52 protein-coding genes and 1 tRNA gene (1 of these 53 only partly in view) are annotated in these 57,671 nt (G+C 47.5%); 31 read left to right on the top strand and 22 right to left on the bottom strand.

Features of this window, described 5'->3' with window-relative positions; all coding sequences use genetic code 11:
- The 3 genes from D8Y20_RS01235 to tsaD form a co-directional block, all read left to right on the top strand.
- Positions 1–1,363, top strand: partial view of a hydantoinase/oxoprolinase family protein gene (locus tag D8Y20_RS01235; RefSeq protein WP_121541212.1) — the 3' portion only. Its footprint begins 635 nt before the window's first position; only the last 1,363 of its 1,998 coding nucleotides appear in the window; the start codon falls outside the window, past its left edge; it ends in the stop codon at positions 1,361–1,363.
- A complete protein-coding gene (locus D8Y20_RS01240) occupies positions 1,356–2,951 on the top strand; it encodes a hydantoinase B/oxoprolinase family protein (protein WP_121541213.1) in 1,596 nt (531 codons plus the stop codon). Before D8Y20_RS01235 ends, D8Y20_RS01240 begins: the two co-directional genes overlap by 8 nt.
- Before the next feature lie 383 nt (positions 2,952–3,334).
- Positions 3,335–4,363: a tRNA (adenosine(37)-N6)-threonylcarbamoyltransferase complex transferase subunit TsaD gene (gene tsaD / locus D8Y20_RS01245; RefSeq protein WP_121541214.1), complete on the top strand. Its 1,029-nt coding sequence runs from the start codon at positions 3,335–3,337 to the stop codon at positions 4,361–4,363.
- Between the two features lie 21 nt (positions 4,364–4,384).
- Here tsaD and D8Y20_RS01250 read toward each other — a convergent pair whose 3' ends face one another.
- The 6 genes from D8Y20_RS01250 to D8Y20_RS13960 form a co-directional block, all read right to left on the bottom strand.
- Positions 4,385–5,164 carry an ABC transporter permease gene (locus D8Y20_RS01250; RefSeq protein ID WP_121541215.1) on the bottom strand — a complete coding sequence of 260 codons (780 nt, stop codon included), beginning with the start codon at positions 5,162–5,164 and terminating at the stop codon, positions 4,385–4,387.
- The gene (locus D8Y20_RS01255; RefSeq protein WP_121541216.1) at positions 5,161–6,084 is read right to left on the bottom strand and encodes an ABC transporter ATP-binding protein; all 924 of its coding nucleotides are present in this window, start codon (positions 6,082–6,084) and stop codon (positions 5,161–5,163) included. The genes D8Y20_RS01250 and D8Y20_RS01255 overlap by 4 nt, the downstream gene beginning before the upstream one ends.
- The gene (locus D8Y20_RS01260) at positions 6,081–6,974 is read right to left on the bottom strand and encodes a M48 family metallopeptidase (RefSeq protein ID WP_147434001.1); all 894 of its coding nucleotides are present in this window, start codon (positions 6,972–6,974) and stop codon (positions 6,081–6,083) included. Before D8Y20_RS01260 ends, D8Y20_RS01255 begins: the two co-directional genes overlap by 4 nt.
- Positions 6,961–8,709, bottom strand: a complete 1,749-nt coding sequence (locus D8Y20_RS01265) for an O-antigen ligase (protein WP_121541218.1) — start codon at positions 8,707–8,709, stop codon at positions 6,961–6,963. The genes D8Y20_RS01260 and D8Y20_RS01265 overlap by 14 nt, the downstream gene beginning before the upstream one ends.
- 35 nt (positions 8,710–8,744) lie before the next feature.
- Positions 8,745–9,161 (bottom strand): type IV pilin protein, encoded by a 417-nt coding sequence (locus tag D8Y20_RS01270; RefSeq protein WP_121541219.1) that lies wholly within the window; start codon positions 9,159–9,161, stop codon positions 8,745–8,747.
- Between the two features lie 156 nt (positions 9,162–9,317).
- The gene (locus D8Y20_RS13960; RefSeq protein ID WP_121541220.1) at positions 9,318–9,740 is read right to left on the bottom strand and encodes a type IV pilin protein; all 423 of its coding nucleotides are present in this window, start codon (positions 9,738–9,740) and stop codon (positions 9,318–9,320) included.
- Between the two features lie 231 nt (positions 9,741–9,971).
- Between D8Y20_RS13960 and D8Y20_RS01280 the strand changes: the two genes are divergently transcribed.
- From D8Y20_RS01280 to D8Y20_RS01305, 6 genes are all read left to right on the top strand, one after another.
- Positions 9,972–10,337, top strand: a complete 366-nt coding sequence (locus D8Y20_RS01280; RefSeq protein WP_121541221.1) for a DUF6164 family protein — start codon at positions 9,972–9,974, stop codon at positions 10,335–10,337.
- Positions 10,338–10,515: 178 nt separating this feature from the next.
- On the top strand, positions 10,516–11,286 hold the full coding sequence (locus D8Y20_RS01285) for an outer membrane lipoprotein-sorting protein (protein WP_121541222.1): 771 nt from the start codon (positions 10,516–10,518) through the stop codon (positions 11,284–11,286).
- Entirely contained in the window at positions 11,286–12,503 is a 1,218-nt protein-coding gene (locus tag D8Y20_RS01290) for an FtsX-like permease family protein (RefSeq protein ID WP_121541223.1), read from the top strand. Before D8Y20_RS01285 ends, D8Y20_RS01290 begins: the two co-directional genes overlap by 1 nt.
- Positions 12,504–12,655: 152 nt before the next feature.
- Positions 12,656–13,933, top strand: a complete 1,278-nt coding sequence (locus tag D8Y20_RS01295) for an ABC transporter permease (RefSeq protein ID WP_121541224.1) — start codon at positions 12,656–12,658, stop codon at positions 13,931–13,933.
- Entirely contained in the window at positions 13,933–14,655 is a 723-nt protein-coding gene (locus D8Y20_RS01300) for an ABC transporter ATP-binding protein (RefSeq protein ID WP_121541225.1), read from the top strand. Before D8Y20_RS01295 ends, D8Y20_RS01300 begins: the two co-directional genes overlap by 1 nt.
- Before the next feature lie 29 nt (positions 14,656–14,684).
- Complete coding sequence (locus D8Y20_RS01305) at positions 14,685–15,824, top strand: hypothetical protein (RefSeq protein ID WP_201265490.1); 1,140 nt, start codon at positions 14,685–14,687, stop codon at positions 15,822–15,824.
- A 6-nt stretch (positions 15,825–15,830) separates the two neighbouring features.
- Here the strand turns inward: D8Y20_RS01305 and queC are convergent, their stop codons facing one another.
- The 5 genes from queC to tolB form a co-directional block, all read right to left on the bottom strand.
- Positions 15,831–16,523, bottom strand: coding sequence for a 7-cyano-7-deazaguanine synthase QueC (queC, locus tag D8Y20_RS01310; protein WP_121541226.1), 693 nt, complete (start codon positions 16,521–16,523; stop codon positions 15,831–15,833).
- 25 nt (positions 16,524–16,548) lie between these two features.
- The gene (locus tag D8Y20_RS01315) at positions 16,549–17,187 is read right to left on the bottom strand and encodes a radical SAM protein (protein ID WP_370050390.1); all 639 of its coding nucleotides are present in this window, start codon (positions 17,185–17,187) and stop codon (positions 16,549–16,551) included.
- Positions 17,188–17,210: 23 nt separating this feature from the next.
- On the bottom strand, positions 17,211–18,110 hold the full coding sequence (gene ybgF, locus D8Y20_RS01320; protein WP_121541227.1) for a tol-pal system protein YbgF: 900 nt from the start codon (positions 18,108–18,110) through the stop codon (positions 17,211–17,213).
- A gap of 11 nt (positions 18,111–18,121) precedes the next feature.
- Positions 18,122–18,640, bottom strand: coding sequence for a peptidoglycan-associated lipoprotein Pal (gene pal, locus D8Y20_RS01325; RefSeq protein WP_121541228.1), 519 nt, complete (start codon positions 18,638–18,640; stop codon positions 18,122–18,124).
- 96 nt (positions 18,641–18,736) lie between these two features.
- On the bottom strand, positions 18,737–20,032 hold the full coding sequence (gene tolB, locus D8Y20_RS01330; RefSeq protein ID WP_121541229.1) for a Tol-Pal system beta propeller repeat protein TolB: 1,296 nt from the start codon (positions 20,030–20,032) through the stop codon (positions 18,737–18,739).
- A 342-nt stretch (positions 20,033–20,374) separates the two neighbouring features.
- On the opposite strand from tolB, the gene D8Y20_RS01335 reads away from it, so the two are divergent.
- The 6 genes from D8Y20_RS01335 to D8Y20_RS01360 all read left to right on the top strand — a co-directional run bounded on the left by D8Y20_RS01335 (position 20,375) and on the right by D8Y20_RS01360 (position 28,983).
- Positions 20,375–20,881, top strand: coding sequence for a DUF4390 domain-containing protein (locus D8Y20_RS01335; protein WP_121541329.1), 507 nt, complete (start codon positions 20,375–20,377; stop codon positions 20,879–20,881).
- Complete coding sequence (locus D8Y20_RS01340) at positions 20,878–23,034, top strand: ATP-binding protein (protein WP_236075177.1); 2,157 nt, start codon at positions 20,878–20,880, stop codon at positions 23,032–23,034. Before D8Y20_RS01335 ends, D8Y20_RS01340 begins: the two co-directional genes overlap by 4 nt.
- Entirely contained in the window at positions 23,031–24,455 is a 1,425-nt protein-coding gene (locus D8Y20_RS01345) for a sigma-54 dependent transcriptional regulator (RefSeq protein WP_121541230.1), read from the top strand. Before D8Y20_RS01340 ends, D8Y20_RS01345 begins: the two co-directional genes overlap by 4 nt.
- The gene (gene trkA / locus D8Y20_RS01350; protein ID WP_121541231.1) at positions 24,452–25,825 is read left to right on the top strand and encodes a Trk system potassium transporter TrkA; all 1,374 of its coding nucleotides are present in this window, start codon (positions 24,452–24,454) and stop codon (positions 25,823–25,825) included. The genes D8Y20_RS01345 and trkA overlap by 4 nt, the downstream gene beginning before the upstream one ends.
- 3 nt (positions 25,826–25,828) lie before the next feature.
- Positions 25,829–27,268, top strand: coding sequence for a TrkH family potassium uptake protein (locus D8Y20_RS01355; protein ID WP_201265491.1), 1,440 nt, complete (start codon positions 25,829–25,831; stop codon positions 27,266–27,268).
- Positions 27,269–27,480: 212 nt separating this feature from the next.
- Entirely contained in the window at positions 27,481–28,983 is a 1,503-nt protein-coding gene (locus D8Y20_RS01360) for a leucyl aminopeptidase (RefSeq protein ID WP_121541232.1), read from the top strand.
- A 330-nt stretch (positions 28,984–29,313) separates the two neighbouring features.
- Here the strand turns inward: D8Y20_RS01360 and D8Y20_RS01365 are convergent, their stop codons facing one another.
- From D8Y20_RS01365 to D8Y20_RS01375, 3 genes are all read right to left on the bottom strand, one after another.
- Positions 29,314–30,267 carry a hypothetical protein gene (locus D8Y20_RS01365; protein ID WP_121541233.1) on the bottom strand — a complete coding sequence of 318 codons (954 nt, stop codon included), beginning with the start codon at positions 30,265–30,267 and terminating at the stop codon, positions 29,314–29,316.
- Positions 30,268–30,954: 687 nt separating this feature from the next.
- Positions 30,955–31,737 (bottom strand): MipA/OmpV family protein, encoded by a 783-nt coding sequence (locus D8Y20_RS01370; RefSeq protein WP_236075179.1) that lies wholly within the window; start codon positions 31,735–31,737, stop codon positions 30,955–30,957.
- A gap of 87 nt (positions 31,738–31,824) precedes the next feature.
- Positions 31,825–32,385 (bottom strand): glutathione peroxidase, encoded by a 561-nt coding sequence (locus D8Y20_RS01375; RefSeq protein WP_121541235.1) that lies wholly within the window; start codon positions 32,383–32,385, stop codon positions 31,825–31,827.
- Between the two features lie 92 nt (positions 32,386–32,477).
- On the opposite strand from D8Y20_RS01375, the gene D8Y20_RS01380 reads away from it, so the two are divergent.
- The 8 genes from D8Y20_RS01380 to hemH are packed head-to-tail and all read left to right on the top strand — an operon-like array spanning position 32,478 to position 39,143.
- Positions 32,478–33,362 carry a MerR family transcriptional regulator gene (locus D8Y20_RS01380; RefSeq protein ID WP_161957551.1) on the top strand — a complete coding sequence of 295 codons (885 nt, stop codon included), beginning with the start codon at positions 32,478–32,480 and terminating at the stop codon, positions 33,360–33,362.
- A gap of 14 nt (positions 33,363–33,376) precedes the next feature.
- Positions 33,377–33,640 (top strand): hypothetical protein, encoded by a 264-nt coding sequence (locus D8Y20_RS01385; protein ID WP_147434002.1) that lies wholly within the window; start codon positions 33,377–33,379, stop codon positions 33,638–33,640.
- A gap of 6 nt (positions 33,641–33,646) precedes the next feature.
- Positions 33,647–35,062: a deoxyribodipyrimidine photo-lyase gene (locus D8Y20_RS01390; protein ID WP_201265492.1), complete on the top strand. Its 1,416-nt coding sequence runs from the start codon at positions 33,647–33,649 to the stop codon at positions 35,060–35,062.
- Complete coding sequence (locus D8Y20_RS13510; protein ID WP_161957552.1) at positions 35,028–36,002, top strand: DUF523 and DUF1722 domain-containing protein; 975 nt, start codon at positions 35,028–35,030, stop codon at positions 36,000–36,002. Before D8Y20_RS01390 ends, D8Y20_RS13510 begins: the two co-directional genes overlap by 35 nt.
- Complete coding sequence (locus tag D8Y20_RS01405; RefSeq protein WP_121541239.1) at positions 35,999–36,598, top strand: hypothetical protein; 600 nt, start codon at positions 35,999–36,001, stop codon at positions 36,596–36,598. The genes D8Y20_RS13510 and D8Y20_RS01405 overlap by 4 nt, the downstream gene beginning before the upstream one ends.
- Positions 36,595–37,149: a lipocalin family protein gene (locus D8Y20_RS01410; RefSeq protein ID WP_121541240.1), complete on the top strand. Its 555-nt coding sequence runs from the start codon at positions 36,595–36,597 to the stop codon at positions 37,147–37,149. Before D8Y20_RS01405 ends, D8Y20_RS01410 begins: the two co-directional genes overlap by 4 nt.
- A complete protein-coding gene (locus tag D8Y20_RS01415; RefSeq protein ID WP_121541241.1) occupies positions 37,146–38,018 on the top strand; it encodes a BLUF domain-containing protein in 873 nt (290 codons plus the stop codon). Before D8Y20_RS01410 ends, D8Y20_RS01415 begins: the two co-directional genes overlap by 4 nt.
- A 60-nt stretch (positions 38,019–38,078) precedes the next feature.
- Positions 38,079–39,143: a ferrochelatase gene (hemH, locus tag D8Y20_RS01420; protein ID WP_121541242.1), complete on the top strand. Its 1,065-nt coding sequence runs from the start codon at positions 38,079–38,081 to the stop codon at positions 39,141–39,143.
- 144 nt (positions 39,144–39,287) lie between these two features.
- Here hemH and D8Y20_RS01425 read toward each other — a convergent pair whose 3' ends face one another.
- Positions 39,288–40,133 (bottom strand): 23S rRNA (adenine(2030)-N(6))-methyltransferase RlmJ, encoded by an 846-nt coding sequence (locus D8Y20_RS01425; protein WP_121541243.1) that lies wholly within the window; start codon positions 40,131–40,133, stop codon positions 39,288–39,290.
- A 127-nt stretch (positions 40,134–40,260) separates the two neighbouring features.
- Here D8Y20_RS01425 and D8Y20_RS01430 point away from each other — a divergent pair, with 127 nt between their 5' ends.
- Complete coding sequence (locus D8Y20_RS01430; protein WP_236075180.1) at positions 40,261–40,989, top strand: YdiY family protein; 729 nt, start codon at positions 40,261–40,263, stop codon at positions 40,987–40,989.
- A gap of 35 nt (positions 40,990–41,024) precedes the next feature.
- On the opposite strand, the gene D8Y20_RS01435 is transcribed toward D8Y20_RS01430, so the two are convergent.
- Together D8Y20_RS01435 and D8Y20_RS01440 are read right to left on the bottom strand one after the other, a co-directional pair.
- A complete protein-coding gene (locus D8Y20_RS01435; protein WP_121541245.1) occupies positions 41,025–42,977 on the bottom strand; it encodes a PAS domain-containing sensor histidine kinase in 1,953 nt (650 codons plus the stop codon).
- 209 nt (positions 42,978–43,186) lie between these two features.
- Entirely contained in the window at positions 43,187–43,558 is a 372-nt protein-coding gene (locus D8Y20_RS01440) for a response regulator (protein ID WP_161957553.1), read from the bottom strand.
- A 125-nt stretch (positions 43,559–43,683) separates the two neighbouring features.
- Here D8Y20_RS01440 and D8Y20_RS01445 point away from each other — a divergent pair, with 125 nt between their 5' ends.
- Positions 43,684–44,301, top strand: coding sequence for a response regulator transcription factor (locus D8Y20_RS01445; protein WP_161957554.1), 618 nt, complete (start codon positions 43,684–43,686; stop codon positions 44,299–44,301).
- A 40-nt stretch (positions 44,302–44,341) separates the two neighbouring features.
- Here D8Y20_RS01445 and D8Y20_RS01450 read toward each other — a convergent pair whose 3' ends face one another.
- Positions 44,342–45,181, bottom strand: a complete 840-nt coding sequence (locus D8Y20_RS01450) for a S1 RNA-binding domain-containing protein (protein WP_121541248.1) — start codon at positions 45,179–45,181, stop codon at positions 44,342–44,344.
- 255 nt (positions 45,182–45,436) lie between these two features.
- On the opposite strand from D8Y20_RS01450, the gene D8Y20_RS01455 reads away from it, so the two are divergent.
- Positions 45,437–46,414: a hypothetical protein gene (locus D8Y20_RS01455; RefSeq protein ID WP_121541249.1), complete on the top strand. Its 978-nt coding sequence runs from the start codon at positions 45,437–45,439 to the stop codon at positions 46,412–46,414.
- Between the two features lie 179 nt (positions 46,415–46,593).
- Here the strand turns inward: D8Y20_RS01455 and D8Y20_RS01460 are convergent, their stop codons facing one another.
- Entirely contained in the window at positions 46,594–47,016 is a 423-nt protein-coding gene (locus tag D8Y20_RS01460; protein ID WP_121541250.1) for a hypothetical protein, read from the bottom strand.
- Positions 47,017–47,216: 200 nt separating this feature from the next.
- Between D8Y20_RS01460 and D8Y20_RS01465 the strand changes: the two genes are divergently transcribed.
- The 5 genes from D8Y20_RS01465 to D8Y20_RS01485 all read left to right on the top strand — a co-directional run bounded on the left by D8Y20_RS01465 (position 47,217) and on the right by D8Y20_RS01485 (position 55,456).
- A complete protein-coding gene (locus D8Y20_RS01465; RefSeq protein ID WP_121541251.1) occupies positions 47,217–47,681 on the top strand; it encodes a DUF1841 family protein in 465 nt (154 codons plus the stop codon).
- Entirely contained in the window at positions 47,678–48,007 is a 330-nt protein-coding gene (locus tag D8Y20_RS01470; RefSeq protein ID WP_121541252.1) for a hypothetical protein, read from the top strand. Before D8Y20_RS01465 ends, D8Y20_RS01470 begins: the two co-directional genes overlap by 4 nt.
- 33 nt (positions 48,008–48,040) lie before the next feature.
- On the top strand, positions 48,041–50,770 hold the full coding sequence (locus D8Y20_RS01475) for a PD-(D/E)XK nuclease family protein (protein WP_201265493.1): 2,730 nt from the start codon (positions 48,041–48,043) through the stop codon (positions 50,768–50,770).
- The gene (locus D8Y20_RS01480) at positions 50,760–54,101 is read left to right on the top strand and encodes an exodeoxyribonuclease V subunit beta (protein WP_121541254.1); all 3,342 of its coding nucleotides are present in this window, start codon (positions 50,760–50,762) and stop codon (positions 54,099–54,101) included. The genes D8Y20_RS01475 and D8Y20_RS01480 overlap by 11 nt, the downstream gene beginning before the upstream one ends.
- Positions 54,102–54,394: 293 nt before the next feature.
- Positions 54,395–55,456, top strand: coding sequence for a DUF3616 domain-containing protein (locus tag D8Y20_RS01485; protein WP_121541255.1), 1,062 nt, complete (start codon positions 54,395–54,397; stop codon positions 55,454–55,456).
- Here the strand turns inward: D8Y20_RS01485 and D8Y20_RS01490 are convergent, their stop codons facing one another.
- From D8Y20_RS01490 to D8Y20_RS01500, 3 genes are all read right to left on the bottom strand, one after another.
- Positions 55,457–56,146: a histidine phosphatase family protein gene (locus tag D8Y20_RS01490; protein WP_121541256.1), complete on the bottom strand. Its 690-nt coding sequence runs from the start codon at positions 56,144–56,146 to the stop codon at positions 55,457–55,459.
- Between the two features lie 71 nt (positions 56,147–56,217).
- The gene (locus tag D8Y20_RS01495) at positions 56,218–57,408 is read right to left on the bottom strand and encodes an NAD(P)/FAD-dependent oxidoreductase (RefSeq protein WP_121541257.1); all 1,191 of its coding nucleotides are present in this window, start codon (positions 57,406–57,408) and stop codon (positions 56,218–56,220) included.
- A gap of 34 nt (positions 57,409–57,442) precedes the next feature.
- Positions 57,443–57,516 (bottom strand) — tRNA-Gly (locus tag D8Y20_RS01500).
- Between the last annotated feature and the right edge of the window lie 155 nt (positions 57,517–57,671).

Here is a 57,671-nt window from a genome sequence, read left to right on the forward strand (position 1 = left end):
TTTGCAACGTCTGGAGTTAAGTTTGGGCGCGAAACATCTCTATGTGATGCACTCTGCCGGTGGGGTGATGCAGGCTGAACTGGCCGGGCAGCAGGCGGTACGCTTGGTATTGTCCGGTCCGGCTGGTGGTTTGGTGGCAGCACAGGCGATCGGTGCGCAGCTGTCTGAAAAACACATACTAACCTTTGATATGGGGGGCACGAGTACCGATGTTGCGCTGATTCAGGGGCGGGCCTCTAAAACCACCGAGGGTGAAATTGCCGGAATGCCGGTATCACTGCCAATGCTGGATATTCATACCATTGGTGCCGGTGGTGGTTCTGTTGCCTGGTTGGATGAGGCTGGCTTACCGCAAGTCGGGCCTGAATCGGCAGGCGCAAGACCGGGACCGGTCTGTTATGGGCTGGGTGGTGAAAAACCGACTGTAACCGATGCCAATCTGTTGTTGGGGCGGATGCCAGCCAATGCGTGTTTGGCCGGTTCTATGTCGCTGGATATGGAAGCTGCACGCAGCGCCTTCTCTCAATATGGTGAGACGTTGGGTTTAAGTGCGGAAGCCGCAGCAAGGGCTGTCATTGATATTGCCGAAGAGCATATGGCTGGAGCGCTGCGGGTAGTCTCTGTACAGCGCGGATATGATCCTGCCGATTTCTCGTTACTCTGTTTTGGTGGTGCGGGAGGCTTACATGCCTGCGCACTGGCAGAAAAACTATCGATGTCGAAAGTAATCATACCCGTGGCAAGTGGTGCCTTTTCAGCGCTCGGTATGTTGCTTGGTAAACAGCAGAGTGAATTTTCCCGCAGCAGACGTTTTGCTTTGCAGGATAACGATACGGCAGCTGAGATGCAGCAGCTATTTATGCAGATGCAGGATGAAGCCGTAGCGCAGATGCAGGGTTTAGCACTTACATTCGAACGCCATGTGGATATGCGTTATATCGGTCAGGGGTTTCATCTGACCATGGCCTGCCCTGATGATGATCTGGAACAATTGAAACAGCGGTTTGAACAAGCGCATATGCAAGCTTACGGACATCAGCTGAATCGGGATGTAGAGATTATGACCGTGCGTTTGAGTGCTTTTGTAGAGCGTCCGCTGCCGGTGTTGCCGGAGTTATGCACAAGCACTGAAGTAGCTCATCCTGTTGCTCATTCAGAAATCTATGGCGTAGGGCGCGTGCCTCATTTTATGCGTGCAGATTTAAAGCCGGGCTTGAGCTATGAAGGGCCAATGCTGGTATTGGAAGATATTGCCACACTGTGGTTAGCCCGAGGCTGGCAGATGCAGGTCTCTACACATGGGCATCTGTTGCTGGAAAAGATCGATGCTAATCAGCTTGTACTGGAGGCGGTAGATGTCTAATGATGCAGTGAGTATTAGTCTGTTTGCACATCGATTGTCGGCGCTGTGCGAAGAGATGGGGGCGGTGCTGAAACGCAGTGCAATCTCGCCCAATATTCGTGATCGCGAAGATTTTTCCTGTGCGTTGTTTGATCGATCCGGTCAGCTCATCGCGCAGGCTGCGCATATTCCGGTGCATTTGGGGTCGATGGCATTTGCCATGGCTGATGTAGTGGGGGCTTTTGATTGGCAGCCTGGTGATGTGGTGGTGTTTAATGATCCCGCTTTAGGTGGCACGCATCTGCCGGATATCACGGTAGTGAGCCCGGTGTTTTTGGATACTGTTGTTGGTACTGAACTGTTTGCTTTTTCTGCTACGCGCGCACATCACGCCGATATTGGTGGTAAATCACCCGGTTCGATGGGGGTGGAGACCTCTTTAGAGGATGAGGGGTTGATTATCTCGCCCTGTTATTGGTTTGAAGCTGGTCATGAACAAGCGGCGTTGGCAGTTCGGTTTCGTGAACGTGTGAGAGCACCGGAAGAGCGGCTTGGCGATCTGTCGGCGCAGAAAGCTGCTTGTATGGTTGGTGCCCGGCGTTTGGCTGAGTTACCAGTGGCTGGTCTGGATGAAAAAATCACCGCATTGATGGCTGTGTCTGAGGCCTATGGGCGCAATGCAATCGATGCTATTCCTGATGGAAGGTTTACATTTGAAGATGCACTCGAAGATGATGGTTGCGGTTCAGGGCCGCTGCCTATTCGGGTTGAAATAACCATTGCTGGCGATACGGCTACGGTTGATTTTAGCGGTAGTGCAGCGGTCACCCCTGGCCCGGTGAATTGCCCGATGGCGGTTACTGCGGCCAGTGTGTTGTATGTGTTCCGCTGTTTGATGCCTGCCCATACGCCGCAAACATCAGCTGTATTTCATCCGATCAACATTGTTGTACCCGAGGGCTGCTTGCTGCATGCAACAGATGGTGCTGCGGTAGCGGCTGGCAATGTGGAAACCAGTCAGCGCATTGTAGATGTGGTGCTGGGGGCGTTGGCTCAAGCGATTCCTGAACGTATTCCTGCGGCTGCCCAGGGCACGATGAACAATGTGATCTTTGGTGGTGATCGCTCTGGTTCTGATCAGTCCGGTGATGACCAGCATGACGGTGAGCCATGGCTTTATTATGAAACATTGGCTGGTGGTATGGGAGCGCATGCTGGTGGAAATGGTCTGTCAGCGGTGCAATGTCACATGACCAACACCAAAAATTCTTCGATTGAAGTGTTGGAGATGCATTATCCATTACAGATACGCGAATATGCCGTGCGTTCCGGTTCAGGTGGAGATGGCCTGTTTGTTGGCGGAGATGGTATGGTTCGTGAATGGGTTGTGAGCGCTGATTGTTCCGTATCACTATTGACCGAACGGCGCACAAGCATGCCATACGGTTTGCAAGGTGGTGATGCAGGTGCTTCAGGTCGTAATTGTTTGTGCAGGGAAGGTGTGTGGCAGGAACTGGCTGCCAAAGGCTCATGGCAACTGCAAGCAGGTGATGTTATCCGCATTGAGACACCCGGTGGTGGTGGTTTTGGCATTGCTGAGGAGAAATAGAAAAAGAAGTTCAAAAGCATTTACCGCAAAGTTACCCCAGGGCACCTTCTCTCTCGCAAACTCGATTCACCTTGCCGCAAAGTTTCGCAGAGTAAAGCCTTGAAATGAAAGTAATGTAAAATACTGTTTGTATAACTGATAGTCTGTCTGGTCATTCTCCGAATGACCTATCCGAATAAGTTTGCTGTTTTGACATTTTTTTTACTGCTCTACTCCCTCTATGGCGGTTAGTGTTGTTTTTCGTAATACTTTTGGCAAAAATAGAGATAGTAAATTGAGCAGTTGAAGGCTTTTATAGTTGTGCTGAATAGCTATATTTTGTCTTACTTTGCGAAACTTTGCGTCCTCTGCGGTGAAAAGGTTTTTGATCTTTAAGGTGAAATATGATTATTCTGGGAATTGAAACATCGTGTGATGAAACGGCCGTTGCCCTCTATAAGGGTGACCCGAAAACCGGCAAAGGTGCGCTTATAGCTGAGCGCATTGCATCCCAAATTGAAACACACGCCAAGTTTGGCGGCGTGGTGCCTGAAGTCGCCTCTCGTGAACATCTTGTGGCGCTGCCACCGATGGTCGATAGCGTATTAGAAGAAGCGTCATTGCATTGGTCGGACATTGATCATATTGCAGTGACTGCTGGCCCCGGCTTGATGGGGGCACTGCTGGTAGGTACATCCTATGCGCGTGCCGCTGCGATGGTAAATGATGTGCCGATTATTCCCGTTCATCATATGGAAGGTCATCTGTTGGCACCCGGTCTGCAGGGGGAGCTGCCTGCATTCCCATTTATCACGCTACTGGTTTCCGGTGGCCATACGATGTTGGTGCATGTGAAGGGTCTCAGTCAATATGAGGTGATTGGTCAGACATTGGATGATGCTGCCGGTGAGTGTTTCGATAAATCAGCAAGATTGCTCGGTTTGCCCTATCCGGGTGGGCCTGAAATTGCTGTGCTGGCTCAGGGGGGTGATGCGAAGCGTTTCAAACTACCACGCCCGATGCTGAATCGGGATAATTTGAATTTTAGTTTCTCCGGTCTGAAAACCGCTGTGATGTATGCCGTTAAAGGTATTGGGGGGTCAGAAGAAATGTCTGATACCGATAAGAAGGATATGGCCGCAGGCATCGAGTCAGCCATCTGTGAAGTGCTGGTGAAAAAGTCCGTTCGCGCCTGCGTGCAGATGGATGCACCGCGTTTGGTGATTGCAGGTGGTGTGGCGGCCAATCAACATTTGCGCGCATTACTTGCAACATTAGCCAAAGAAAAATCAATAGATGTGTTCATGCCTCATCCTAAACACTGTACCGATAATGCCGCGATGATCGCCTACGCGGCATTCCAGAATCTACGCAGTGGTTTGTTCGGTGATGATGAATGGGATGCGATGCCTCGTTGGGCATTGAAGCGGTAGTAAACGTCAATTGGATGATCGTTAATGAAGGTCCCTTCGTTCAAAAACAAGCATGCATATGATTAATAAGAAGCCAATTTCACCAAAGGAATATAGAAAAATATTCATCATGGTTTCTTGGTTATATGTTTCTATATAACCGGCAGCATTTCGTAGATTAACGGCCTCAAGGTTTGGTAGTAAGTAGTAAATGATTTCTGTTATCCAATGAAGATACGGTGAATCGGATTGCTGTCCAAATTGTTGAATTGTGAAGGTGAAACGACCAGCAACATCGATACTCAAGCTGAGAAGAATAGCGAGAAAAAGACTGGATGCTTGTGCAAATATCATAGCAATAGCAATGATCAACCATGTCTCTAGAACGGTGGCAATGCATGCTTGTATTACAGATGGCCAGAACGGTGTGCCAACAAGGGAAGCGAGTAGCATAAGCAGCAGGCACATAAGCGTTGTTAGCCCTCCAATGATAGTAGCTAGTCCAATGAACTTTCCTACAATATATTGCCAGCGTGATGAAATGCGGGTGAGTAGTACATATAGCATTCTCCCTTCTTTTTCCTGTTGTATGCTTTGGATAGTCAACACAATAGCCATCAAACTACTGAGTATAGAAATGCTGCCCAAGCCTATATCAAGAACCATCATCTCTGTGCGTCCCATGGTGACAGATGCAAGGGATGTTGCTGTTAGTAGAATGATCATCAGAAACAAGAGCACGCTGTACATAACCTTGTTTCGTAGCACTTCAGAAAAAGTCATTCTGGCAATAGCAAAGATAGGGGGAAATGTGTTGTTCATTGAGCGGATCCATGGTTCAGTATATTGATAAATGCATCTTCTAATGTATGGCGCTGTTTTTCGACTGCAAGGAGTTTAGTTTCTGTTGATGATAATATAAGTTGGATGATGTCATCGCGTTCTTTTTGGTTTTCAACTATCAATTGATAGCTGTTGTCTGTGAGTGGTTTTAGTTCAGTGTGTTTTCTTATGATTGGCTCCCCTTGCAAGGAGATGACCCATTTTTGTTCAAAATCCAATAACTTGGACATTGATCCCTGATAGGAAATATGCCCTTTGTTTAAAATAATTACCTGTTCACAAATTGCTTCTGCATCAGGTAGAATATGGGAAGAAAAGAGCAGTGTGGCTCCGTTGTTTTTAGCCTCAAGTAGCACATTTCTGACCAGTTCCCGGCCGAGTGGATCAAGGCCGGAAAGCGGTTCATCAAGCAGAATGAATTCAGGCTCATGTAGCATTGCTTGCGCTAAGCCAACGCGTTGAACCTGGCCTTTTGAACAGGCATGGAGCGGTTGATGTAGAATATCCGAGAAAAGTAATTTTTCAGCCCAATTGTGAATGATAAGTGGTAAATCTTTTTTTCTGATTCCAGATATTTGTGCTAACCCCGTTAACAATTCGGAAGGTGTTAGGTTTTTATAAAAGTAGGGTTGTTCTGGCATGAAACCAATAGATTTGGCTGGTAAACCATGTTGGATGGGGTTTCCATTGTATAAAATGTTACCTTGGTTGGCTTTGCATAAGCCACATAGGATTCTGAATGTACTGGTTTTTCCTGCGCCGTTGGGCCCCAAATAAGCTGTTGATACCCCTCTAGGAATATCAAAGCTGACCCGGTCTAAAATACACTTTTGTTTCTGGAGAACATGTCCGGTAGGCACTGTTAGAGAAAGATCTTTTACTTCTAAAATTGGACTCATTGCTGATTGTGTCCTGTGGTTGTTGGCTTGCGTTTGGGTGGCGTGAACACTTTATATCGTTGATTACTGGCGCTACTCACGATTGTTCCATCGTTGTGCACAACAATGGTTCCACCATCTGCCAGTCTGGTAGGGATCACATAACCTTTATTTCGTAACTGAAGTAAATCGCGCTTATTGTTAAAACGAAAGCTGAGGGTATTTAACCATTTATCTATTTGCTGCAGTGTTTTTTCAGTGAGAAGTGTGTGTTGTTGTTTCAGGAGCTGTTTACTGAGATTTGGATCTTGGTTATCAAGAATGAGGCGCTGCAGAAATGATAATGCAGTATCAATATGTCCCGATTCAGTTTGCATGCGTAAAGCAAGGTTGGTGACGATTGGTGGGGCACCATCTATTTGTGCGGCCTGACTAAAACGGCGCCCAGCCTCTTCATAGTTGTGATCAAACCAATAGGCATTGAATCCGCGATAATAGAGCCAGCGCCAGTCGTTAGGAAACTGACGAATGGCACGTTCAAGAATGGGTTTACTTAGTTTTGTGTTGTTGGTGTTCCATGGAATGGCAAAGGATGCCAAGTAGTATGCATGTTCTGCATTTGGATTGAGTTGAATGATGTTCAAGAGTAACTTGTTTAGATAGCTATAATCAGCATGAGCAATACTGCTTCCAAAATAGGAAAGAGTTTTGATCCATAGCATGCTTGCGAAGAGGTTCTGGTAGCCAAGGCTTATTTTTTCTGAGAGTTGTGGTGAGGGTAGTTGGCTTTGTAGTTCAATGTAAGTTGCATTTCCTCTGCTCGATGTAAGTCGTGCGTTGAAGAGGATGGATGCAGTGAGGAAGAATAGGCAGCAAAGGAGAGCTGCGTACTTTTGACTACCAGATTTCAATTTGCTCTCCTTGTTTGTGACCTAGTGTTACATGATTGGTTAATTTTTGGCTAACTTCAAGCGTTGGATAGGCTTGATTATGTAGCTCAATTAAATATTTTTCAGTGAAAATATCATCTTTTAAATGGGCAATAAGAATCCGGTAGCGTAGAGACTGGCTGCTTTGATGCTGAAACCAGTATCGAAAAGCCAGGTTTTCACTTCCTATCCAGGTATTGTTTGAAGCATTAGTGGTCTGTAATTTTAAGAAATACCATTGCAGGGCTGCTCGGGATGACCAGGGGGAATCAATAGCGATAGCCATGGGTTGAATGAAAGATTCAGTCTGTATTGATTGGTTTATGTTTTTCTCTGCAGTAAATAATGTAAATGTAAACCACTGCCAGTTGTAAGCTAGAAATATGGCGGGGAGTAGTAATAAGGCGATAGAGAGTGGGGGGGTAGTCTTAACATTGTGGACGCGTGCTTTTGTGAATAGTGCAGCTGCATAGAGTGCGAAAAGAACTAGAAAAAAGCCTTGCAGTAATGCAACGCTTACCATGCTTTGGGTGGTCATCAGGATTAATCCTAATCCCGCCTGAGTTTGACCTGATTCAATATTAAACTCTTGATCTAGATAAATATCCCAACACTTTTTCCCAATCATTATCATGAGCCCGATGATTGCGATACCTCCAGCAATTCCCCATTCAAGCAGAAATTGAAGCAGTGAGTTATGTGCCCAAAGGTTTCCTCCTGATAATTGCGTAGAAGCAATTTCTGCCCATTCCGGATGCTGTAGGAGGGAGGGAATCAAGATCTCAGTTCCGTATGAAATGAGATTACCTGCACCAATGCCTAGCCAAATATGTTCCAGAAAAAGGCGCGTTGACATATCCCAAATAAGTAGGCGGATTTGGGTGCCTGTTGTTTCAAATCGGTTGAATAGCGTGGGTATATCGGATGCGGGAAATGCATGCCAGTAACTAACGATGCAAAATGCGATCACTATGGTGGATAGTATCTTGATACATAGTGTTGTTTTTTGTTTGCTGATAAAAAGAAGCATTGTGACAGCCAAAACCAAAAGAATGCTGCTACTTCTGCTGCTGGTGGCAAGGAGTCCTGCGCAGGGAAGTATTGAGGCAATAAGCCAGGGTAAATACCTTTGTGCTTTATTGCACTCTGACCACAGTGCTGTGCAGACTAAGATCAGGAACAGACCTTGCATATTTGTTTGAAGAAGCACGCCAGCATAGTGGCTGGGATAATCTTGCCAGATAGGGAATAACTCAAAACCGGGAGTGAAGGGGAGTTGGAATTGTTGCGCAACAGCAAAGACAACATAAAAATTTCCAATACAGGCTAATAATATTTTCCAATTGGCGCTACCAATTAGTTGTGCCGCAGATGCACCTGACATGCGAAAAATGAGCCAGGACGATGCAATGTATAAAGCCATTTGCCAGGCTCTCCATGGGTTACGCAGATCCATGAACAGCAGTTGAATGCAAATTGGAATGATAAGCAGGGCAAAGAATATCCAGGCCATTGTACTGTTCGTTTGAATATTCTGATCTTGATTTGTTGCCATGACTGCAGCAGCAATAAGAGCTGTCACGAATGCAAGCAAATCCATGGCAATGTATGAATCGAGAATATTGGGCCAAAAAAGCGGTGATAGGAAAAAAACTAACCAGCAGGTGATAATTGCTTTCGAGGTGTGAAGAGATTGCGTTAGCGTAGATTGAGACATGGGGTGTTATTCATGACACTGACGTTTCAGTTTGTTTAGCAGCCTATATCGTATAAACCGATTGCTTTACTTGTCTCTGACATATTGCCTTGTTGAGATGTAGTGTAGGTGGCATCACCATTTTTATGCTGCGCTTTCGCAGTGAAGTCATTAGATGCTGCACCTGTTACAGATGCGCATACTAATTCGCTTAATCTGGCACTGGCTAGGTTGGGAAGAGATGCTTGATAGCCCTCAGTGGGAGTCAGATTAACATATGCATTATTGTCGGAATAATAAGCTTCTTCACTGGTCTGGATGTTCCGCAGGTCAGATTCTGCTGAGGAATTGAATGAGCCCGTTCGATAGGACATAAACTGAGGGATGGCAATAGATGCTAAAATGCCAATGGCAGCCACTACAATTATCAACTCAATCAGTGTGAATCCATTAGATGTTTCTGTTTTACTCATAAATCACCATGCTTAACCTTGAATGTTATTGCGAAAATGTATGTGAAAATATAGTGATGAAGGCCATCAAACAGAATGAACGTTTATGTTTGACGGTATGACATAAAAAAGCAGGGACCCGACCTAGCCGGATCCCTGCTGCTTTCGAGGTTGTGCTTAGAAGAGTGCAGTTCCTGCACTAGAGGCAGCTTCAGTAATGCCGGTTGATGCAGTACCCGTGTATGTTTTATCGCCGTTAAGGTGTTTGCTCGCCATGGTGTAATCGGTAGCTGTTACCGTTCCAGCAGTAGCTTTTACGCCTTTGGAGAGCTTAGCACCAGGCAGGCTGGTGATAGTGTTTGTGGCGGCAGTATCAGAACCTGAATCGGCAAAAGAAACATATGCTTGCGTATCTGCATATGCACCTTCCTGAGCAGTCATGAGGTTACGCATATCGGCTTCTGCTGTGCCATTGAATGCTTTAACACGGTAGCTTGAGAACTGTGGAATAGCGATCGCTGCCAGAATACCGATAATGGCAACAACGATCATCAATTCGATCAGTGTAAAGCCCTTTTCTTGTTTGAAGATATTAGTCATAAGATTTTTTCTCCTGTTGATGTTGTTTTGTCACTTTCAATACATAGTGATGGGTGTATTGGAGCAATGTGTATGCCAAACAAAATGGCTCTATTCTCTGGTTTGTTGCGCATGAGTGACGATAAGTGTCACCTTCACCTGCCCTGTTTGGTCAGTTTCGGATAATACATATTTTTACTGACAAGTTAAGGGAATGCTGATTAGCTTGGCGAGAATAACAAAGGTGAAATGATGGCTGTAAAATTATTTAAGTTAAGAAATGTGCCGGATGATGAAGCGGAAGATATCCGGCAGCTGTTATTGCAGCATGAAATAAGTTTTTATGAGACAGATGCCGGAGGGTGGGGCATTTCTGTGCCTGCGATCTGGCTTCATGATGAGGGCTGTTTTGAGCAGGCTAAGGGTTTAATCGAGGCCTATCAGCGTGAAAGAGCTGAGCACGCACGCACTGCCTACCAATTGCAAAAAGAGCAGGGCGAAGAAGAGACTGTTATCGATAGAATTAGACAGCAGCCTTTGCGTTTTGCGCTGTTTATGGTGATGGGCTTGTTTGTGGTCTATGTAAGCTTGGCACCGTTTGTCGATTTTCTTCAATAAAATTAGAGAGGTACTGATCTGTTGCCATCCTGGTAAAAATCAGTTCGTACAGACAAAAGCGCGATTGTGTCTGTGCTGAATCAATCCGCGCTTCCCTACCTGAAATATATGTACCTTCGGGTCAGGGCGTAGAGAAGCGTGTCTTCACCTTTTTGTTGTATTGGCTTACTATTAAGTCATGAATATGATCTATCTGCTATTAATCACTCTGTTGTCTGTGCTGCCTCTCTCTGCACAGGCTGCTGATGATCAGGGTGAGCAGGTTCAAACAGCACAACAGGTGACTGCCCGCGATCTGGTAAGGCGATTACAGGATCGCTTGCGATCTGATAGCAGTATAACCAGATATAATATGCGCATTGAAACAGCCGACTGGCAGCGTGAAGTGGAGATGGATGCCTGGGATGATCGTGCTAAGAAACGTTTCTTTATTCGGATCCTTGCGCCAAAAAAAGATAAGAACACCACTTGGCTGAAAAACGGTGGAAACCTTTGGATGTATCTGCCCAAACTTGAGCGCGATATCCGTATTCCTCCATCGATGATGCTGTCCAATTGGATGGGGTCTGATTTTACCAATGATGATCTGGTGAAGATGGAGTCTGTGGTGGAAGATTATACCCATCGGGTGCTCTCTGAGCAGGATGGTGTGTATGCTGTGGAATCAATACCGCGCCTCGATGCGCCTGTGGTATGGGGTAAAATAGTTCGCCTCATCAGGCATGATGCGATGCCCTTATCTGAAGACTATTTCGATGAACATGGCGCACATATACGGCATCTTGCCTTTGATCGTATTCAGATGATGGGAGGGCGTGAAATCCCGACACGCTGGATCATGCAAGCCGATGATAGCCCCGATAAACGTACGATTATGATTCTGGAAAAGGTCACGTTCGATGCAGTGATTGAAGAAAATATCTTCACACGCAGGAATATGCGCCACTAATGTTGGCTCTGGCCTGGCGCAATGTGTTGCGCAATGGACGCCGCAGTTTGATCACTATCTCCGCTGTGGCGCTTGGCCTTGCATCGTTGATATTTTTATGGGGTTTTAATGATGGGGTGCACAACACCATGATGCGTAACCTGCAGCAGGTGATCGTTGGTAGTGTGCAAATCCATGCCGAAGGTTTTTTTCATCACCCCAAGCTGGTGAAAACCGTGCCGGATGCAGCATCGGTTATCAATATTATCAAAGATAGTGGCATTGATCAGTATGCGTATCGTTTACGCACCTTCGCGTTGGCGGCTGGTCGTGAGACTTCGGAAGGTCTTATTTTATTGGGAATAGAGCCTGAAATGGAAGGTCAAACAACACGCATTGATCAGAAGGTGGATCAGGGGCGCTTTCTTCAGAACAATGAAGAGGCGGCATGTGTACTGGGTGAAACTACGGCACGTAACCTGAATTTGACGTTGGGTGATGACGTGGTGTTGTTGACCGAGGATCTGTATGGATCGCTGGCGGCAGAGAAACTCACGCTGGTCGGCATTATTTCCAGTGGGGAGATGGGCATTGATCGTGGTTTGGCGATCATACCACTTGGCTTTATGCAGCAGATGACCGGAATGCAGGGCAGGTATTCAGAAATCGTACTGCAACTGCCGACCGACCAGCTTGAATCAACTACGGCTCAACTCAAACAGGCATTGGCAGCGAAGCGTGCAAGCTATGAAGTGCTGCGCTGGTACGATATGTATCCGATGATGAAGCAGTGGGTGGAGTTGGAAAATGCTTTTTATTATATATTCCTTTCTATCGTACTGGTGATTATTGCAGCAGGCATCATGAATACGGTATTGATGAGCATGCTGGAGCGCATGCGTGAATTTGGCGTGATGATGGCTTTAGGTTGTGGGCGTGTGAAGATGGCAGGTATGGTGGTGGCAGAATCCTTACTACTTGGTGTTGCAGGTATTTTGATGGGCTCGATCATCGGCTTGGCGCTGGTCTATTATTTTCAGACGGCAGGCATTGATCTTTCCGGTCAGATGGATTCGATGGCACGCTTTTATATCAATCCGGTCATTCATACGGAAATTGATGGCGAACATTTATGGGATACGATACTGGCGGTGCTGGGGGCGACACTGGTGGCTGCAATATGGCCCTCTATTCGCGTGGCAAGGCTGGAGCCTGTGGAGGCTATCCATCATGTCTGAGGGAATCCTGTCATTATCTATTTTACCGCAAAGCTCGCTAAGTTGCGCAAAGCAAGATAAATCAAGTTCAGTGATGAATGAGCACATGTTTTCTAATGTTCTCTCTTTGCGTGCCTTCGCGACCTTTGCGGTTCAATGTCTTGGGGACGCAGATGGATAATCTGTCTATTTATCTCAAGCTTGGTTGGCGCAATCTGTGGTTTCATCCTTTGCGTACAGTACTTACATCGGCGGCGCTTGCTGTTGGCATAGCCGCACTGACATTTCTTTCAGCCATGGATGATGGCTGGATGCAGCAGATCAAAACGAATTTTGCACTAACGGTGACCGGTCATATCCAGATTCATGCGGCAGGTTTTGAAGATAGCCGAAAATTGTCACAACGCATCGAATCACCACAGCAGGTGATAACAAGCATAAGCCGTGAGGCCGGGATACAGGCAATAGCGCAACGCGTGCGCGTATCTGGACTTGCATCCAGTGCCGGTTCCAATGCAGGAGCGTTCATTTATGGCGTAGAGCCTGAAAAAGAGAAAGCTATAAGTCGATTGGCCTCATTTGTAAATAAGGGGCGCTGGCTGCCGGATGGAGATGAGCGGGGGGCTGTGTTGGGGGATGTGCTGGCTGATCGTTTGGGTGTTGCCATGGGCGATAAACTGGTGTTGATGGCTGCAGTACCCGGTGGTGATATTGCTTCAGAGGTGTTCAGGGTGCGTGGGTTACTGCATTCAGGTGTGATGGAAGTGGATGATATGATTGTCATTGTGCCATTGAAAACAGCACAGCATTGGCTAGGTCTGGGGAATGCAGTCACCGATATTGTGATTCGAGCCGACAGTTTTGAGCAGGTGACGCCGATGGCTGATGGCATCAAATCCATGTTGTCAGCACAGGCGGTGAATGGAGCTGATCAAAAGGGCCTGCCCTCCGGGCAAATATTAGAAACCTTGCGCTGGAATGATATTGACCCTATGGCTGAGCAGTGGGCCGATTTTGCCGATGCATATACGTGGATTGTACTGTTGATTGTGATTGTTGTGGTGCTGGTTGAAGTGCTCAATACGATGTTGATGAGTATGCATGAACGGGTGCGCGAATTCGGCTTGATGGGGGCGCTGGGGGTAATGCCTGCTCAGGTGTTTGCCATGGTGATCTGGGAGACGGTGATTCTGGTGTTGATCGGCGGTTTGGCAGGGTTTGTGATCGGTGGTGGCCTGTCGCTATGGTATGGCCAGCAGGGAATAGATTTGTCTCAGTTCGCGGTGGCATTTTCGTTTATGTATATGGATCCGGTGATACACCCGGTACTGGAGCTCGATAGCATGCTGCGTATCTTGGGTGCGGCCATTATCGGGGCAATGATTGCCGGGTTGATTCCGGCCTGGAAAGCGTCAAAACTAGAACCAGTCCATGCGCTTAGGGAGTTGTAATGTCTGATACATTGATTTCTGCCAGTGGTTTAACACGTTATTATGAAAGTGGTGAGATGAAGGTTGCAGCACTTGCCGGTGTTGATCTGACAATTGAACGTGGGGCATATGTGGTGCTGGCGGGTCGATCCGGTTCCGGTAAAACAACATTATTGAACATGCTCGGTGGCTTGGATCGTCCGGATACCGGAAGCCTTATGATTGCCGGTGATGATGTGTTGGTAAAATCGACAGCAGAGCGGGCGGCGTTTCGTTTGCATCATCTGGGATTCGTGTTTCAGTCTTATAATCTTATTCGCGTGTTAAGTGCGCGAGAAAATGTCGCGTATGTGTTGCAGTTACAGGGTATGGAAAAAAAAGAGCGGTTTGCCTTGGCCGATCACTGGATGGCTGAGGTGGGGCTTCAGGGATTTGAAAACAGGCGGCCGGATCAAATGTCGGGTGGCCAGCAGCAGCGTGTGGCAGTGGCCAGGGCGTTGGCTTCTAATCCCGACCTGGTGTTGGCGGATGAACCAACCGCCAATCTGGATTCGCATACAGGTGAATCATTGATGGCTCTGATGCGCCGCTTGAATGAGCAGCAGGGCACAACGTTTGTGATTGCTTCGCATGATCCTGCGGTGATTGCCTCTGCTCGTACATTGGTCAATATGCAGGATGGGCAGATTGTTTCAGTTGAGGGCAAAGACACCGAGGCAGTTAAAGGCGATACAGTTAGCTAATGGCGGATGCTGTATTTTCGATGTGCTTAATGCGATTGTCTTTTAGGGGTAAAATTTTATCTCTTTTTTATGCTGTTGTGTTATGTGCTACACCTGTTTTGGCGGTGGAACTATCAGGACAGTACACCAACCTGTTGTTTCAAACGCAGGATACGTTTGGCAATAGCCGTACAACAGACCTTAATCGTTTGCGCCTGCAAGTAGAGGGGGAGAGTGAAACTGGGCCGGGCATGATGCGGTTTCATCTGGTCTATGATCATGAGCTGTTGTGGGGCGCTATGCTGGCTGATCCTGTAGTGAATGCCGGGCTGAATAGGCCTGATGCAACGTGGCTGGATGGCAGTATGACGCTGACTCAGTCCCGACATACAAACTGGAGACATGCATTATATCGTGGCTGGATTTCTTATGATGTAGCAGATGTCAGCCTTAAAGTGGGGCGTCAGCGCGTTGCCTGGGGATCAGGCCGTATCTGGAATCCGACAGATCGTTTTAATCCGGTGCAGCCGACTGCGTTGGAGCTGGATCAAAAGCTGGGTGTGGATGCAGCTGCATTGCAGTGGAATTATTCTCATAGTGCGTATGTGTTGGCTGTCGCTTCACCTGCGAGTGTGGCCAATGCTGCGGTGCGCAAACTGGCTTTGAGATGGCAGGATACATGGGGTGATTTTGATCTGTCGATGATGGTGGGGCGTATTGCTGATGAATCTATCCTGGGGATGGATGTGACAGGCAATTTGCGTGATGCAGGCATACGCGTGGAATGGATGCAGGCTAAGAATCCACGCGAGGGTGCTTATGGGCAAATTGTTGCTGGCCTTGATTACACATGGAATAACAGTTGGTTCCCCAATGGTTTATATACGGCCATAGAATACTTTTATAATGGGGCGGCAGGTTTAGTGGTGAGTCAGGATCGCATTAGTGGATTGTCTAATCATTTGCTTGGTGCGCAATTGGCTTACGATCTCACGCCACTTTGGCGTGCCGAAATATTGTTTATTTCTGATATGCAGAAATCCGGTTCGTTCACCATGCCATCCATAACATGGTCCGTTGCTGAAGATCTTGAAGTGCAATGTTTTACCCAGTTACCTCAGGGTAATGCGGGCAGTGAATTTGCGCGTCTGGAAGCACTGTATGCTGTTCGTGCTGATTGGTATTTTTAAAGGCCCTTACTGCTCAGGATAAGGTAGCGGATCTTGTTGGCCAAGGTCGCTAAACCCCTGTTGTCTGAAGAAGCAGGAATCACAGTGGCCACATGGTGCACCATCAGGCAGAGGGTCGTAGCAGGAACGCGTCAGGCCATAATCCAGTCCTAGTTTGAGACCTAAAGCGATGATTTCGGATTTTTTCAGGGTAATCAGTGGCGCTGCAATTTCCAGATCACCACCTTCACTGCCAGCTTTAGTACCTAGCAGGGCAGTGCGTACAAATGAATGCATAAATTCTGGGCGACAGTCCGGATAGCCGGAGTAATCCACAATATTGGCTCCGATCACTAAACGTGTTGCCTGTACAGCTTCTGCCAGGCCTGCAGCCAAGGATAGAAAAATAAGGTTGCGAGCTGGCACATAGGTGCTGGGAATCTCTGCTGTATCGGCATGGTCTTTGGGTACGGGCATATCCGATGTGAGGGCAGAATGACCGATGCTACGTAGATCAACCTTTATCACACGATGGTCGGTGACGCCGAAGGCACGCGCTACCTGTTCGGAGGCCTCCAGTTCAATACGGTGGCGCTGACCATAATCAAAGGCGACAGTGTGGCATTCCCACCCTTGTTCTCTCACTGCCCATGCCAGTGCTGTGCTGGAATCCAGGCCGCCTGAAAGTAGGACGACTGCTTTTTTGCTTGTTGTATTCATTGTTGTGTACCCATAAACCTTGTAGTTAAACGCCTTCGGCTTCCGAGCCCCAGATCACTTTATGCATTTGCATCTGCATGCGGGCTGGCAGACGATCCTCTAATAACCATGCGCATAAATCGGCGGCTGAAATATCACCCCATGCAGGAGATAGCAGGACAGGCACATCATCCAGGCCTAGTTTGTGTTCACGGATAAAATCACGTGCCCACTCATAGTCACTGCGATCAGTCAGTACGATCTTTATTTCATCACCTGCGACAAGATGTTGCAGGTTTTGCAGGTGATTGCGTTGTACTTCACCGCTGCCCGGTGTTTTGATATCGACAATACGGCGAATGCCAGCCGGCACCGATGCTATGGAGTAAGCGCCGGATGTTTCCAGTTGCACGAAACAATCCAATTCGGATAAGCGTTTTAAGAGTGTATTGCAGTGACGTTGTGCCAGTGGCTCTCCACCGGTTAGCAATACCAATGGGCGATTGTGTTGTTTCACCTGATGTATAATTTCATCGATGTTTATCCATTGACCGCTATCGGTTGGAATGGCTTTAGGCGTGTCACAATAAGAACACCTGAGTGGGCATCCTGCCAGGCGAATGAATGTGCAAGGCAGTCCGGCCAGAGTGCTTTCTCCCTGGACGCTGTCATACATTTCATACATTCGAAGGCGGTACGAAGAAGCAGTTATTGCGGATTCTCCGTAATGGTTGTTTCAGAGGGTTCCGGAGTGTTTTCTTGTGGTGCTTCCGGGCTGGCTGGCAGATTGGCTAAGGCAGAGCGCGCTTGTTCGGTGAGACTGGAGTCGGCATGGCTCTGAATCAGACGGTGGTAATAATTTCGGGCATCAGTGTGCTTGTTTTGTTGTTGGGCAATTTGACCGAGTTTGAGTAAAGCACCGGCATGTTTGACACTGTTGGGATAGTGGTCTGCCACATATTTAAATGCATTGTGTGCTTTGGCATGATCACCTTGGGCAAAACGTGTTTCACCAAGCCAGTACCATGCTTGATCAGCATATTCACCATTCGGATAGGAATCGAGTTGTTGATTGAAGGCTGTAGATGCCTCGTCAAAACGGCCGCTTTTTAGTGCAAGATAGGCGGCGGTATAAGCATTTTTTTCAGCCTCTGCCAACGCTGCACGGTCAACTGCTGGCTTAATTGGAGCAGGAGTGGGTGCTACAGCGGGCAATTCGGCAATAGGTGTAGGGTGTTTGATGGTGGCTTTCTTAGTCGGCTTTTTGATCTTTTTCTTCGCGATAACTTTTTTTGGACGGTGCAACTCTTCTACATGGCTGGATAGTGAAGCAATGGTTGCTAAATGTTGAATGTTCACCTGCTCCAGCGCTTCAATTTTTTGTTGTAAGCTCTCAATTGCAATACTTTGCTGGCGTAAGCTGTTGGCAGAAACCTGCTGTTCATGTTGAATGGCTTGAATATCAGATTGTATCTGAGGCTTGTCTTGAGGCCAGTTGATCTTTTTATCACCACTGGCACATGCCGTTAATACAGTTGCGCACAAGCAAATAACGGCCAGCGGATGAACCGCTAGCCGTTGTTTGATGTACAATGGATCATAATGCATGAAGCGTGTTTTTAACGGATAACAATGTCACCCCGACGGTTTTGTGCCCAGCAGGCATTGCCGCTGCCGCTACATGCTGGACGTTCTTCACCAAAAGAGACGGTGTCAACATTGCTGGCATTTACGCCGCGAGCGGTCAGGTAGTCACGTACGCTGTCGGCGCGCTGCTGACCCAGAGCCAGATTGTATTCACGGCTACCGCGTTGGTCACAGTTGCCTTCGATAGTGATTTTAGTAGAGCTGTTTGCATTTAACCATGCTGCATAAGCTTCCAGAGTGGCTTGGGCTGCACCATCAAGTGCTGCGCTGTCGAATGCAAAATGCACTGCAGTTGCAGATGGTTTAGCTGCGTCACTAGAAGTGCTAACGCCGTGAGTAGAAGGGGTTGATGTTGTGCTGCTGTGTGTAGGTGTAGCGTTGGTGTTGGAATCAGTACTTTCTACCACATGTTTATTACAGCCAGCAAATAGCATTGTTGCTGCTGCCAAGGCGATCATGACGGTTTTAGATTTTGAACGGTTTGTGAACATAAATTTTCTCCCTAGGTAGATTATGATGTCGCATAGTGACATTTGGGTGATTTCAGTCAACCCATTAGCTTATTTAGCTAGATGGGGTGTTTGCCTTTAATGGCGTGACCATGCTGGATCAGATGCATCAATATTACTAGAAGTGATTGCTTCTGCCTTGCCTCCCCAACTTGGGACACGATAAATGCGACGTATATTATATTTCTCTACCGAATACAGAAGCATCTGGCCATTGGGTGACCATGTCGGCGATTCAATACGTTTTTCCTCTGCCAGATAGCGAATATCAGACCCGTCAATACGTACGGTGGCGACGGCAAAAGTCCAGCCTTTCTTCGAAATCATTGCGATTCTGTCTCCCAGTGGTGACCACGAAGGGGAAGTGTTATAGCTACCTTTAGTGCTGACCAGTATGGTTTTGCCGCCCGAGACGGCTTTGCGATACACTTGCGGGCCACCTGTGCGGTTGCTGACAAATGCGATCGACTTGCCATCCGGTGACCAAGTAGGGGTGGTATCGATGCCTTTATTGTGGGTGAACTGGCGCCATGTTCCTTTTTTGATGTCATAAATATGAATGTCGGTGTTGCCCGTGTAGGAAAGCGTTGCGGCAACAAAACGGCCATCGGGTGAAAATTCTGGCGTGCTATTGAGGCCTTTGAAATTGCCAAAGGCTGTTCTTTTACCGCTGCGAAGATTGAAAAATTCTAGTCTTGGGTGATTGCCAACATAGGTGTTGAGTGCAACCTGGTGACCGTTTGGAGACCAGTCCGGAGATAGCAGCAGGGTGAAATTTTGACCAACGGCCTGTTTGTTGGCGCCGTCCTGATCCATGTAAACCAAATCAGAATACTCACCGTGTTTACTTACATATAACAGATGACTGGTGAAATAGCCGGGGATGCCCAGTGCTGCTTTATAAATTTGATCTGCAACACGATGCGCTAACAGGCGCATATTCGCGTTTGTTCCTTCTACGCTGAGTGCGATCAGTTTTTTGTTGCGGAATGGGTCATGCACCTGAATGTTGACGGTGACTCTGTCTGTTCCGGATTGGTGAATGCTACAGAGAGCAAGGATTTCTGTTCCTATCAGTGTCCAGTCACTGTAATCAATCTGCTGTATTGCTTCAGCGGGACTGGCTATAAAGGCCATGGGATCAATGATGTTAAATGATTGACTGGATGTGAGATCATTTTTGGCAATTTGATATAATAAAAGGCGCTGTTTTGTTGCCAGGCCGGAATCTGTTGCCACACCGGGATCAGACGCTGTATTGATGACAAGCGCCAGTTGTAAGGGACGATAATCGGATTGGTAAATATCAAAATCAGCAGCAAAGAGCTGAGTGTTGAGAAATAGAGATAAGATAAATGTGAGTATATAACGCATAGCAGCTTTCTAGCGTTGCGGTGGCTGTAAAACAAGGTGGAAGAAATACTATGCTGCTTTTACGGCGCTTGTAGCTTGGTAAGGGGAAATGGTATATCTGTGATTGCCGTGGACGCTTGCTTCATATGTTGGCAGGGCGTGTCAGTTGCGTATTTGTTGTATGATGTGATGATAAATCATACAGTCGCATGTTCTCGGATTGTACTTTCCGACGGTGGGATCAAAAAAGGGGAGAAGGCATGCGCAACGTGTCAATGTCAGACGTTGGAGTTACACTCCGTCCTGATGAATAATTGGTTTCAAAAATGCAATAGGCCTATCCTGATTTTAAGTGGGACGCTGATGGCTGTTCTGATGATGATGCAAGCGAGTTTTGCTGAAGATGCATCCGATACGCTGCATATTCAAATTAAAGAGAAGGTTATTTATTGCTCTGCTGAACTGAGTGTGAAAAACAGCGTCTTCAAGCTTCCTATGCAGGATGGCATTGCTGTGGCGACAGAGTGGCATGTGAAAATTGGCAAGGTGCGTCAATATTGGTTGAATGAGAGCATTGGCAATATTACAGTGATGCGCCGTGTTGAACCGGATCTGCTCACACACAGTTGGTTGTTGGTTGATGTATCCAGCGGTATTTCTCAACGTGTGTACAGTATCGATGATGCCATAGTATTTCTTTCCGTTTTGAAACATTTCCCTGTGTTGGATAGAAGTTTGTTGCTGACAAATGTGCCCTATCGGGCGGCTGTAAATGTTAATATTCATGTTGGAGCCATCAATCCGGCCTGGTGGGCAAGTTTGTGGCCAACAACGGCAGCTTCCATGCGAAAGGATTTCACCCTGCCGTGAATCGAGTGAATGCGATGCGACTGGTGCCTCTGTTAATGGCATCGTTACTGTTAACGGCGACCGTGATGTTGTGGCCTTCCACTGATAGTGGGGGCGGCTTGCTGGCATGGGTAAATGTCAGTTTGATGTTGTTGATGGCCCTTTTGTTGGTTCAATATGGTATTCGATTGCTACGCGAGACTGGAGAACCAGCGCCGGGTTCGCGCTTGCGTGCCAAGCTTGTGATTGCCTTGGTGACGATGCTGCTTGTACCCGCGATGGTGATTCAAATGGCCGCCAGTCAGATGGTAGATAAGGGTATGGATGTCTGGTTTGATGTGCGTGTGGATACATTGCTGGATCGTGCTCTTAATCTCGCTCAGGGTTTTTATGAGCGTGTTGAAAAGGATATGAAACGTGATTTACTCGATTACATCTCTGATGCCGCACTATTGGCGGCGGTGACGGGTAACATGGATTACCGTACAAGCAATGTCTATTTAACTGAAATGAGTAAGGCTGAGGGTTGGCAAAAAGTTGAACTTTTTGATGTCAACGAACGGCAAATTGGAGGCATTCAAGCAGGAGAGCTCACTGCATTGCAAGCCAGTCCATTGAATAGTACAGCCCGTCTGGCGATGCGTTTGGGGCGCGTGGTCACTGAATTGGTGATGCATAAAAATGGAGAAGTCGCGGTGGGTTATGCACCGTTGGTGGGGCCAGTTTCAGTCCTCGGTTTATTGAGGGTAGAGGTGCAGTTGCCTGCTGGCGTGATTCAAAATGCTCGATCTGTAGAGGAAGATTATCGCAATTATCGCCAATTAGAGCGTAATCGCCAAACGATCAGAAGCACGTTTACGCATGTGATGCTCTTTGTGACATTGGTAGTGGTGTTATTGGCCGGTGTAGTGGCGCTGTTGTTTGCACGACGGCTGACTGCACCTGTTGGAGAATTGGCTGAGGCATTGCATCGGATTACAGAGGGTGATCTGGATGTGGAAATCGCGCATTCACCGCGTGATGAACTGGGTTCACTTGGGCGATCATTTAATACGATGGCCAATCGATTAAAACAAAATGTTGAGGCCATTGAACAGGCTCAGTTGGACTTAACCAGTGCGCTTGATAGCAGTCGCCAACGCCAGTATGTGTTGGAATCGTTGTTGGCGAACCTGCACTCCGGTGTGGTTTTAATAGATTCCGAACATCGTGTGCGTCTGCTTAATCAGGCTGTGAGAGATATCCTTCAATTACCGAAGGAGTGGAAACCCAGTGCCGATTTTGCTGAACTCAGTTTGGGAAATATGCACGATATTGGTGACTTTTACGATGAATTACGCCATCAGGAAGAAGATTATTTGCAGCGAGAGTTTGATATGGCTCTCTCTGAAGGTAGAACGCTGCATGTGTTGGCGCGCGGCGCGCGCTTGAGTGCCAGTGGAACGGCTTTCTCGGGTTACTTGCTGGTGATTGATGATATTTCAGAGTTGGCAGAGGCTCAGAAAAACAAAGCCTGGGCCGAAGTGGCCAGACGTTTGGCGCATGAAATTAAAAACCCGTTAACACCGATTAAATTGTCTGCAGAACGTTTGCAACGCCGTTTTCGTAAACAGGTGGATAATGAACAGGTGTTTGATGTGTGTACCAAGGCCATTATTGATCAGACGGAACGACTACAGCGCCTGATTTCTGATTTTTCGACCTTGGCTCGTATGCCTCAGCCAAAATTACGCGAAGTGCCGGTGAATACCTTGTTATCGGATATGTATGAGTTGTTTCATAGCTATCGAAGAATTTCTGTTAAAATTATTGAAGATGAACATGCGCTTTGTCAGTGTGATCCTGATCAGGTGAGGCAGGTATTGATCAATCTGATGGACAATGCTGTTTCCGCAACCGATGAAACATGTGCGATTCGCGTATATGCGGTGGTTAGTGATGCGTTTGCTGAATGGCATGTGGAAGATGATGGTGATGGTATTGATGCTGAGAATGCCACCAAACTGTTTGAAGCCTATTATTCCACCAAGTCAGATGGTTCCGGTTTGGGACTGGCTATCGCTAAGCGTATTGCCGAAGATCATGGTGGTGATCTAAAACTACTCTCTTTAGCTGGACCTACACATTTTTGTTTGAAATTACCCCGCCATGTGCAAGAGAAGGAGGCGACATGACTGCGCGTATCATGATTGTAGATGATGAAGAACCGATTCGTGATTCCTTGCAGGGACTGTTTGAGGATGAAGAATATCTGGTAGTAAGTGCCGCATCAGGTGAAGAAGCGATTGCCCGATTGCGTAAGCAGCCGGTGGATTGTGTATTGTTGGATATCTGGATGCCGGGCATTGATGGTTTGGAAACCTTGAATCGTATTCAGCAGATGGATGCGCATTTACCTGTTATTATGATGTCGGGTCATGCCACTATTGATACGGCTGTAAGAGCAACCAGACAAGGTGCATTTGATTTTGTTGAGAAGCCGTTGTCGTTTGATCGTTTGATGATTCTGGCTCGCAATGCGGTGCACAAACGCAGAGTAGAACAGGAAAATCGCGACCTGAAACGTCAGGATGTGGTGCATTATAGTCAGCAGGAGTTGATAGGCGATAGTGCTGCGATCTCTGAAGTAAGAACATTGATTAAGCGTATTGCTCTCTCTGATGCTCCTGTGTTGCTGTTGGGTGAACACGGTACGGGCAAAGCTGTGGCGGCGCGTATGTTGCATGCTGCTTCAAAAAGAAAAGAGGCCCCTTTTATTGAAGTGAATACCGCCAGCGTCGCTGCGGGAAGAATGGATTCTGAACTCTTTGGCCATGAGAAAGGTGCTTTTTCAGGTGCTTTGCATGCGCAAAGAGGCAGCTTTGAAGCGGCTCATCATGGCTCGTTGTTTTTTGATGAAGTGACTGAGCTGAGTATGGCGGCACAGGCGAAGGTGTTGCGGGTCCTGCAGGAGCGCGTGATCCAGCGCTTGGGTAATCCCACGCCGCTTCCGAGTAATGTACGTTTGATTGCTGCCAGCACTAAAGATCTTGATCAGGCCTTGCATGAAGAAAAGCTCAGGGAAGATTTTTATTATCGCTTGAATGTCGTGTCGATTCGTATGCCTGCACTTCATCAACGCTTTGAAGACTTACCTCTGCTATTGGAGACCCTGGCTGATGAGCAGGCCAAAATATTGGGTGGCGAGGCAGTACGTTTTGAAGCCGATGTGGTTGAAGCGCTTAAATTATATACATGGCCCGGCAATGTGCGTGAGCTGCGTAATTATATTGAACGCTGTCATATTCTGATGCCGGGTGAACAGATGACGCTGTCAACGATGTTGCCTCCGGATCAATCTTCTACCCAGACTGCTTCAGCACAAGCTACATATGGAGAGGATGGCCGGTTTTCTCAACATGTAAGTGATGATGAGCATGTTGAAAACTTTCATGATGCACGTGAAGCGTTTGAACGTATTTACTTGCTTCAGCATTTGGATAAACATGACTGGAATATCAGCCGTACATCTGCAGATATTGGAATGGAACGTAGTCAGTTACATCGCAAAATAAAATCATTCGGGCTAGTGCCACCAGAGAAGGGATCCTCATGAAAAATGTTGTCATTTTAGGGGCTGGAGAGGTGGGCTACCATATTGCCAGCCGGCTCTCTTCAGAGGGTAATAACGTGTCCGTGGTGGATCAGGATGAAGATCGCTTACAAGTGATTGCAGATGCTATGGATGTGAAAACCGTCTGTGGTATGGCTTCGCACCCAAGTGTTCTGGAGCATGCCGGAGCAGCCAATGCGGATCTGTTAATTGCTGTAACCACCAATGATGAAGTGAATATGCTGGCCTGTCAGGTGGCGCATTCACTATTTAAAGTGCCTACCAAGTTAGCTCGTGTGCGTGAACCGGATTATGCTAACTATTCTGGTTTGATCGGTCGTGATGATCTGCCTATCGATGTCATTATATCGCCGGAAGGGGAGGCCGCTAAGGTGGTGATGGGGCGCTTGAATGTATCGAGTGCTCTGGATGCGAGAGAGTTTTTTAATGGCGCTATTCAGCTGGTTGAATTTACCGTTCGGCCAAAGAGTAATCTGGCCGGCTTGTCATTGATGGATTTACCTGAAGTGATGGGAGACTTACGTGTGTATGTGGTCGCCCATGAACATAATGGGCGCTGGCGCGTTCCTAATGGTCAAACGGTACTGCTGGCCGGTGATAGTATTTATGTGGCGGTAGCAAAAGATCAGCTTGATCCATTGATGGGCGTGCTTGATTTTGCCTGTCACTCTCCTCAGGGACGTAATGTGCTTATGGTTGGTGGTGGTCACATCGGTTTTATTGTTGCCAAGGAACTGGAAAAAGTCGGTTCTCTGGTGAAGGTGATAGAGTTTAATAAAGCCAGAGCTGAGTGGTTGTCTGATCAATTTGATAACGTTGTTGTGATTCAGGGTGATGCTTTGGATCAAAAATTATTGGAAGAAGAGAACATTGATAAGATGGATGATTTTCTTGCCATGACCAATGATGATGAGACAAATATTCTCAGTAGTTTAATTGCCAAACGTTATGGTGTTCCGCATGTGGTGACGCTGGTGAATCGTTCTATTTACGGACAGTTGGTGCGCCAAATTGGTTTGGATGTGACGGTATCTCCGCGCCTGTCGACTGTGGCATCTATGTTGAGCTTTGTGCGTAAGGGAAAAATTCATGGCATGGCATCGTTGGCCGATGGCAACCTGGAAGTGTTGGAAGCGGAGGCGCTGGAAACCAGTGCTATTTTGAACACACCGCTGCGTTTACTGAATTTGCCGGAGGATACAGTGGTTGGTGCCATTTTGCGTGATGGCAAAGTGATTGTGCCCAATGGTGATATGGAAGTTGAAAGTCATGATCATGTGCTGATTGTCACAACCAGTGCATCGGTTGTAGAAGTAGAGAAGCTGTTCGAAGTGCACCTGGAGTTCTTTTAAACCATGCATCCTTTGGGTGTGTTATGGACCATTGGTGTGCTTGTAGCTCTGTATGGGGCAAGCATGCTGGTGCCAGCCTTGGTGGCGATCTATTACGATGCGGGACACATTGCCGAGTTTCTCGAAGCTGGCGCGATTGTGATTCTGATTGGTTTGAGCATGATGCGATTCGGCGGCGGAGCACCTGAGCGCTTAACCCATCGTGATGGTTTTCTGATCGTTGCTTTGGCGTGGTTGGTACTTGCATTGATTGGAGCCGTACCGTTCTGGACAACGGGTACGCTGCCTTCGATGGTGGATGCCATGTTTGAGTCTGCTTCTGGCCTTACAACTACAGGCGCGACTGTTTTATCAGGTATTGATGATCTGCCCCGCTCAATCCTATTCTGGCGTTCCATGCAGGAGTGGTTGGGAGGCATGGGAATCATCGTTTTGGCTGTAGCGGTTATGCCGTTGTTGGGTGTGGGTGGTATGCAGCTATTCAAGGCGGAAACGCCGGGCCCGGTGAAAGATAAATTGACGGCGCGTGTGACAGAAACGGCTAAGCTATTATGGTTTCTATATCTTGGTATGACAGTCATCTGTGCCATAGCGTATGACCTGGGTGGTATGAATACCTTTGACGCCATTAATCATGCTATGTGTACGGTAGCCATTGGTGGGTTCTCTACCCATGATGCTAGTTTTGGCTATTTTGATAGTCCTACATTGAAACTGATTGGTGTGTTTTTTATGGTGCTGGCCGGGATCAATTTTACGCTGCACTTTGCAGCAGCACTGCGTGGGTTTTCTCTGCGCACCTATTTCAGAGATGAAGAGTTCAGAACCTATATTATCTGGATCGCTGTGTTGGTGATGTTGATTAATTTTTTGCTACTTTCTAGTAGTGATGATGAGGCCATTGATGTGTTGTTTAATGTGGTTTCGATTGCAACGACAACAGGCTTTGCTGTTAGTGATTATAATTTATGGCCGGCTGGCGCCACGCTGTTGTTATTGTTAACCATGTTTGTTGGTGCATGTGCCGGTTCAACCGGTGGCGGCATGAAAGTAGTGCGTATTTTACTGCTGTTTCGTCAGGGCTTACGCGAAATTCGGCGGCTGGTGCATCCGCATGGTGTCATTCATGTGAAGATGGGAAATCAACGCATTTCAGCCGACGTTACTGAGGCTTTGTGGGGGTTCGCAGTACTGTTCATTGTCTGTTATCTCATTGTTGCCGTGTTGGTGGCAATCTCAGGTGTTGATATGGTGACAGCGTTTACTGCTGCTGCTGCCTGTATTACCAATACGGGCCCCGGTTTTGGTGATGTGGGTCCATATAGTAATTATCAGTCTTTGCCCGATATGGCGAAATCGGTGTTGATTTTTGGCATGTTGCTGGGACGGTTGGAAATTTATACGTTCTTTGTGCTTTTAATACCAGAATTCTGGCGTAACTGATGTAACTGTTCATCTCACCACTTTTTTTTCTGATGGCTGCGTTGAAAATGTTTGCTTATGACGAACAGGATGTTCAAATGCCGCGTAGCACAGGACGTGCGAGAGCGGCCAGCAAGTAGGCTCCGCTTTTTCGCCTTGCCCTCAGAAAAACAAGCGGCAAGCTGAATCAGTTACTTGTTTGACAGCGTGTTTTTATTTTTGAGGTGTTTTTTATGATTGAATTGAATGTGAAAGTAGGGTCTGCGCATACACAGCGTGATGATGCAGTGGTGTTGCCGTTGTTGGATGGGCGTAAGTTAACAGCTTCGGGCCAGGCATTGCAGCAGGCTACTGGGGACGTGTTATCTAATTTCCTGGAAAAGTGTGATTGCATGGGTTCATTCGGGAGCAGTAGAACTCTGTATGATGTGGAAGGTACAGATACGCAGCGCGTGATGTTGTTCGGTGTCGGAGATGAACAGAAACTCACTCTGCATAAACTGCGTGTATTGGCTGCAAAAGCAGCACGTAAGCTTGATAAGAGTGGGGCGCGTGATGTCTCCCTGTTTTTAACGGAATTGAATGTGGGCGGTGCTTCATTAACCGATAAGGTTCAGGCCATTGCTGAAGGGGTGGAGCTGGGACTGTATCGTTTTGAAAAGTATCAGCATAAAAAAGATGAGCAAGATCGTGGACTGCGCTCAGTAACTATTATGCTTCCTTCACAAACTGATCTGGAGGCGGCTGAGTCTGCGTTGATGCGCGCCCGAGCCGTTGCTGCAGGTACCAACTTTGCACGCGATCTGTCCAATGAACCGGGCAATGTATGTACACCGGCATTTCTTGGTGATCAGGCCGCAGCATTAAGGCATGAAAAACTCAATGTAACGGTGATGGATAAAGCAGCTATTGAAGAGGCTGGTTTTAATGCGCTGTTGGCTGTGAATCAGGGCTCTGCCAAAGAACCGCGTTTTATCATTCTGGATTATAAGGGTGGCAAAGCAGGCGATGCACCGATTGCACTGGTGGGCAAAGGTTTAACCTTTGATGCCGGTGGTATCTCCATCAAACCCGGTGCGCAGATGGAAGAAATGAAATTTGATATGTGTGGTTCAGCTGCTGTGCTGGGCATATTCAAAGCGATCACAGCCATGAATCTACCGATCAATGTGCTGGGCGTGATTCCATCGACTGAAAACCTGTTGGGTTCGGCTGCTTACAAACCGGGTGATATTCTGGTGGGCTATAAAAAAGATATCACGATTGAAATCCAGAATACCGATGCGGAAGGTCGTATCATATTATCGGATGCATTGGCCTATGCCGCTGAGCAAAAACCAGCTGAAATTATCGATTTTGCCACCCTGACCGGTGCTTGTGTGGTTGCATTGGGTGCGCATGCAAGTGGTCTGATGGGTACAGGTGAAACACTTAAGCAAGATTTGAAAGTATCTGGTGATCATACCTATGATCGTGTATGGGAACTGCCCATGCATGAGGAGTATCAGGAGCAGATCAAGTCCGATATTGCGGATATAAGGAATATTGGTGGGCGAGATGCGGGCACGATTACCGCAGCTTGTTTCCTCTCACGTTTTGTGGGTGATGTGCCCTGGGCGCATCTGGATATTGCCGGCACAGCCTGGAATATGAAGGGCAATGATATTTCTGCCAAAGGTGGAACGGGTGCCGGTGTGCGTCTGGTTGTTGATTACTTGAGTAGAAAAGCCGGGTAATTATTATAGCTCTTTTATTCAGCGTGCACAAACTGACAATGTTTGTGCATGCTGGGTTACATTATACCTGTACATTGTGAATGACTTTGCTTCCGGCAACATATGGCTACGATCATGCAAGCACTATTTTCACCAAGTATATATTAATTCAGACTTTTTTAGACAAGCTGGAATTATATACAGGTAAGATTTTGCGTCTACGAAAGCAGGGCAGGAAACGCAACGTTGACAAATGAATACACTGTCCCCGATTTCCACAGTGGTTGAATTTTTCCGCGGCCCTAAGCCTCATGCAATGAGACTCATCGGGATACTTTGCATTAACTAACTTTAGTACATTGTTCCGGTTCCGTCTGGATCTATGTAAAGATTATTCATCAATCTACCGCTCCATTTTGCGCGTAAAGTTGCGTTGCTATTATTATTTGTGCTGGCGTTATCCCAAAAGCTAAAGCCGAACTTCTCTCTGTGAAAAAAAGGACCAACGTGTCCTCCCCAAAAACCCTCGCTTCCAAGGTATCCACAGAAAGCCCTCGACCATTTGATAGACCAAGGGATATTTGACTTGGGGGCGCTGGTAGTGCCCTCAGCACCAGCTTGTATAGCGCACCCAGGATGCCCAACTGGCAGATAAGGTGCCTGATCTGCATAGGCAGGAATGAAAGTTGCTCCGCAGTGTGGATTTGTTCCGCCCTGGCAAGGGCCGTAAGCAGATCCCACGGTTCCAGGATATTTGGCGTCCCACTTGGTGGTGAACTTTCTCTCCTGACCCCAAAGTGCGCGCGCAAACATGCAATAATCTTTTTTTACTTTTTGAGCCGGGTTTGTATAGCCAACCAGTGCTCGCACATGGTTAATTGCAATTCTGTGCCATTCATCGACCTCAGCCTTCGTGGGGTTCATGTTGTTCGCAAAGGGTTGGGTCGCGTAAAAAACCTCCCTGATACCTCTAATTTGATCACCGGTTGGGCAGATGGCAGCGGCTAATTGAGTTCTTGTCAAAGTTTCCGGGTTGTAGACAGTTCCATTCCATTGGGCACTTTGCCAAGAAGCTGGGGTTAACCAGCCGATACCATTCGGATCATGAGAGGTGTTGATGCCGCTTGCCAATGGCTTGATGGAAAATGTAGCCCACGCAGCCTGGCTTGGGGTGTACTGGGGTGTGTTGTTCCCGCCAGCACTAGCACTACTCGCACCAGTACCACCACCACCTCCTCCACAGGAAACAACTCCAATGCTTAATAAACCTATTAAAAAAGCACTAATCAATGTATTCACTTTCATATTATCTTACCCCTATCATTCGTGGAAGGCTTAAGTTCAGCTTTGAATTTTGACTTTCTGTTGGCAGAATCAGCAAAGTAATTATTGCGGAGCCAAAGTAAGTTCCATGGCTGCTCTATTCATGTTCCTTGGCAGACTCTCATATGCCCGCACAAACAGGGTTCAGATCAATATAAGACACCATTCAAGTAGGTGATTGGCCGTATTTCTAGACTGTTGATTCATATAGGTAATTGTGATGCCTTATTTAGAGTGGAATAATTCATCTGTATGCGCAGCAGCAGCCTCCCCGAGTAACGTGATGGAACAACGAAATCGGCATGATGTGCTTGAGATGAATAAAAAACCGAAAATAATTTGTTGCAAGGGTACATCATCTTTCGAAGGCTATGCATAGTGATTAGGGCAATCAGTGAGGATGGTCACTAGTCGGTATTTGTTTTGATGTAAAATATTGACAGCTACTCACCTTCTAGGAAAAACTGAATTACTTCAGTTTGATTACAGCTCACTAATGTAGCTTATTAGCTCCGTTATACGCCGATCACCAAAGACAGAAGTCGGTCAAAACTAGATCCTCAAAGGCACCTAGAATAAGTTAGATTGATGATAACGTATGTATCTCGCCAACTTTGTTTGTAGAGGTACACCATAATGTTTTACAATATTGGTAAAAAAGGCTCATTCCTAATCAGCAATATCGTTTGAGACTTTTTTTTCAGATTGCCAGATGCTATAGCTAACACCCACGACTGCGGTTAGATAATTCTTATCCTTCACGAGCGGGCTATTGGCGACAACACCGGTGGAAAGATTGCGATAACGTGTGGAGGCGAAAACGGTAACACGGTCAGACCAGCGATGGCTGACAGATACAGAGACAAACATCGAATGCAGCCCTCCCTTGGCCTGATAGGCCGCACGCGTTGCCGTGGCATACTGCGGAGCTACGCCATAGTAGGTTCTATTGAATTTCTCAGAAGTGTAAAGAGCACCTAGGCCAATGCGATATTGAGTGTTGGCATCTGGGTTCAACTGCCATTGTAGCTCAGGCTCGGATAGCCATCCCAATGATTGTCCTCTGGTGTCGATCGACCAGCGCCAAGGTAATCGGAATCGTATACCTGAGGTGTCTGACTCCATGATCTGCCAGTTTAAACGGGGCCCGAACTGAAATGAGAACTTCAACTCTGGCATACCTGCCCGCGCCCTGTTGTTGTTGCGAACCGACAGGCCGCCTCCAAAGGAGGCATCCAGGGTGAGGCGCTTGAGACCTAAAATTTCTGCTCGGATGCCACCGCGATCCACGTTGACGCGGTCTCCCCTGTAGACGAAATATGGCAGAGGTAAAGCCAGTTGATAACGCTCGTTACTGCCCATGTACTGAGGTAGAGATATTGCACCGAGGGCAACACCAACCTCCCATTTGGGAAGATTTTCAGTGGCTTTTGCAAGGCCGGGCAGACTCAATAGAAGGATAATGAATGTGCAGAAATAATGTCTGAAAAGAAGGCTATGAAAATTATTTTTGGCATATATATGGTGGATTAGCATGATCTATTGCTCCTTCAGAGCTTGTCTAATATCGGATAAAAACCTCTTACTATTCGGCTCCGTGTTACTGCCGTAACTGGCAATAAGGCCGCCATCGCGGCCGATTAGATACTTATGGAAGTTCCATTGCGGATACTGGCCTGCGGCAGTGGCGAGGCTTGTATAAAATGGCGAGGCGATGCCGGCGCGTACATGTGATTTGGCAAACATCGGAAACTTCACATCATAGGTGAGACTGCAGAATGATTTGACCTCGGCTTCGGTTCCGGGCTCCTGTTTGCCGAAGTCATTCGACGGGAAACCCAGCACAACCAATCCCTTTTCCTGAAAGTTACTGTACAGCTGTTCCAGTCCTTCGTACTGGCGCGTGTAGGCACAGTGGCTTGCCGTATTTACCACAAGAAGCACTTTTCCTAGGTAGCGATTACAAAGATTGACGGGCTGATGCTCAACCAGCGTCTGTACCTTGTAATTCAGTATTGGCGGGCATGCTTCTGCTGCCAGCGTTGGGGTTGTCATTGCCGGGATTGCCATGCTCAGTGTTAGCCATAATAGATAACGCATTTGATTCTCCTGTAGCTGCAAATGTAATGTTTTGTATAAGTTCTGTACAGTTTTAGTTGAATTTATTGTACATTCTTTGTATGCTTCGCTGTATGTCTGCACTCGCCCACCTTCCCGATACCAAACAATTTCCTATTCGCCATGTGGCGCAGGTAACCGGTGTTTTGCCCGTGACCTTGCGAGCCTGGGAGCGTCGTTATGGGCTGATTAAGCCCGAACGCACACCCAAGGGGCATCGCCTTTATTCCGAGGCTGATATTCAGACAGTTCATCAGATTGTTCGTCTGATTGATCAGGGCATATCGGTTGGCCGGGTTCGCCAGTCGCTATCCGGTATCGGTAAGGAAGAGGATACAGTTTCCGACTGGCCGGAATTCCGGGAGCAGTTATTGCGCTCACTGTATGGCTTGAATGCGATGCAGGCGCTTGCCGTGTTGCGCCGGGTCGGTGCGCTCTACCCGCTGCATGCGCTGCTGGGTGAATTGATCCGACCTGCATTGTTGCAGTTGCAGCATTCTGAAGCATCAGGTCGCTGGGCCTTTCGTTCCATGTTGATGCAGGCGATCCACCTGTACATGGATCAGCGCACGGTCGGTGTCGAGGTTAATACTAGGCAGCAGCCCATCCTGATTAGTCGTTGTCTGGCTGCGGGTGACGATCTGCAGGCGAGGGTGTTCGAGGCACAGGCCAGAGAAGCAGGACTGGATCTGCGCTGGATTGGTTCGGCACCGAGCCCGCTGGCGTTTGCTGATCTGTTGCAAACCAGCGGGGCAGGCGGTGGCCTGCTTTGGGAGGATGCCGAGCCGGTTGATGACTGGGCGGCACAGCTGCAGCAGTTGAAACATGCCTCACCCGTTCCGTTGGCTGTGGCAGGAGATTTTTCCCTGCGCCACGTCACGCGCCTGCAGGAATTGGCAGTGCCCGTGTTAGCACAGGATGCAACCGCCGCTCTGCAGATGCTACGTACATGGAAATAACTGGAGGAAACATTATGACTCATCGAATACATCGTAACGGATTGATTTTTGCAGCAACTATCCTGCTAGGTTTGTCTCTTGCCGATATCGCACTGGCTACCCCTTCATTTTCCCGTCAGGTGAATGCGGACTGCCGTACCTGTCATTTTCAAAGCATGCACGCCCTGAATAAATTCGGTCGTGCGTTCAAGAGCAATGCCTTCAACCTCAACAAGCAGATGAGGCAGGAGCTGAATCAACGCCGGAAGAGTAAGGCTGTTACTGACCGTGTAGGCTGATTCGTTGTGCAAGCGCCTTCTTTGACATACCACCATGCGCTGGTTTGGCTGCGCCGTGATTTGCGCCTGCATGATCATACAGCCCTGCTGGCAGCGTTGCGGCAAAGCCGTAACGTCAGTCTCTGTTTTGTGCTTGATCCTGCACAAACGACTGAGCATGACTGGCATAGTAGCCCGGGGCTGGCATTCATGCTTGAAAGCCTTCTCCTGCTTGATGATGAGCTGGCTGCGCTCGGTTCGGGCCTTATCATTCTGCAAGGTAAACCGGAGGATGCGCTGGCCGAAGCCATTGACCACGGCGATTTTGATGCCTTGTTTCTGAACCTGGACTATACCCCCTTTGCCATCCGGCGGGATGCAACAATCACCGCGCTATGTGAACGCCGGGGCATACCATTGCATACCAGCCACGATGCCCTGCTGACTATTCCCGGCGAAGTGCTGACGGGTAGCGGGAAGCCATATCAGGTATTCACGCCATTTCATCGAACGGCTGCCGCGCTGCCGGTGGCGATGCCGCAGCCATGTGAGCATGCCGGCAAGCTGGCTCCCATCTCCGTACAGCTTAGAAACGATTACCGGCAAATCCTGTTAGCGCTTAAGCGCCGTGCATCACCGGTCGCCGCCGGCAGAGGCGGGGCGATGACTACGCTTGATCAACTGGCAGGCCTGCAGGATTATCAGACCACGCGTGATATGCCGGCACTCGATGCCACCAGTCACCTGTCGGTGCATTTGAAGTTCGGTACCTTGTCCGTGCGCGAGGCGTACCATGCCATGCAACAGTATCTGGATTCCACGCACCCTTTGTTGCGCCAACTTTACTGGCGCGATTTTTTCAGCCACATCGCATTTCATCACCCGCAGGTGTTCGGTTCGGCATTTCAGCAGCGGTTTGAGCATATTGAGTGGCGGCATGACGAGCGTGATTTCGAGGCCTGGTGCACGGGTAAAACCGGCTTTCCCATTGTTGATGCCGGCATGCGCGAGCTCAGCGAGACCGGCTTTATGCACAATCGTGTCCGCATGATTACCGCATCCTTTCTGGTCAAGGATCTGCATATCGACTGGCGTTGGGGTGAGGCATGGTTTGCCCGTCATCTGGCGGACTACGATCCGGCCGTGAATAATGGTAACTGGCAGTGGGCTGCATCCACCGGCTGTGATGCACAACCCTGGTTTCGTATTTTCAACCCATGGTTGCAGCAACAGCGTTTTGATGCCGAATGCGTTTACATAAAACGCTGGCTGCCTGAACTGGCCGGGCTTTCAGCCGCCGCAATTCATCAATGGCAGAAGCATCCGCCGAGCGACCATGCCTATCCACAACCCATCGTCGATCATGCCACGCAGTCCCGGCTGGCGAAAGCCATGTTCAAAAGCGCCCATGACAAGGAGGCTGTCAATGACCACAGATTGTAAACCACGAGTGGTAGTAAGCCGCTGCCTCGGATTCGAGTCATGCCGCTATAATGGCCAGATGCTCGCTGATAATCTTATCGAACGGCTGAAATCCCATGTCGAAATAATCACCGTCTGCCCGGAAGCGGATATCGGACTTGGCACGCCCCGTACTCCCGTGCGCCTGGTTAAACAGCAGGGCGAAATTATGATGATTCAGCCCTCAACGGGGGAGGATGTCAGTCAAGCCATGCACGCCTACAATCAGTCAACCATGGCCGGGCTTTCGGATATCGACGGTTTTATCATGAAAAGCCGATCACCATCCTGTGGGCCTGCAGGCGTGAAGGTGTATGCGTCATCGGGAAAGGGTGCTACTGCCGAAAAAGGTGTTGGCCTGTTTGCTCAGGTTGCCATGCAGCGTTTTCCGTTTGCCGCCATTGAGGATGAGGGTCGCCTGAAGAACTTCCATCTGCGCGAAGCCTTCCTGATGCGGCTGTTTGCGCTGGCGCGGCTGCGTCAGTTGATTGCCGAGCCATCCGTGGCCGGATTGACAACCTTTCATGCCAGTCACAAGTTGCTGATGATGTGCTTCCATCAGGAGATGATGCGCCAGTGTGGTCGTATCGCCAGTAACGGTGACGGGCTGCCCCTGGCAGTCATGGTGGAGCGGTATGCCGGCGTATTTCGGGAGGCCCTGAACCGTCAGCCCGGACAAAGGAATATTATCAATGCCCTCTATCATGGCTATGGCTGGATTTCCGAAGGCTTGTCGGCGGCTGACAAGAAGCTGTTTCTCGATGCTATGGAAGAGTACCGGGATGATCGGGTCACATTGGCAACCATGCTGCATCTACTTAAGTCTTATGTGGCACGCTTTGCTCATGATTACCTTGGTTCGCAGCACATTCTCGAACCTTATCCGCGTGACCTGTTTAATCTGTCGGATTCCGGTCGATGAAACTGGTGCAGCCGGAAGGGGGGTGTATCGATGACGTGTTCCATACGTCCTATCGAATCGATCAGCATGATTGCATTTATGCCGTAGGCGATACATGGCAGTCGGTGGCAGAACAGAACCGGGTTGGTGATAGCTGCGGACTCGGCACGCTGCAGGGGAAGTCGGTGTTCGAGCAGTTCAGCGATGCAGAAACGCGGATGATTTATGCCAAACTATTCGAACGCGTTCGGGCATCAGGGCAAGCCGTTTGCTTCCGGATTCATTGCGATGCATTGCATCTGGTTCGCATTCTTGAGACCCGTATCCTACCGTTGTCCGATAAACATCTGGAGGTGGGGTTCAGGGTAGTCAGCGAGCAGGAACGAGACCCTGCTGTAGTGATTGAGCTCTGCGGGCTTGAAAAACCATTTATTACCATGTGCAGCTATTGCGGTAATCTGAAAAATCGTGATGGCGAGTGGCAACCACTGGAAGAAGAAATCAGTGCCAGTGACCTGTTTAATGTCCGGGATCTACCCTCAATCAGCCATGGTATTTGCGCCGACTGTAAAGAAAATTTTCTTATGCAGCTTGCTGCCTACAGGATGAGAGCATGATTGTTTTTCTGAGAATAATATTTGTCGCGTCCGTGCTGGCAATCACTGCCACATTCAGTGGCTGTACCGGACTTCCTGCTGGAATCACGCCCGTGTCCCAATTTGAACTGCAGCGCTATCTGGGTACGTGGCATGAGGTGGCCAGACTCGACCACTCCTTCGAGCGGGGACTGACTCAGGTAAGTGCCGATTATTCACTACGCGATGATGGTGGAGTGAAGGTGCTGAATCGCGGCTGGGACGATGAAAAACAGCAGTGGAAGGAAGCTGTTGGCAAGGCCTATTTTGTCCGTAACGCCAATGAAGGTTATCTGAAGGTCTCTTTTTTCGGCCCTTTTTATGGTGCTTATGTAATCTTCTCCTTGGATGCCGACTATCGCTACTCCTTTATTTCCGGGCCGGACAGGGACTATCTGTGGTTTCTTTCGCGTACGCCGGATGTACCTCAACCAGTAATGCGGAAATTCATGTCGCAGGCAGCAGCACTGGGCTTCGATACCGATAAGCTTATTATACTAAGCCAGCAGTATAGTCAGGAGGAGTCCCGATGATTCGCATTGTTTATGTCAGCGTCGCCACCAAGCCCTTTGACGATAAAGAGTTGCTGCAACTGCTCGCAAGGTGCAGAGCCAGTAATACCGAGAGGCTTATATCCGGTCAACTGATCTATAGCGATGGAACCTTTATGCAGGTACTCGAAGGGCCGGAAAAAGAGGTGGATGCAACCTACGCGCGCATTAAAAAGGATACGCGACACACGAATGTCACGTTGCTTGAACGCAACACCATTGATGAAAAACAGTTTCCGGATTGGAGCATGGGTTTTAAAACACTCAACCGTGAACAGCTTGAGGGGATACAAGGTTACAACTACCAGTTCGATGAAGATGTGAACGGTGATAACCCTTTTACCAGTCAGTTGTTTGTCTCCGAGTTGATGAAAAATGTGAAGAATCAGTATGTGGCCGACATATCACGCGAGGGCGCTGCACTGCATCAGGCCGACACATCGCTGATTGGCTACCTGAACAAACTGGTTAATTATACGGTACTGGTGCTTGCAGCATTGATGGCCTTTGTGGTGCTTTGCGGTGTCGCCGAAATTGCTGCCGAGCTTTATGTGATGATCAAAAGTACACCGTATGTACTGCTTAGTATCAGTGGTATTACATCCACCTTTGCCTCTTTCCTGGCTGTGCTGATTGCCATCGATATTTTTATAAATATTTCGCTCTATGTACGCAAGCATGTGATTGCCGTGCGTCTGGTAGTGGCTACGGCCTTGATGGCTGTGGCACGAAAAATTATTGTTCTTGAATTCGCCGATATCCAGCCGATGCAGATCATTGCCATGGCCGGACTCGTGGCCGTACTGGGCTTCTGTTATTACTATTTATCACGGTTGAAAGAGAACGATTAACGGTTTTCTCATCATCGATGGATCAATATAGATTACATAAAACACAACAGTAGGAATAATATGACGTTTACAACAAAAGATAGTTTCAAACATGAAGATGCCGTTTCAACAGGCGTGCTTCTCACCAACCTGGGTACACCTGATGCTCCCACCAAGGTAGCGCTTAAACGTTATCTGAAAGAATTTCTTTCGGATGTACGGGTGGTGGAAGAGCCTCGTTGGAAGTGGTGGCTCATCCTTAATGGTATTATTTTAAATATTCGTCCTGCAAAATCTGCCAAGGCCTATGCGAGTGTCTGGACCGAACGCGGTTCACCACTAATGGTGCACAGTCTGGGTCAACAGAAAGGACTGCAACAACTGTTTGGTGACAGTGTGCATATTGAGTTAGCCATGCGTTATGGCAACCCATCAATTGCGTCGGGTTTGCAGAAGCTGCGTGAAAAGGGCTGTACCAGGATTCTGGTGCTTCCGCTTTATCCGCAATATGCCGCTGCCACAACAGGTTCAACGTTCGATGCGGTGGCCGATGAACTCAAACTATGGCGCTGTGTTCCAGAACTCCGCATGATTAATGCCTATCATGATTTCGCACCATATATCGAGGCGCTTGCAGGAAGTGTGCGCAAACAGTGGGATTCCAATGGCAAGCCGGATCGTCTTTTAATGTCCTTTCATGGTATCCCACAGCGTTATTTTGATGAAGGAGACCCTTACCCGTGTCTGTGCCGTAAAACCGGACGTCTGTTGGCAGAAGCTCTCGACTTGAGTGAGGGAGAATGGTTTGTCGCCTTCCAATCCCGCTTTGGCCGGGAAGCATGGATCAAGCCCTATACGGATGAAACACTGAAAAAATGGGCTAAGGAAGGTGTTGGTCGTGTCGATGTCATATGTCCGGGTTTTTCTTCCGATTGCCTAGAAACGGTTGAAGAGATTGAAGTGGAAAATCGCGACTATTTCATCGGCGCAGGCGGTAAAGAATTCCATTATATTCCAGCCTTAAATGTGGATGAAGCGCATGTAAAAGCATTGGCTGGTCTTATTCAAAAACATATTGTTGGTTGGGCTAAGCCAACAAGACAGGAAGAAACAAAGTTGTTAGTGGTTAACGGCTCGGAGAGTTGACTGTTATTAATAAGAGAAAGCACTTAATTGACTAATGTACCTCAATATGCCGGAAGTGGTCGCTCAGATTATCAAGGTAGCCATGCTTCAAAGAGCAACAGGATAGGGTGCTTTAAGCGTTGTGGTTAGCGGTCTGTTTTTAGTCTATTCGGGTACAAGCCAGCCGAAATAGGCTGTGCCTGAGCCAGCCGTGAGCTTCTCATTGATCCAGTGTAAGGATGTTTGCATGGCTTGTTTGGCATGCCATGGCGGGTTGATAATTAGCATGCCTGAGCCATGCATTTGCATATCTGGGAAGTTATCTCCGCAATCAAGTTCAAGCCGCAGAATTTTACGTATGCCGGAGCGCTTGAGTTCCTGGAACAGTTCTTTATGGCGCTCGGCAGGTAAAAGAGGATACCAGATCACATATACGCCAGCCCGAAAGTGTTGGTGACTGTGGATAATGGATTGGGCAATTTTTTTATATTCAGATTTATCTTCATAGGATGGGTCGAGAAAAACCATGCCGCGTTTTTCCTTTGGAGGTAATAGTGCACCCAATGCCTCAAATGCATCACGTTTATGCAGCGCAAGTTGGCGACTGCTTTTGAAACTGTTGCGCAGACCTTCAAACTCTTGTGGGTGCAGGTCGCAGGCGGCAAGGCGATCTTGAGCACGTAACATGGAGGCCAGTAGGGAAGTAGAACCCGGAAAGCGAGCGAAACTGCCATCGCTATTCTCTGCCTCAATGTGCTTAAACCAACGTGTGATACCTGTAGGAGCATTGGCATGGCGTAATGGCCATACTTTACCGATGCCAGTATCAAACTCCCGGTTTTTAAGCGCTTCGGGTGAATGCAGATCGTAGATGCCGCGGCTGGCAAAAGCATCGAATAGAAACATCGGCGTCTCTTTTTGCTGCATGGCGGTAACAACATCTCCAAGGATGATATGTTTTAACAGATCAGCATGATTTCCAGCGTGGTAGGTATGTTGATAACTAAGCATGGCAGCATGCTGATGTAATGCTCTGATATTACCAGTGGCTAGATTGTAATGTGCGGAAGAATTTAAGCGGTTTGTCGGTTAGCGTTCTGGCATGCGAATGACTGTTCTTTTCTTATCCCTTGTTACAATGTGTTATATATTTCCAGTTCAGGCCTTAGCCATTATCAATGCTGAAGATTTGGATCTTTCCATGGATGATAATGGTGTGGCGGGGAAAATGGATTTCTCCGTTAGTGGTAGCTCAGGCAATAGTGATAAAATGAGCAGTGAAGCGAGTGGTCATTTGATATGGAGGCATGCCCAGCATCTGGAAATGCTGGCTGCCAGTATCAATTATGGAAAAAGCAGTGGTGTGCGCGACACCAATAAATCCTTTGTGCATTTTCGCCATCGTTATGCATGGAATGAAATGTGGGGCTTGGAAGCATTCACCCAGGCACAGCAGAATGAATTTGCACACCTGAAACTACGCACCTTGTTTGGCGCTGGGGGGCGTTGGTCTTATCAAAGCCATGGTCTGAGTATGCATGTTGGTGTTGGCAGTTTTTATGAGCGTGAGGTTCTGCGTGTTGTTGCTAATATTGCTCCGGTCACGCGCCTATGGCGTGGTAATGCATATCTGGCTTTGGGCTATGCATTTGATGAACGAATTCGTATTCAAAATACAATATATTATCAACCTGCCTGGAAAAATCCGGGTGACTATCGCTTGCTCAATGATACGGCACTCAATGTCGCCCTGAATGATCGTCTGGATTTAAAGCTGGTGATTGAAGCTGCACAGGATTCACAACCACCTGCTGGCGTGAATAAAAGTGATGTCAGTTATAAGACAGGCTTGTCATTCCGTTTTTAGCATTTTATTCGGGGATACCTGTAATGATGGCTGCTTTATGCGTTTAATAATCTTTGAATCTCTTGAGAAAGCTGCGTCAGCTTGAATGGCTTTTGATACAAAGAGCTATAGTCGAAATCACTGACTTCATGCTTAGCATCTTCAGGATCGTGGCCGGTAGAAAAGATGAACGGAAGCTTAGGAGCACTTATGCGCATACGCCGTGCAGCTTCCTGACCGGACATGCAGGGCATGACCATATCAAGAATAGCCAATTTGATGTCACTCTGATGTGCTTTGAACAGACGCAGAGCTTCATTGCCATCTGCAGCCTGGAGTGTTTGGTAGTTTAGTGCCTTTAGTGCTTCTACAATCAGTTTTTGTATGACCTTATTATCATCAGCAACAAGAATTAATTCGCCATGCCCCTGATAACTCTCACCCTGGCTAGCCTCATCTTCTTCAGCAAATTGATCTTTGATCAATGGTAGATAGATATGGAATGTAGTGCCGATGTCCACTTGAGACTCTACTTCTATGATACCTTGATGTTTATGGATGCAGCCATAGGCCATGGATAGACCAAGGCCAGTTCCATGCCCTGCATCCTTGGTGGTGAAGAAAGGGTCAAATACTTTATTGATGGTTGTATTCGGTATGCCGCAGCCATTATCGCTAATGCTTAATTTAAGCATGGCATCTTCATGAATACCCGGGTGTTGATCAGCGAAAGCCTGATTTATAATAAAATGTTCCAAGCTGACTTCAATCTGCCCGGCCGGACGTGACTTGAGAGCATCCCGAGCATTATTCAGTAAATTCATGAGTACTTGTTGTAGTTGCGTAATATCGCCCATGATTGAGATATTCTGTGTACATATATTTAGTTTTAACTGAATCTGCTCGGGAATGGATATCTTTAATAAACCGATGCTGTCGCTCAACACCTTATTAAAGACCAGTGATTGCATTTCGCTGTCGTCATTGCGTGAAAAAATCAACAGGTCTTTAATGATTTCTGATGCCTGATATCCCAGTTTTTCGGCTTTGTTGATGCTATCAAGGGATTTTTCAGGATTAGTGATATTTCTTTTCGCTAGATATAAATGCATGAGAAGACCGGCTAACATATTGTTGAAATCATGCGAGATACCGCCAACTAATGTGCCAATGGCATCCATTTTCTGGGCTTGTTGGAATTGTGCTTCCAGTGTTTCATATTCAGACATATCTTGTTGAATAGCACTGTAAAATTTGATTTCATCATGAAGCATGATGGGTACAATGGTCATCAGTGCGGGATATTCCGTACCATTTTTGCGGCGATTGATGATATTGCCTTCCCACACCTTTCCGGATCGAATGGTGTGCCAGATATTGTGAAAGAAATCTGCATTATGTTTGCCACTATCGAGTATGGACAGACTTTTTCCGAGTACTTCATCGGAGCTGTAACCATTGATCTGTTCAAAGGCTTTGTTGACATAGGTCACGCATCCAGCGCGATCAGTGATAATGAATCCTTCGCCAGACTGTTCAATGGCTTGTGATAATGTTTGTAATCGAAGGTTTTTCTCTTCCAGTTCAGCTGTGCGTTGTTCCACGCGTGATTCAATGTCGATGTTTAATTGGGCGATCTGTTTTTTTAGTTCTACCTGTTCAGTGACATCACGCAGCAGGCCTTCAATACCGATGCAGACTTGTTGATGATTCAAAATCGTATGTGCATTGGCTAAGACATGAATGGTATGTCCATCTTTATGCAATAATTCAAGTGCATAGTCAGTAACAACAGATTGTGATGTCAGTAGTTCAATGAACTGACTTCGATCTTCTGGATGTTTGTAGAAAAAGGTGGCGGGCATACCGGTCATTTCACTGCATGTATATCCTGCTACAGTTTTGATTGAAGGACTTATTTCAACTATATTTCCAGATAGATCGGTAGAATAATAGACTTCATGCATGGCATTGAGCAGCTTATTATATTTGATTTCATTCTCTTTCATATGCTTCCATTTATATCATAAGGTGTGAGGGGAATAGTCAACAGAGCAATGTGTTTCATTTGTTGTGATCCCCTGATTGTTGTATGAACCTGTGTTGAAATAACTTAAGCAAGAATCGCTTTATTGGAATGTAATACTGTGATCTAAATTACACATGGACGCGCTGATGTTTCCCATTGATCTGAAAACAGCGTGTTTTTAATATATGCTTAGCTGCCGGTAGCAATCATGTTTGAAACTATGGTTTGTAACTCGTCCATATTGAAAGGTTTGCATAGGATGGCATCAATGCCAAGTTCGGTTGGGTTATATGAATGAGGGTCGTGGAAGAAGCCGGACATTACGATGATTCTGGCCTTTATTCTGTTATTGCGGATATGCTTGACCAATTCAAAACCACTGATGCCATTCATGACAACATCAGTGATGATGAGTCTTGGCTCACGATAATGGGTAGATTGCATATGTGTGAGATATGCCTCTGCACTTTGAAAACAGCGAATGGATTTACTGTGTTCACTGAGAGCTGAAGATAGAATCTCTGAAATTACAGCTTCATCATCAATGATATGAATAGACATAATTTCCCCACCCTGATTATTAAGACTCATTAGTATAGATTACTATTTTTGATGCTGGTATAGCTGTGAGGTCGTACGACTTTAGTTGTGTTGCATAGCAGAATGAAAGGTTAAGAATCATGCGTATGCAAATTCTTGTGATAGATGATTGTGATATGTTCAGAGAGGGCTTGGTGGCTTTGCTACATGACTCTTTCCAGAATATAGCAGCCATAGAAGCTGATTGTATCGCGAGCGGGGTTGAAGCAGCCAGGTTACATCATCACACTATTGATCTTGTGCTGCTTGATCATGAGCTGCCGGATGGATTGGGTGTGAGTTTGCTGGCAGAGATGCGGGTTGAATACCCTCATCTTTCCATTGCTATTTTATCAGCATGGGAAGATCCCGAGCTTATGCAGCGTACATTAAAACTGGGGGCGGTCGGTTATATTCCGAAAAACACTTCCACAGCTATTCTTCTTAGCGCTATCCGACTGATTCTTGCAGGCGGGCTTTATATCCCTGAAGGGTTGTTGTCTTATATCACGTCAGAAAAATCACAATCCGAGCTTGCTGTGCAGCATACAGAGCACTTAACAGGGCGACAGCGTGAGGTTTTAGCTTTGCTGCGGACAGGTCTTTCCAATAAAGAAATTGCCAGAGAGCTATCTATTTCTGAAGCTACTGTGAAGGCGCATGTCACCATTATTTTAAGGTCTTGCGGGGTTTCATCGCGTACACAACTACAGTATCCAAGGTAGCGTTGCTTGCACGACTTATCCTGGCTAACTAATTTCGTCCTTATTTATCCAGTAGCTGAATGCCATTTTTTTCGAGGCTGATTAACTTTTTCTTATATAAGGCGCCAACGGCTTTTTTATACATCCCTTTGCTAATGCCGAAGGTCGCATGAATATCTTCCGGTGAACTCTTATCGGTTAAAGCCAGAAATCCATGGTTGCGTGTTAACTTTTCGATGACGATTTGAGAAATTTCATCGGTCTTTTCACTCGGCCGGAGGTGCAGGCATAGATCGATACGACCATCATCACGGATGTTTTTGATAAAGCCGGCTACATTTTCACCACGTTTCAAGCCTTTGGGCACTTCATTGTTATGCAACATGCCCCAGTGGCTATGCTCAACAATAACCTGGTAGCCCAGGTCGGTACGATTGGCGATGAACAGGTTCACAGATTCACCCACTTCGAATTCATCTTCAGATTCACGATGCAGGAAACCATCCAGACGGGCTGAACCAACAATGCGCTGGCTCTCTTCATCTATATAGATACGAACAACATACAGCTTACCTTCTTCCATGCGTGGTTTTTGTTCAGGAAATGGCACCAGCAGATCTTTCATTAATCCCCATTGCATGAAAGCGCCTATATTATTTACTGCTACCGCTTTAAGCAGCGCAAATTCACCGACCATAGCAAAGGGCTCTTCTGTGGTGGCTACGAGTCGGTCTTCAGAATCGCGATAGACAAAGACGTCAACTTCGTCGTCAATCTCACATGTTTCAGGTACATAACGGATAGGCATCAAAATTTCACCCAAATCACCGCCATCAAGATAAATACCGAAATCCAGTTTCTTGATGATGCGCAGTCTGTTCTTATGTCCGATTTCAGCCATATCTACCCCGTTTTTCCAGAAATGGGGATGCTAATCATTGATGTGGGCTTTGAATACGGCTGTGCAGAATGGATACAGGTTGATATAGCCTTTAAAGTGATAGCGCGATGACGTTATAAATACTTGATGGCAGGAGAGAGTCAGGACAGCTTACTGTGTCATCAGTAGAGGGGGACGATCCATGAACGTATTGCAACAACGGGGAGCTGTTTGGATTCCGGCCTCTGAGATGATGTTGTTGGTGAAGGTGTTATCATGAATAATGGTGGGTTTGTAGATCTGCGTGTGAATGACGAAAGCTCGGAAGGCGAGAGCTTCTGGCCTGCCTTTACCGATATTATGACCGTGATTGTGATTATCTTTTTATTGGTGATGATGACTTTGCTGGTAAAAAACATGGATCTGGTCAATCAATTGCGTGCATCGCTGAGTTCGGAGCGTGCAGCAGCAGCTCAGGCTCAGTCAACCAGTGATACAAATACGGCGCTTAACTTGCGTCTGCGCCAGTTAGAAGAAGAGACATCGATGTTGCATATGCGCTTGATGGATCTGGGTGAAGAGCATAATAAAACATTAACGCAGCTCGAAAGCAGTGAGCAGGCAAGCCAACAGTTGAAACAGGATCTATCGACTATTCGACTCGCACAGGAGATTGCGGTCAATGAGAAGCTACGTTTGCAACAGACCAATACCGAATTAGAAAAAAACAGGTCGGTTCTGCAGCGCAGTGTACTTGCATTGGAAACAACACGCTCAGAGCTGGAAAAGAAACAAGCTGAGCTGACAAGTCAGCTTGAACAACGTCTGCAGGAGTTGCTGGAACAGAAAAATCTTTCTCAGCTGCGGGTAGAAGAGATGGATAAACTGAAAGTCGACCGTGTTCTGGAGCTTGAGCGCTTGAAAAAGCTGGAGAAGGAGTATGCTTCTCTTGAAACACGCTATAATCGCCTGGTCAGGCCGGCACGCTCGCAGCTTGGAAAAGTGGTCACTTTGGTGCGTTATCAAAAAGTGGATGGCAATTTGAGCATCGAGATTCAATCACCCTCAGATGCGAACTATGTGCCTGTAAGTGGTATTGAATTGCATAAACGCCTGGCCGCACTGCAGAAAAAATTTGGTAAAAAGCTCTATGTGCGGATTATATTTCCTGATGACAGCGGTTTGTCATACACCGAAGCATGGAATTTAACCGAGTCCTTGCTGCGCATGTATGACTACTATTACCAAGAATAGAAATTGAAGAAGATGCTTATCTTGTACGCATGCAACATATAACTATTTCTCTATGTATGGATGATTTTTTTTGGATCGTTCAATGATAAGGCCTGCCGGAGTGGGGCAGGCCTTATGAAGAGGTGGCTATCGAACAGGTCAAAATCTATCAGGCACGAATGATGATAGAGTTGATTAGATTATGACGAAAAGGCCATTATTTTGCTGATATGACGTTCGAATGTGCCAATAGATTCACCGTTTTCTTTCATCATTTTGTGTGAAATCCTGATTCGATTGTCTTCTGAAATTGTTTCTTTATCGAAGATCTGACGGATGCTGTTTTGTCCGATAAACAGCCATAAATACTGGTGAAACGGGGTGCCATTATTGCTGGTGGTTAAAATGATGTGGATATTGTCTTCTATGATGTCGATACCAACACCATCAAAGCTATAATAGAGACGATATGTTTCTGTTTTATCTTGTAAAATGGCTCCGAATTTCAGGGCATGCGGGCCTTCGACATAAAATCCGTCAAACACTTCGCTTTCAAGATGGTTATTTCCAATCGTCGTTAGTAGCTGCTGTCCAATATGCGCTCGGTTGACTTTTCCTTTCATAGAGAAGCTCTCCTTTTTTATGAGTATTTAATATCTAAGTGACTAATCTAAGTGATCAAGCATCGCGGACTCAACCCCCAAGTGCAAACCCGGTGAGTTGAATTTTTGACATGTTGGTTTTTGTGAAGCTGTTATCATGATGCTTGGTTGTAATTGTTTTCCTTTCATTCGCATGATCATGTTATGATTTCGATCATTAAATGAGATGGTGGGTGGTTGCATTGGGAAATGGCGCAAACAGAGAACAATTACGTGCACACAGGCAGGTTTTTTGGGATGCATGGCATAAGGCTCAGGCAGATTTACCGCTGAATGCTCTGGAGGTGCGCATTGGCCGTGTGATTCAAATGCATCCGGAATATCATCATTTCTTTGATGATATGGATGATTTTCTCGAACGTGATTTTCAGGTGGATGATGGCATGAATCCATATTTACATCTCTCTCTGCATTTGGCGCTGGAAGAACAAGCTGCTACCAAGCACCCGCCTGAAATGGCAAGAGCGTTGCATCACCTGATAACGGCCAACGGTTTGGATCGCCATGATGCATTGCATAAAATTCTCGAAATATTAGCAGAGAGCGTTTATGAATCTCAGCGCACAGGCAGAGAGCCGGATGTGCTTGTCTATGCAGAGCAGTTGAAAGGATTGGTGAAATTATGATTCGAAGTTTTTTTGTATCACTGTTCTTTTTCTTTGGCCCGGCACTTCTATTGTTCATGCTGCGTAACCTAATGCTATTGCTGCTTTTGAAAGCAAAAGCCAAACAGGAAAAAGTAGCAGAAGTAGAGGTGATCGATATCACTCCGGTGAAGAAAGATCGTGCACCAACGTGGTTTTATGCGCTTGTTGTAGTTATTAGTTTAAGTTGCGCTACTACGGTATTTATGAATCTGGAGCGTGGTGGTGCAGAAGTGCAGCATTATGTGCCAGCGCATACCGATGCATCAGGTAATATTATTCCCGGTGAATGGAAAAGTAAGCCATAGTTGCAACGTTGCCGACTGCTGACTTGATATCTGATGAGTAATCAATTGAATCTTCCTTCTATAGATGCGAGCGATGTGTCGGCGAGCCTGAATGCTGGTGCTGTACTGTTAACATCCTCTTCACGCTTGGCTCTGGATTGGAAACGGCGGCTGGTTACAGAGCGTGTCGGGCTGGTGTGTGAAACACCTGAAGTGTTTGCATGGCAGGCGTGGCTTAATGCGCTGACCATGGATATCGCAGCCATGCCGGTTGCACTGAATCGTATGCAGGAGCGATGTCTGTGGGAGCAGACGATCAGCCATGATCTACCTGAAGTATCGACAGCTTCGGTGCGTGGATTGGCGGGGCATGCGATAGAGGCTTATGCCTTGATGCAGGATTTTCAGGTAGATATGGCTGAGCTGGCGTTTGGCGGTTCAGAGGCAGAAGCACTGGCGCGCTGGATAAAGGTGATGCAGTTGCATTTTAGCGATGGTGTTTATGCCGGTCGCATGTTGAGTGCCGATACAGGTTTACAATTGCTGCAACATATTGAGCAGGTAAATCAGCCTGAAACCATACTGCTGAGCGGTTTTGAGACATATTCACCGCTTCAAAAACGTCTGTTATCTGCGTTGCAAAGCTCAGGCTGCAACGTGATGCAGCTTAAGGCTGATCTCCCATCAGGTGCGACCACGCTTTTTGCTTGTAGTGATGAAATATCTGAATATCGGCATATTGCATCACGTATTAAAACCTTGTTGGAGCAAACTCCGCATCTACGCATTGCTGTGGCAACCAGTGCTGCGATTACGGATCTGTCGGCGTTAACAAGGGAGTTGGATGATGTGCTGGTGCCAACACATCGTTTGGACCCAACCGATATGACGCGCTCGATCTCTGTCAGCGGGGAGGCCTTATCTGAAACGCCGATGATCAGTCAATTGATACACGTGCTGGGGTTGGCAGGCAAATCTTCGCTCTCATTCCAGGAGTTTTCGACGCTTCTGTTTTCACCCTGGTTAAAAGATTATACCTCCGAGCGCCTGGCTCGGGCTGCGTTGGATGCAAAGTATCGTCAATATAACAGGCACAGTTTGAGTCTGAGCAGTTTGATCGACTCACCGGATGTGCGCCAGTTGCCAGCATTGCAGTCGGTGATCAGGGCTCTGATGCTTTGGGATAAGCGCAGCCGTAGTGCCAACGCATGGGTGAAAGCCGTACATGAGTTATTGAAATCAACAGGGTTTGTGCCGCAAGGGCATGAAGATGAGGAACTGCGTAGTAATCGGGACATCCGTCAGATGAATGCATTTCGGGATGTGTTGACCTCTCTGGTAGCAGTGGATGCGGTTACGTCTAACATCAGCTGGACACAGTTTTTGTCGTTGTTACGCAGAGCTTGTACCGATGTGCGGCTGGTTTCTATGGCCAAGTATAGCAATGTGGAAGTGATTCCATTGACGCAGATATCCGGCTTGCGTTTTGATCACTTGTTGGTGGCCGCACTGGACGGGGAGTCATTTCCACCAGTTTTCAGACCGCAGCCCATGCTTCCAGTTCGCGTGCAGATGAAATATGGCATGCCGATGAGCAGTGGTGCGCAGCTTTTTGAATCGGCTCAACAATTGTGGCAAGCCGTGCAGTGTGCAGCTCCCTGTGTGGAAATATCCTATGCCAAACAACGGGATGGAAAAGAGCTGTTGCCATCATCGTTTGTAGCTGACTTAGAAGAACACACAGGTGAAGCCATTATTTCCCTCATCACTGCCTTACCGATGGAGGGCATGGATGATTTATCGGTAGTGCCACTCTCTCCCGAACAGCATGTTAAAGGCGGCACATCGATTATTAAAAATCAGTCGTCCTGTCCGTTCAGGGCATTTGCCACTCATCGTTTGGGCATTGCAGCGCTGGGCGAAACATCACCTGGTATTGAAGCTAGTAGTAAGGGTTCATTGATCCATCTGGCGCTGGAATATATTTGGCAGCAATTACAAACACAGGCAACACTGGCTGCACTTGCTGATGATGCGGTGATGGAATTGATCCATGCCGCCATTTTGCATGCTTGGAATAGCACATATCTGTCGGTGGATGAGCGGACACGAAGCTTTGAGCAGAAACGCATGTCTGCTGTGTTGCGCGCGTGGCTGGAGCTGGAACTGGAGCGGCCAGATTTCAGAGTGGAGGCCATTGAACAATCTTATGTGATGCGCTTGCCTGAATTCGCGTGGCAGGGGCATGATGTGAATGCTGGTGATGCCTCTGAACGCACGCAGTTTGAGGTGAATATTAAAGCCGATCGTATGGATGTGGATGCATCGGGTCGTCGTATTTTGATTGATTATAAAACAGGAGCCAGGCAATCCACATCGAAATGGCTGCTGCATGCATCTGATGACGGGGATGCCTCTGCTGAGCGTATTGAAGAGCCTCAGTTGCCACAATATGCATTGGCTGCTGGACTGGGTGTAGATGATGCGGTGGCGTTTGCACGTGTACGTAGTAGCGACATGGCTTTTGAAGGTCTGTGTGGTGACGATATTGGCATCAAAGGTATTGCTGCTTGTGATGGCAAGCGCGGCTTACCGGATGATTGGCAGGATGTGTTGGATGATTGGAAAATGAATATCAATGTGCTGGCTACAGAGTTTGTAGAAGGGCGTTGTGATGTGTCTCCCCGCAATGCGGCAGCGTGCCAGTATTGCGGCTTTGAGGCGATTTGCAGGATAGATGAGATGCGCGTTGATCATGCGCTGGAGCACATTGATGAGCGCTGAAGTACGGCTGAAAGCACGCCATCCCGCCGGTTCTTTTCTGGTACAGGCACCGGCAGGCTCCGGTAAAACAGAACTACTCAGTCAGCGCATTTTAGCTCTGTTGGCGATTGTTGAAGAACCCGAAGAGGTGCTGGCACTTACCTTTACACGAAAAGCGGCAGCTGAAATGCGTACGCGGGTACTTGAATCACTCATGGCTGCTAAGCCGGATGCTTCAGCATTGCACAAGATGGAAAGCTGGAAACTGGCCCAACAAGTGATGCTGCGTTCAGAAGAGAAAGGGTGGCATTTAACGGCGCATCCGACCCGCCTGCGTATCATGACGCTCGATAGTTTGACCTACTCTATAGCACGGCAGCTGCCTCTGTTATCCGGTTTTGGTGATATGCCAACACCATCGGAGCATGCACAGCTGGCCTATAGGGAGGCTGCCGAGGCAGCCTTGAATGAAACTATGCGTGATTTTCCTGATGCTGCGGAAGATGTGTTGCTGCATTTGGATCATAATGCGGTAACGCTTATTGCTCTGCTGGCAGATATGTTGGGCAAACGGGAGCAGTGGCTCGATGAGATTGCCATGCATGGCCGTGATATGGACTCTTTACGCTTGATGCTGGAGCAGAATCTGGCCGATATCATGATGCATAAACTTGATGCCTGTGATGCATTGGTGCCGATCGATGTGAAAGCGGCGCTGCCCGGATTAATGCGTTTTGCCGGTGAGCAGAAAAAAGATGAGCTGCTTCAACAGATCGGTGCGTGGCCGAAGGCTTCGCTGGATCTGCTGCCACAATGGCAGTTGATTGCGAATTTTTTATTGACCGCGTCAGGCTCCGATTATCGTAAAGCCGGTGGTGTGACGGTGCGTTTGGGGTTCCCGGCTGGTAAAGCCTTTGCGAATGAGAAAGATCAATTCAAGCAACTGCTCGATACTTTGGCAGGCGGTGGTGAACAGGCATTGGCGTTGGCAACACTGCTGCATGAGATTCGCCAGATGCCTGATAGTGCGGCTATTGAGAGCACACAATGGCAGGTGCTGGAATCGTTGTTTCTATTGTTGGTTCTGGCCAATAAACATCTGCAAATATCTGTTGGTAGACAAGGGGAAGCTGATTTCACAGAAATTGCCTTGCGTGCGATGGAGGCACTTGGCGCCAATGATGCGGTGCCGGGTGATCTGTTAATGAAACTGGATTACCGCATTCATCATATTCTTGTGGATGAGTTTCAGGATACCTCGTATTTGCAAATGCATCTGTTGCAATGTCTAACGGCTGGATGGCAGGAGGGAGATGGAATACATCGCAGCCTGTTCATGGTTGGTGATCCGATGCAATCGATCTACAGATTCCGTAAAGCAGAAGTCGGTCTGTTTCTCAATGCTGCCAATAATGCGGCAGGTTTGCCGTTGGTTGAAGCCTTGCAGCTGGAGCGCAACTTTCGTTCTGCGCCGGCCATTGTAGATTGGGTGAACCGTGCTTTTCAATGCATTTTCCCTGCCGTACAGGATGTGATCTCCGGTGCCGTAGTACATGCACCTGCCGTAGCTGCATTGGCGCATGAAGGCTCTGTAAATCTGCATATTCAACATGCTAAGAATGCCGATGTAGAAGCTGAAACGGTGCGTCGTTTGGTACAGCAGGCATTGGCAACACCTTCTGCCAGGGGAGAACCACAGCGGATTGGTATTCTGGCGCGTTCGCGTAAGCATTTGCATGCCATTATGCAATCTTTGCAGCTTGCAGGAATTGCCTTTCGCGCCATCAATATTTTACCGCTGCATGCCAGGCCTGAAGTGCGTTTGTTGCGGGCCTTATTGCGGGCGCTGCTGCATCCGGCTGATCGCGAATCATGGGCTACGATTCTCAGAGCGCCATGCTGTGGTCTGGAAAGTTATGATATGGCGGTGTTGCTTGCTGGTCATGATCAGCCTGTCTGGTCGTTGTTACAGGATGATGATCTGTTTCAGCAATTAAGCATGGATGCACAGGTGCGCATTAGATCTATGCGCACCATTCTGGAACCATGTTTGGCGATGAGTGGCAAGGTGGCTGTCAGGGAACTGTTGCAAACGGCATGGTTGCGTATGTCGATGCCAGCAATGATTGATGCGTCGGCCAGTTTGAATGTGGATGCTACGCTGGCATTGATTGGGTCACTGGAGCAGGGCGGGCGTATTGATTTTGCTCAGTTGGATGAGCGACTGGAAAAACTCTATGCAACGCCGGATGCAAGCGCATCCGCAGCGCAGGTGGAGTTGATGACCATGCATGGAGCCAAAGGCTCGCAATGGGATGTGGTTATCTTACCGGGCTTGGGCAACAAGGGCGCTAATGTTGATACACCGCTGTTGGCATTCAGTGAGGTGCCTGTGGCAGGCGGAGCGATGCCGTTAATGGCGGTGAAAGCCTCAACGCGGCAGAAAGATGCGCTTTATTCCATGGTGAGCAGTGTAGAGAAGAGCAAAGACAATAATGAGCTACAGCGCCTGCTTTATGTTGCCTGCACGCGCGCTGAAACGCATTTGCATCTGCTTGGTCATGTCTCTGAGGTGAAAGGAGAAGCGACAACCGGCTCCTTGTTGCACCTTTTGTTATCTGAAGATGAGGGTTGCTTTGGTGCGCAGATGAGGAATGTCGAAGCTGGTGATCAGTCGATTGCCGGTAATCCATTGGGCTTGAAAAGGGTCAGTCATGCGTTGGATGTGTCAGCGGTGATTTCTGATGATGCAGAACAGGTGGGTATGCATGATCAGGAGGTTGAATACGTTTGGGCAGGGGCTGAGGCTGCGCCTGTGGGTAACGCAGTGCATGCAGCGTTGCAGCATATTGCGCAGCTGGGTATTGAGCACTGGTCTGATGAGCATACGCAACGGGAATTGAATATGTTGAATCGCACGCTGATTGCCGAAGGCTTATCGGGAGGTATGTTGAAGGCTGCCTCCATACGCTGTGCCGAGGGTTTGCAGCGTGTGTTAAGCAGTGAGAAGGCTCGATGGATTCTTTCAGATCGACATCAGGATGCACACGCGGAATGGGCATTGAGTTCGGAGAATGATGGTTTTATTTCGCATAATATTATTGACCGTAGCTTCATTGATGAACAGGGCATACGCTGGATTATCGATTATAAGACGGCCTCACATGAGGGCGGTAGTTTGGAAATATTTTTAAAGGAAGAGGTGAAACGCCATACTTCACAGCTGCAACGCTATGCTCTTATTTTGAAAAATAGAGAACCTAAGCGAGAGATTAGGGCGGCTCTTTATTTCCCTATGCTGGATGCATGGTCTGAGCTTGATCTCTGTAAGCTTGACCGGGATTCAGAGTGAGTTGTTGATTTCCGGCGACATGTTTTTTTGCACGAATGTTTCTTCAATATCTTTATTATCAGGGCTTTATGGGGTTTCCACAGAGGCTGTGGATAACTATGTGGATGAATGAAGGCATTGGCCTGCTTTTATTACATTTCGGTGACATGCGTTCGGAATGCTTAATTATTGGGCATTAATCTTTCATTAACTATAACAGTTGTTTATAGTATTTTACTTAAAGTGAAACATCTAAATAATTGCTTATCATCTAGATTATTCTTTAAGGCCTTGAAAAAGTGGATAATGTTGAAATGATGATTGTTTTTAAGTCGGATATGGTGTATCAAGCCAATATGATCAACAAAAAGACACCTGTGTTATTAGTGACGTTTTTTCTTGCTTTTTTACAGATGCTTACAGTGGTGGGGGCGTCTGAAGCGCGCGATGAAGAGGTCATCGAATATACTGGCATGTGCGATGCATCGGCAGCGATAGCGATTGATTCATCCACCTTTGTCGTGGCTAATGACGAAGATAATATTTTGAGATTCTATCGTCATGACGGAATTGAACACGGGCCGATACAAAGCTTCGATCTCGGACCTTTTTTAAACCTGGATGCGAAACATCCGGAAGCCGATATCGAAGCTGCAGCGCAGATTGGTAATCGTATTTACTGGATCACATCACATGCCAGAAATAAAAAGGGCAAACGTCGATCAAGTCGGTATAAGTTTTTTGCCACGCAGGTAGATGATTTGGCTGGCGAAGTTGTTGTTAGATTTGTCGGTCGGCCTTATGAGGCACTGGTTGAAGATATGATCCATGCCCCATCACTTCATCGATTTGCGCTGCGGCAGGCATCCGGCTTAGCGGCCAAACATTATGGTAGTCTGAATATTGAGGGGCTCAGTACAGCACCGAATGGAGCATTGTTGATCGCTTTTCGCAGTCCGGTTCCTGATGGCAAAGCATTGCTTATCACGTTGAAAAATCCACAAGATCTGATTATTGGGAAGGCCGCCCGTTTCGGTGATGCGGTGTTGTTACCACTGCACGGGCTTGGTATTCGCGCTATGGCATTTATGGATCACCTGAATGCCTATATGATTGTAGCTGGCGCTTTTGATGGTCGAGATGCTTTTAAATTGTTTCTCTGGTCGGGCAGATCATCGGATGAGCCGGTGTTGATCAAGGCAATAGATCTACATGGGTTGCATCCTGAGACTGTGGTTGTTTATCCGCATGAGAAGGAGCGGGTTCAGATATTAAGTGATGATGGTATGCGACGTGTGGCAGGAGGCCGCTGTAAAGATGCTGCTATCACGGCACGCAGGTTTCGAAGCATGTGGATAACGGTTAAGAAGCGCTGATTAGATATCGCTGTTCAGTATAAAAGTGCCATCACTGACTTCTTTGAGCTTAATGATTTTAGCATTACTGAGTTGATACCAGCCATCAGGTTGTAAGCCCTGAAGCAGCTCAATGATGCGCGTGCCGGAGTGATAATCACCAATCACCAAAATGTGTTGGCCTGAATTGCCAAATGTACGAATGATCTTATCCGCTGCGAATGTTGTCTGAGTGATCCCTTCATCATAACTCTGGGTATAATACCTGTAGTGGGAGTGAGCATCAGGAAAGATGAAGAAGGGTTTCATTTGCCTGTGAAGTTTAATCTTTGATCCGAATTTTAACCGGGCTGTATGTTGGATGGCTGGTTTTTTTTGCCAGCAGCACTCATCAAGGCTTGGCCATATCTCAGCAGTGCGTTTTGCTTGTTTCAGGAAAGGCAGAATGGTTTTTAGCGCGCGCTGTTGTGGGCCAACAATAATGTGATCGATGTCGAGCTGTTGCAGCTGTTTTGTAAGGCGTTGTACCTGTTGTTCTCCTGCCTTGGAAAGTGTGCGATCATTATTGATATTCGCAGTGCCAGTGGCATTGCTCATGGTTTCTGCATGGCGTACAAAATAGATCTCGGTTGCATGCGAGGTGAAGGTTTCAGCCCCGGCCTGAGTGCTTGCACAGAAAAGGGTGATGATGATCGGTAGTATTTTTAACATTAGCGTAGCTTATCCAAGAAAATAAGATCAGGCAAAAACGGATGGTTGATTCGGATGATTGCCGATAATGTTTATGACTCGACTATGGCCATGGCTGCGGCATAAGCGGAAGACCAGGCCCACTGAAAATTGAAGCCACCGAGATGGCCGGTGACATCGACCACCTCTCCAATGAAATAGAGGCCGGGGATCTTTTTGGATTCCATGCTTTTTGAAGAGAGCTCGTTGGTATCCACGCCGCCCACGGTCACTTCAGCAGTGCGATATCCTTCGGTGCCATTGGGTTTGAGTTGCCAGTCCTGCAGTAGCGAGATAATCAGTAGTAGTTGTTTTTTGTTGAGTTGACGGATTTTTGTCTCGCCCAACTCTCCGGCCATTAATAATTGTACCAGACGCTTGGGTAGTAGCTCAGATAACACCGTTGTGAGTTGTGCATCCGGGCGTTGCTCTTTTAGTGCGAGCAGGGTGTTGATGCCAAGCTTCGGCAGTAGATTGATTGTAAGCGTGTCGCCCGGTTCCCAGTATGATGAGATTTGCAGTATGGCTGGGCCTGAAAGGCCACGGTGGGTGAATAGCATCGCTTCACTGAAGGCGTGGGGGCCGCAACTGACAGTGACATCAAGCGAAATGCCTGCCAATGATTTTAAGGACTCTTTTTCCTGGCCTGTAAAGGTGAAGGGTACTAGCCCTGCAACAGGTTGATTGACGTTCAGGCCAAAGCGTTCGGCAAGCGTAATGCCAAAAGGGGTAGCGCCCATCTTGGGGATAGAGAGGCCGCCGGTGGCAATGACCAGCGATGTTGAAGTGAATGTGCCGCGATCACTCTCGACAGTGAATTGATGATTCTTTTCCGTGATGGTGTTGACCTTGGCATTGAGCTGGATGCGCACACCATATTCACGGCAGGGGGCCATGAGCATTTCCAGAATTTCTTTGGCCGAATCATCACAGAATAGCTGGCCATGTTTGCGTTCGTGGTAGGAGATCTCTGCCGCTTCAACCATGTTGATAAAATCCTGCGCGCTAAATCGGGCCAGAGCAGACTTACAAAAGTGAGGATTGGCCGAAATAAAATGATTTGGAGTGGTTAAACGGTTGGTGAAATTGCAACGTCCACCGCCGGAGATCAGGATCTTTTTTCCTACCTTGTCAGCATGATCGAGTATCAACACGGATTGCCCCATCTGCGCCGCAGTCGCTGCACACATCAATCCGGCGGCACCTGCACCAATGATAATGATGTCGTATGTGTTAGAGGTCATCGTGAAATCCATTGTGTTGTGATCTGTCTGTTTTTGGAGCGGGTGAAGGGAATCGAACCCTCGTTCTCAGCTTGGGAAGCTGCTTTACTACCATTGTAAGACACCCGCAATCTTACGCTTGTAAGATGTTTCGAATGGTGGCCTTTTTCTGTTTACTTGGAAACCATGCATCTGTTTGGAGTGGTCGCCAAAAGCAGGGGGGGGGGAATTCAGCAGTGTTACCAATATGGGGGTGAAGCAATATAGTGCAGAAATCACAACAT

The sequence above is a fragment of the Mariprofundus sp. EBB-1 genome (assembly GCF_003665155.1).
Taxonomy (GTDB): Bacteria; Pseudomonadota; Zetaproteobacteria; order Mariprofundales; family Mariprofundaceae; genus Mariprofundus.

Excerpts from the sequence above, each read along its gene's own strand:
- D8Y20_RS01375 (WP_121541235.1), bottom strand. The coding sequence starts at position 32,385 with ATGCGTTATCTATTATGGCTAACACTGAGCATGGCAATCCCGGCAATG.
- D8Y20_RS01485 (WP_121541255.1), top strand. The coding sequence starts at position 54,395 with ATGATGATTGTTTTTAAGTCGGATATGGTGTATCAAGCCAATATGATC.
- D8Y20_RS01410 (WP_121541240.1), top strand. The coding sequence starts at position 36,595 with ATGATTGTTTTTCTGAGAATAATATTTGTCGCGTCCGTGCTGGCAATC.
- D8Y20_RS01270 (WP_121541219.1), bottom strand. The coding sequence starts at position 9,161 with ATGAGTAAAACAGAAACATCTAATGGATTCACACTGATTGAGTTGATA.
- D8Y20_RS01430 (WP_236075180.1), top strand. The coding sequence starts at position 40,261 with ATGTGTTATATATTTCCAGTTCAGGCCTTAGCCATTATCAATGCTGAA.
- tsaD (WP_121541214.1), top strand. The coding sequence starts at position 3,335 with ATGATTATTCTGGGAATTGAAACATCGTGTGATGAAACGGCCGTTGCC.
- D8Y20_RS01450 (WP_121541248.1), bottom strand. The coding sequence starts at position 45,181 with ATGGCTGAAATCGGACATAAGAACAGACTGCGCATCATCAAGAAACTG.
- D8Y20_RS01360 (WP_121541232.1), top strand. The coding sequence starts at position 27,481 with ATGATTGAATTGAATGTGAAAGTAGGGTCTGCGCATACACAGCGTGAT.
- D8Y20_RS01445 (WP_161957554.1), top strand. The coding sequence starts at position 43,684 with ATGCAAATTCTTGTGATAGATGATTGTGATATGTTCAGAGAGGGCTTG.
- D8Y20_RS01415 (WP_121541241.1), top strand. The coding sequence starts at position 37,146 with ATGATTCGCATTGTTTATGTCAGCGTCGCCACCAAGCCCTTTGACGAT.
- ybgF (WP_121541227.1), bottom strand. The coding sequence starts at position 18,110 with ATGCATTATGATCCATTGTACATCAAACAACGGCTAGCGGTTCATCCG.
- D8Y20_RS01490 (WP_121541256.1), bottom strand. The coding sequence starts at position 56,146 with ATGTTAAAAATACTACCGATCATCATCACCCTTTTCTGTGCAAGCACT.
- D8Y20_RS13510 (WP_161957552.1), top strand. The coding sequence starts at position 35,028 with ATGACAAGGAGGCTGTCAATGACCACAGATTGTAAACCACGAGTGGTA.
- D8Y20_RS01315 (WP_370050390.1), bottom strand. The coding sequence starts at position 17,187 with ATGTATGAAATGTATGACAGCGTCCAGGGAGAAAGCACTCTGGCCGGA.
- queC (WP_121541226.1), bottom strand. The coding sequence starts at position 16,523 with ATGAATACAACAAGCAAAAAAGCAGTCGTCCTACTTTCAGGCGGCCTG.
- D8Y20_RS01335 (WP_121541329.1), top strand. The coding sequence starts at position 20,375 with ATGGCTGTTCTGATGATGATGCAAGCGAGTTTTGCTGAAGATGCATCC.
- D8Y20_RS01305 (WP_201265490.1), top strand. The coding sequence starts at position 14,685 with ATGCGATTGTCTTTTAGGGGTAAAATTTTATCTCTTTTTTATGCTGTT.
- D8Y20_RS01280 (WP_121541221.1), top strand. The coding sequence starts at position 9,972 with ATGGCTGTAAAATTATTTAAGTTAAGAAATGTGCCGGATGATGAAGCG.
- D8Y20_RS01345 (WP_121541230.1), top strand. The coding sequence starts at position 23,031 with ATGACTGCGCGTATCATGATTGTAGATGATGAAGAACCGATTCGTGAT.
- D8Y20_RS01455 (WP_121541249.1), top strand. The coding sequence starts at position 45,437 with ATGAATAATGGTGGGTTTGTAGATCTGCGTGTGAATGACGAAAGCTCG.
- D8Y20_RS01435 (WP_121541245.1), bottom strand. The coding sequence starts at position 42,977 with ATGAAAGAGAATGAAATCAAATATAATAAGCTGCTCAATGCCATGCAT.
- D8Y20_RS01300 (WP_121541225.1), top strand. The coding sequence starts at position 13,933 with ATGTCTGATACATTGATTTCTGCCAGTGGTTTAACACGTTATTATGAA.
- D8Y20_RS01380 (WP_161957551.1), top strand. The coding sequence starts at position 32,478 with ATGTCTGCACTCGCCCACCTTCCCGATACCAAACAATTTCCTATTCGC.
- trkA (WP_121541231.1), top strand. The coding sequence starts at position 24,452 with ATGAAAAATGTTGTCATTTTAGGGGCTGGAGAGGTGGGCTACCATATT.
- D8Y20_RS01475 (WP_201265493.1), top strand. The coding sequence starts at position 48,041 with ATGAGTAATCAATTGAATCTTCCTTCTATAGATGCGAGCGATGTGTCG.
- D8Y20_RS01480 (WP_121541254.1), top strand. The coding sequence starts at position 50,760 with ATGAGCGCTGAAGTACGGCTGAAAGCACGCCATCCCGCCGGTTCTTTT.
- tolB (WP_121541229.1), bottom strand. The coding sequence starts at position 20,032 with ATGCGTTATATACTCACATTTATCTTATCTCTATTTCTCAACACTCAG.
- D8Y20_RS01440 (WP_161957553.1), bottom strand. The coding sequence starts at position 43,558 with ATGTCTATTCATATCATTGATGATGAAGCTGTAATTTCAGAGATTCTA.
- D8Y20_RS01365 (WP_121541233.1), bottom strand. The coding sequence starts at position 30,267 with ATGAAAGTGAATACATTGATTAGTGCTTTTTTAATAGGTTTATTAAGC.
- D8Y20_RS01240 (WP_121541213.1), top strand. The coding sequence starts at position 1,356 with ATGTCTAATGATGCAGTGAGTATTAGTCTGTTTGCACATCGATTGTCG.
- D8Y20_RS01465 (WP_121541251.1), top strand. The coding sequence starts at position 47,217 with ATGAGATGGTGGGTGGTTGCATTGGGAAATGGCGCAAACAGAGAACAA.
- D8Y20_RS01290 (WP_121541223.1), top strand. The coding sequence starts at position 11,286 with ATGTTGGCTCTGGCCTGGCGCAATGTGTTGCGCAATGGACGCCGCAGT.
- D8Y20_RS01255 (WP_121541216.1), bottom strand. The coding sequence starts at position 6,084 with ATGAGTCCAATTTTAGAAGTAAAAGATCTTTCTCTAACAGTGCCTACC.
- D8Y20_RS01355 (WP_201265491.1), top strand. The coding sequence starts at position 25,829 with ATGCATCCTTTGGGTGTGTTATGGACCATTGGTGTGCTTGTAGCTCTG.
- D8Y20_RS01495 (WP_121541257.1), bottom strand. The coding sequence starts at position 57,408 with ATGACCTCTAACACATACGACATCATTATCATTGGTGCAGGTGCCGCC.
- D8Y20_RS01295 (WP_121541224.1), top strand. The coding sequence starts at position 12,656 with ATGGATAATCTGTCTATTTATCTCAAGCTTGGTTGGCGCAATCTGTGG.
- D8Y20_RS01460 (WP_121541250.1), bottom strand. The coding sequence starts at position 47,016 with ATGAAAGGAAAAGTCAACCGAGCGCATATTGGACAGCAGCTACTAACG.
- D8Y20_RS01285 (WP_121541222.1), top strand. The coding sequence starts at position 10,516 with ATGAATATGATCTATCTGCTATTAATCACTCTGTTGTCTGTGCTGCCT.
- D8Y20_RS13960 (WP_121541220.1), bottom strand. The coding sequence starts at position 9,740 with ATGACTAATATCTTCAAACAAGAAAAGGGCTTTACACTGATCGAATTG.
- D8Y20_RS01470 (WP_121541252.1), top strand. The coding sequence starts at position 47,678 with ATGATTCGAAGTTTTTTTGTATCACTGTTCTTTTTCTTTGGCCCGGCA.
- pal (WP_121541228.1), bottom strand. The coding sequence starts at position 18,640 with ATGTTCACAAACCGTTCAAAATCTAAAACCGTCATGATCGCCTTGGCA.
- hemH (WP_121541242.1), top strand. The coding sequence starts at position 38,079 with ATGACGTTTACAACAAAAGATAGTTTCAAACATGAAGATGCCGTTTCA.
- D8Y20_RS01385 (WP_147434002.1), top strand. The coding sequence starts at position 33,377 with ATGACTCATCGAATACATCGTAACGGATTGATTTTTGCAGCAACTATC.
- D8Y20_RS01405 (WP_121541239.1), top strand. The coding sequence starts at position 35,999 with ATGAAACTGGTGCAGCCGGAAGGGGGGTGTATCGATGACGTGTTCCAT.
- D8Y20_RS01250 (WP_121541215.1), bottom strand. The coding sequence starts at position 5,164 with ATGAACAACACATTTCCCCCTATCTTTGCTATTGCCAGAATGACTTTT.
- D8Y20_RS01265 (WP_121541218.1), bottom strand. The coding sequence starts at position 8,709 with ATGTCTCAATCTACGCTAACGCAATCTCTTCACACCTCGAAAGCAATT.
- D8Y20_RS01425 (WP_121541243.1), bottom strand. The coding sequence starts at position 40,133 with ATGCTTAGTTATCAACATACCTACCACGCTGGAAATCATGCTGATCTG.